Raw genomic sequence first — 42166 nt, forward strand, 5'->3', positions numbered from 1 at the left:
GCTCGGAAGCAAGCTACCTCCTACATTTCGTATCGCATATACAACTGTAGGAGGTAGCTCGCTGCCGATTTCGAATGCTCAAACTTCCTATCAGTCACCGACCCCGCGGAAGAGACCACGGGAAATTACAAGTTAAAGAACGTTTTATGGAAGTTAGCATAGAATATGGTAAGCCCACTAAAAGTGAGGATACAAAAACGCACCCTTGCAGGCTAAAACCGACATGCGCGAGGAGCTGCGTTCCAGCCCGCAACCTGCTTGGTCACGTTGTTATCTACGCTCCCGCGCTAGCTTGCGAACTGCGCCTTCCGCCGTCGCCCAAGGGCGTGACACGTGCTCCTCATCACATTGGTTGATGTCGTTTCACTCGGTACAATTTTTTGAAACGCTTGAGGTAACTATCGAGGAATGAGTTCGTAGTCCTTCCAGTCACTCTGGATGTGGTAATTGATTTTCTTATGCGGAGAGGTTGAGGAGAAAATGATTTTCTCTCTGTCCTGAAATCTGTCGTAGCGCGAAAATGAAGTCTTCAGCACCATACCCGGCGTGAGTGGGCCATGAGTGGTGATGGCTTCGGCATTCACTTTGGCCAGAACGGTCCAACGGTGGTTTTCATGGTCCACGTCAACCCAGCTGGTCAGTAGTGGCTCCTCCACCATATAGTCTACCGCACGTATTCCTTTCGCCCTCAGCTCGCTGATCGCCTGGAAATCAGGCCAGACAATTTGTAAGTGAACATTTCCAGTCGTCACGTGGAATTCGAGGTAACGTTCACTGCCGGGGGTAACGAGGAATATTTCAAACACGTCGCCCATTTCCCAGGTGGGATCATTTAACTTTGTGGCTGTGTTGTAGATGTCTTCGTCCTCCAATTTGGCCAGGATCCAAAGGCCATCAGAATGCCACAGAACCCTGGCTTCGGCCGGGCGGAAATTCGGACTGGGAGCCTCCACCCAGACTTCGGCATAGTTAATTGCTTCTGCCTCGGAAAATACTTTTTCGATCCCTGCCCAATCCCCGATCGGCATGTCTACCTCCAACTCCTGAAAGGTGAGTTTGTTCGCCGAATCACTTGGGTCATCCATTTTGCCGCATGACGCGAAAAGGAGAGTTGTAAGAATCAACCATCCAGATGCGAGATGAGTTGTGCTTTTTATTATACTCGTGGTCATTTTCAATTGCTCATTCCTCAACTTTTTTCAGGCGAAAGGTGAAGGCCCAAGGGTCAAATTCGACTTCGTTGTTGGATTCGATTTGCGGCGTGGCCTTGACGGGCATTCTTTTGGAAAGTGTAGCTTTCAGGTCGGCAAATTGTGGATCCGCAGCAAGGTTGTTCCATTCATTGGGATCGCTTCTGTGATCATATAATTCTTCCCCGCCATCACGGTAGCGAATGTACCTGAAATCTTGGGACCTGACCGAATAGTTCCCGGGGCCATGCGTGGTTAGAGCCGGCCGATCCCATACACGGTTTGGATTTTCCAGCAGAGGCACCAGACTGATTCCATCCAGACCTTCCACAGGATCGAGTCCGCAGAGCTCGTTCAAAGTAGGGAAAATATCGATCAGTCCTACCGGTCGCGAACTTCGCTGGCCTGGTGTGGTCTTTCCGGGAGCGACCACGATAAAAGGAACCCGGGTGCTGCGTTCCCACAAGGTAAATTTGTGCCAGTGTTCCTTTTCACCCAAATGCCATCCATGGTCGGACCAAAGCACTATGATGGTGTTAGTTGCATAAGCGCTGGCATTCAGGGATTTCAACAACTCACCCAGCAGCGCATCTGCCATGGAGATGCTCGCCAAATACGCTTGAACCGCTTCAGGGTACCGGCCTTGCGACTTCAGATAATCAAAATCGGGTTTGCTGCTTTGGGCCATTTGTTTCCCCGATTCCGGCAGGTCATCCAGATCGTCTTCCTTGAGGATTGGCATCACGATTTCGTCGAGCGGATACATATCGAAATAGGGTTCTGGCGCATACCATGGCAGATGCGGTCTGAAAATTCCCACCGCCAGAAAGAAAGGGTCTGTGTGCTCCATATCGAGAAATTGATCGGCCCAGGCAACGGCCCTGCCATCTCCTGTTTCCATCAATCCTTTATCCAGTGGCCCCCAGTCAAATTCACGGGGACCGCCGGGTGGGGATTGAACCGGGTTTCGCACATTCTCCAGACCGTTTAAGGGGAACCCCTCCGGCCACTTCACTACAGGTTTCGGCCAACCACCCAACGACTTCAAACTACCCGCGGGATAGCGATGGTAGGGATCGTCCCAACGCTGCTTGAAAAAATAATGCCACTGATCAGGCGGATTATGGCCCGGCGTGTGATGAAAAACCTTGCCCCCACCCTCCACTCGATAGCCATGTGATTTGAACTGCCTGGGAATGGTCAGGAGACTCGGGTGGTTGTAAGGCCAATAGGAGCTATTCCCATACACACCCGTTGTCGTCGGATCCAGACCGCTCAAGAGAGCCAGACGCGAAGGATTGCAAACCGGAGCCGCGCAATGCGCATTTTCGAAAAGCAAACCCCGCTCCGCCAAGCTATCAATATTCGGCGTCTTGACCTGGGGATGCCCGCCTAGGCAGCCGACCCAATCATTCAAGTCGTCCACACAAATCATCAGCACGTTTGGGCGTTTGGCCGCGGTATCCAATACGGCAAAACTCAAAGTTAAAACGACCAACACTCCGAAGTTAAAAACTCTGAAAAGTGATTTCAAATGTAATTGGGGTTAGAGGTAATTCGACAAACTTGATAGAGAATCAAACTACATTTTCGCAAACAAAAGGAAAGGGGTTTCTCAAAAGAATCTTCGCCTTCCTCTTTTTAATCACTGATGGTTTAAATGAATTTTCGAGGCTGGCCCCCACATTCTATTGAGGTGTATGACGGTGTTGAATCTCCCGTATATCGCGAGCTTGCCAAGTGAAAGTATGAGACAACAATTACAACTATGAAAAAGTCTAAGTTGTTGGTGGCATCACTCCTGTCTTTCTTCTGTACTTTTGCGGTGGCAACAGAAAAGCCCAACGTAATCGTAATCCTGGCGGACGACATCGGCTTCGAATGCTACAGCGGTTATGGGAGCGAGTTTTATTCAACGCCCAACATCGATAAGCTGGGCGATACGGGTGCGCAATTCACACAGGCTTACTCGCAACCTCTTTGCACCCCTTCACGGGTCAAGATTATGACTGGGCGGTACAACTTTCGAAATTACGTTACTTTCGGCCGCCTGGATCTGGCTCAACCAACCTTCGCAAAAATGGTAAAAGACAACGGCTACTCCACCTGCGTGGCTGGTAAATGGCAGCTGAGCGAATTGGACCTGGAAGGGCCCCACGAAGCGGGTTTCGATGAGTATTGCCTCTGGCATTTTACTCCCGAAAAGAAGAGTAAACAACAGCCATCGGAGCTGTTTCGTAATAAAGGTTCACGCTATAAGTCACCGAAGCTTTTCCGCAACGGCCAGCTGGTTCCGGATACCGAAGGGCTGTATGGCCCCGACCTGGTGACTGATTACATCCTCGATTTTATCGAGCGCAAACAGGACGAACCCTTTCTGGTTTATTACCCAATGTTCCTCGTTCACAGTCCCTTCGATCCGACACCGTTGAGTCCGGATTGGGAAGTGACGGACAAGGACCGGGGAGGTCTGGCCCATTTCCGGGAAATGGTCAGTTACATGGACAAGAATGTAGGGCGAATTGTCACCATACTTGATCAGCTCGGTCTGCGGGAAAATACACTTATCCTGGTTACAGGCGACAATGGTACGAATAAAGCGATCACATCGCCCTTTCCCGGTCGCGGTGAAATTCAGGGCGGTAAAGGTTTGCTGACCGATGCCGGTACCCGGGTGGCCTTCGTCGCGAATTGGTTGGGACAAATTGAAGCGGGAACGACGATGGACTCACTGGTCGATTTTGCGGATGTGCTGCCCACGATCGGAGACGTCACAGGATCCACTATTCCAGATGGAAGCGACGGACAGAGTTTTCTTCCCCTGCTGCACGGCGACACCAGCAAAGCCCGACCCTATAATTTCATATCTTATTCGAGCGGGGGTCCGAAGGATGCTCCCTTCCGTTGTTTTGTCCGGGATCAGCGGTGGAAACTCTACGCCGACGGACGACTCTTCGACGTGCCAAATGATTGGCTCGAAGCGTCACCCGCCAATGGTCCCGAGGCAGACAAGGCCCGCAAGCGCTTGCAACCCATTCTCGACCGTATCCTCAAAGATGCTCCGGCAGGATACATTCAATACGATCCCAAGGCGACTCCTCCACCCGACCAGGAATAAAATAAGCATTTTTATGATCTTAAGACCCTCTATAAAAACAAAACGGTCGTTTCGATTAACTGAGAACTCCTTATGACACAAAAGGCAAAGGGAGAATCTTAAGACCGCTGGCTGTTAGTCAGCTTTTCAACCAACACGTTTCCAAATAAAGAGAAGAAAAGAAGCGCCAGAATAAATAGAGTAACAGGCCGTTCTAACAGGTAGCTCCATTGACCACCGCTGATCTGATAAGAGTAAATCAATGATTCTTCAGCCATTCCGCCAAGGAGTATTCCAACGACCGCTGCTGGAACGGAGTAATTGAAGCGTTTGAACAACCAGCCAACTATGGAAAAAATCATAACAGTTATCGGCCCCGACATATCTCCGGTCAATCCGAAGGCTCCAAAAATGGCCAACGCGAGCACGGAAGGCACCAAGTAGCGCATGGGGACTTTTACTACATTTGCCAGTATCGGGATAAAAAGCAGACCAAGCCCCATGAGTAATACCGCCTGTCCGAAATTGGCAAAAATAATAGCGTAGACAATGTCTGTTTCTTCCCGAATAAATTGAGGCCCGCCTGTGATGTTGTGCATCGCGAAAGCAGCCAACATAACCGCAGTTGCTCCGCCACCCGGAATTCCCAAGGCTAGTAAGGTCGCCATGGACCCTGCCTCAGAGGTGCTGTTGGCCGATTCTGAAGCGACTACTCCCGCAGGATTGCCTTGTCCAAACGACTTCGGATTGGCGGCTTGTTTCTTGGTAAGCATGTATGAAACCAAATTGGCAATGGATGAACCCACACCAGGTACCGATCCTATAAATACGCCTACCAAACTACCCTTCAGAATAATCCACGGATAACTAATCGTTTTTTTGAATCCGGAAAATATTTCCCTTATGCTTACAATCCTGGCTTCGCTGTCCTCGACCAGATAGTTCGTCTTGGCAAGTTTGAACAGTTCGGCGGCCGCAAACATTCCAATCATCGCTGGAATAGCCGGAATGCCGTCAAGCAGATAAGGACTTCCCATGGTTCCTCGAGACACTCCTGCTTCACTATAACCAACCGTTCCAATCAATAAGCCAATCATCCCGGAAATGATTCCTTTCAAAAGGCTGCCACCGCTCAAGGTTCCGATTAGGGTTATTCCCCAAAGGATCACGACAGCCATTTCTGCCGGGCCGATTTTTAGGACCAGTTTTGAAATAGGACCAATGAGAATAAACAAGATGCTGTATCCGATTATGACTCCAATACACGAAGCACCTAATGCAATCCCAAGCGCGGTGTTGTGCTGACCCTTTCGCGTCATAGGATATCCATCAAACGACGTTGCAATAGAAGAGGAGGTTCCGGGAATGTTCATCAGAATGGCAGGGATGCTTCCTCCAAATCCTCCACCAGTGAATATGGAGGTCAGGAAAAGCATGGCTTGTATGAAATCCATATACAGAGTCACTGGCAGGAATATTGCCATGGCCATGGAGATTTGTAACCCCGGCACGGCTCCGAATAATAATCCGATAAGAATACCCGGAATAATAATCAACCAGTAGGAAGGATTTGAAAACAATTGCGTCAGTCCATCGAACGCTGCTGAATAATCGATCATGACGGAAAGACTAACATGGGCATGGGATAAGGAAGCATGGCTGCAAAAAACAATGAGACGATGGAAGCGAAGCACACCGCATAACCAATAATCCAGGGCCACCGCCGCTCGCCATTGAACCAAAGGAACACAGCGATAAATATTCCAGTACCTACATCAAATCCAAGCCAGGGCAAAGTAAGTGTATACATCACAAAAATACCTATAACAGGAAGTACACTTGTTACAGGTTCAACTTCCTCTTCTTCAGGTAACCGACGAAATCCCTGACGAACAAACTGAATCAAACACAGAACCAAGATGAGGCCCGTAAGTGGCAGAATAAGTATCAAATTAAGGACATGGGTCGAAGCAGTATGAGCGTCAAAAAAGTACCATACTACCAAACTTGAAAGAACCAACAGCACCACAAGATCCGCAATCTGATTACCACTGAATGATTTTTTGATTTTGTTCACTTTACTCCGACATCTACAACTTCAACAAATAGGAATAGTCTTTAAAAATCGTAAAACTTGTCTCCATAATTTTCTCAGATTCTTCGGGCCCTGTCCATCGACTTCCAATATCTGAACGCTTTAATTGTCGCTGAAGTTCTTCATCCTGCAATGCTCGTTGAAATGCAGAGACAAGAATGTTAAAGCGTTCGGGATGCTGGTGCTTGAATTCGGCGGTAGTCGCGAAACCTCTCGCCGACCCAGGAAGAACAGGCACTGAGACACCCAATGGTTTCAAGGCCTCATTTATGGAAGGTGCATTCCATTCATCATTTGCCTCATGGCTTACAATCGCTAATGGTCGGATATACTCCCGGATGGTTTCGGACCCCGTAGCACTGATAACGATAAAGTCCACCACTCCACCCGCAACAGCGGCACGGGCCTGGCCACCGCTATTGTAAGTAACCAGGTTGAGATTTTCTTGAGGAATCCCACTCACTTCAAGAAGAAGCTTGGCCATTAAATGCCCGGCGGAGCCGCGAACCACTGAGGCCTTGATTGTTTTTGGTTTGTCGCGAATGCCCTGAATGAGTTCAGGTAAATCGCGAAACTTTGACCCTTGGTAAAGCGCAATCAAGTCTTCATCAAACCATTGAAAATTTATGTAGGCAAAATCGCCTACCGTATATTTGGCATTCCCTTCAAGAATCGTATTCAGGAGGTATGGAGAGAAGGTATTCGCAAATACAGTGTATCCATCAGGTGGTTGCCCCAATACATAGTTCGCTCCCAGCAACGTTCCAGCTCCCATTTTATTTATTACCTGGATGGGCTGCCCCAGCTCCTCGGATACGGTAGTCGACATGGCACGAGCCATCCGATCCGCACTGCCTCCGACCCCGAATGCTACCACCATCGTCACAGGTTTATCAGGATAATCCTGAGCGACACTCGTATCGGGAAATACAATCAGGAAGCATGACCCGATTAACAAATAAAGGCAAGACAGGCTCATAAACGTCTCTCCACAAATGGTTGATTGCTTCATCGTGCCGTCCAGCCAAGCGGGATTGAACCCGCTTGGCTAGTCTTTTGAAAGTATAGGCAATGGGTTCCTAGAACCTGAACGAATTAGATAAGTAGATTGTGCGTGGATTCGGAATACGGATAACGGCCACCTGGCCATCCGGATTGGTTACGACCGGTATATCGTCATTGTCACCGAATGCGTTGCGGATGTTGAGACGGATTCTCCAATCGATTTTGTCATCCCAAATTCTCCGGCTGAAGGAGGCCCAAAGATCTCCACTGAATAGACCATCATCCAGAAACGGTCTATTGGTATCAGCAAATGGAATGGGCACTTCAGCGTTCGAATCAAAGGTAGTGACGTATCCGGTTGCAGCTTCATCTTCCCAACGAATAGCTCCCCCGACTTCAAACCCCTTAAGACGTCCCTCCAAGAATTCGTAGTTGGTTACGCCTGTAAACCGCCATTCTCTTTGTTCAGCCGTTTTGGTACCATCTCGGGCGGTCAATGACACCAATGGTATAAACCTATCTCTAAACCAAGTGTCCCCTTGGGTACGGTCGGCAACTTGTCTCTGTTGTATCACCTCATACGTACGGGAAGCTCGGCTATTTGCCAAAGCCTCTTGCCAGACTTTGAGCATGAGCTGTGCGGTGTTGGAATTCACACTTTCCTGTCTGCTTATGTTTGCCAATACTCTCCAGCCAGGGGTCAGACGTGCAACCAGTTCAATTTCCATACCCTCTGCCACTAAATCGCGCGTGGAGCTCAGATTTTGAATACGGTCCCAATCGAAAGTATCCCAAGTTCCATCTCCATCGGAATCTTCCCGGCGAGGATTGATCAGCGTGGCCATTCCTGCAGGAAGATCTTTTTCAGCCAATTGATAATATTGTTCATAGCTTTGAATGGGAAACGCAGCCGGATCTCCATTAACCAGGACAAGATTTTCGGCCCAGAGCTTTCCACCCAGTTCCGCCTGGCGGTAAGAGGTCAACTGTCCAATAATGTCCTGAGCAATATCAGATCCAAAACCTACATCGATTTTCGTTAGACTGGTTTCAAACCAATTTACCTTAACGGAGAATCTGTTCTCTGCGAAAGATGCCGTAAACCCATATTCCTTAGTCGTGCCTGTGGGCTGACTTATGGTTTGACCCAAGGCATTATTCCTTAAGCCAATCGGATTAAAGTTCTCAGACTCGGCATAATGAGCCTGCAGGTCCATTCCTTCGGGCAGGCCTCCCAGGATTTTCTCCGGATACCTCCCTACTACGCTCCAAGTAACCGTGTCCCCCGTTTCGACAAGACCTGCAGTCTTTGACAGTCTGGTGAACGTAGGATCCCAGCGCCCCTCAGAATCAGTATCGTCGAAACCCACTTCAGACTCACTCGCTCTGCCAAAGCTTTTCGTGTCGTCTTCACGATAACCCGCTAGTCCGACAATATGGTTATTCAATAGATAACTCTGCCACGACAGAGCCTTTGATTCAATTTCAGTTCTCCCAATCGATTCTTCCCGCAGGATTTGTTCGAGAACCCAGGTTCCTCGTTCCACTTTCCTAGGCGCAGGATTACTGGAAGAATATTTACCAACATTCAGCATTTCTGCATAGATACCATCAAAAGTGTCTCCATGTTGTGGCCTTTGGATATTGATCTGTTGAAGTCGCACATCATCTATGGATTGAAGGCCCAGCAGCGACTCACTGGTATATACCACAGCGTTAACCACTCTACCCGACTGGTTCAGAAGGCGATTTCTTCCTGCGGAACGACCATCGAAATCAAGACCGTCCAGTGCATCGAGAAGAATGGTTCCATGCGTATCGACCTGATAATCGCTGAAGAGACCGGTGAATCGATGCTTTCCAAAATGTTTCAACCAGCCATCGTTTTCCGTAAGGTCAATCTCACCGAAGGCCGTGATTCTAAATGTCTCACGATCAGTCTCCGAGAATTCGATTTCAGGAAAGACAACCCGTGTATAAGCCCGACCAAAATTGGGATTACGCTGTCCATCGGTCAGGTACTCCGAAATCGAGACGTAAATGTCATAGGGACCGGCCGTGCTTCCTCCGCCACCTCCGGTAAAAAAGAAATCCTGAGTCGATTCATAATGCTGATCATCGTAGGCAATATCGATGCCAAATCTATTGTCTAAAAACGTTTGTTCGAGCGCGAAACTCTTTGCATCAAACTCGCGTTCAACGTGGTCAATCCCACCGGAATAAACCTTGTTATGATAATCAAATACGTTCCTATTCTGCAAACTAGGGACTGTAAAGCCGGCGGCAAATGGCTCCGCATAGGGACTATTCGTGTGGTATTCGGTAACCCGTTTCACCTTGGTGCTTCCGGGAGCATCCGCACCGAACGTAGTAATGGCTGCAGCCGTACCAGCTAAACCCGTGCTGTCGAGCGTATCAGCATTGGTCCACGGGATAGCGCCATAATTGACCTGAAGTCCATCTCCCGTGCCGACATCGGGAATCGCCGAATTCGGATTGGTCCAAGTAATCCCGGGCCCTTGGAATAAGGATGGGTGCACATTGGTGAAAATCTGATTCTCCTTGTTTAAGATAAACGGATTGTAGGTTTCCTGGAATTTCCAGTTACCTCCCTCACTAGGGGATATAACATTGGCTGTAGGCTTCGAACCAGTGAATTGCTCAAGGTTGGCAGGAGTAGGTTCAAACCATCCATGGTAAGCGACTGAGGGCGGGATGATTTCCACGGGCGATCCTTTGGAATTACCGGTTTCATAATTGGTCTTAAACCGCGTTTCACCCAGGAAATTGCTGTTTTCATTTTTAAATAAGACCGCCGTTAAAGTGGCAAATAGACGTTCATCTCGATTCCAGGCTGGTTCCTGTTTAAACTCTGCATCGTCATGCAGGCCGGCTATTCTCAGAGCAACTCGATCATTGGCAAAGCTCCGGTTAATATCGAGCTCCGTCCTCAAGCTACCGTAATTATCAAACCTGATTTTAACTTCTCCAAAGTTTTCGCCCATGAGTGCTTCTTTCAAACTGTTATCAATCACTCCTCCCGCACTTCCGATGCCGAAGAGCAATGAATTGGGCCCCCTGCTGATGGTGACCCGGCTCGTATTGTAACTATCGAATGGAATGTCCGTCAAAAAGAGTCCCCGGGTAAGATCGGCACTTAGGATACCTCGAACCCGTTGATTGCTTTGCGGATTCGTTCGCTGACTTGAAATGTCGACCCGGCTGGGATGGACATCGGCCCCGCCGGCAAAATTGCCATGATTGCCACCGACTTCCGTATTCGCGGTGTAAGATAACAAAGACCCGGCATCCGTAGCACTGAGGTCTTCCATTAGCTCGGAGGTCACCACTGAAATAGCGGCACCCAAATCATTCAGATCCGTTCGAATGCGCGTGCCCGATAAGGTGGATGTTGCGGTGTACCCACTATCCTCTGAGGCATCCACGGTAAATGGGCTGAGTTCAAAGATGTTTTCCGTGTCGTCCTCCTGAGCGTTGAGTGTGCCAGAATTACCAGCAACGCCAAGTGTTAGCACCGTGGCCAGTGTTTTTAAAAAGTTCTTTTTTTTAGGAGTCATTTCAGTTTGAGATTCTTGAGTTGTTTTTAATGTTGGTTGATCGCTTTGGCCAAGGAGTTCATTTTCACCTGGCAGTTCCTGATTGGTAATACCGAATGCTTTACCATCACTAACCGGGACGACCACGAGTTGGGTGCCCTCCAACATCAGTTCCAACGCTTCTCGAACAGGGAATCTCCCTTTTACCGAATGCGTAGTAACTCCTCTTACAATCTCTGCTGCGTAGAGAAGTTGGATTCGACCTTGCTCCGAAGCGGTGACAAGCGTGTCCACCGCCGGACCGGATTCGATGTCGAAACTTTCTTCCCTCTCCTCGGCACCACTCAATAGAGTACAGAACATCAACGTTCCAGCGAGTGCCGGAACTCTGATCACCTTCCAAACAAAGGGTGTCATTTGAGATCTGCAGGTTGAGATAGTTAAAAGTCATCGAAGGCGGGTTTGCTCTTCGAGACACCGAGTCAGCTTAGTATTACTAAGACTATTTTAACTTTTTTCTTAAAGCACCAAAAATAGAAAATTTAAAACTCAACAAGGAAATACACACGGGCTTTCTGAATAAATACGAGACGAACGCAAGATTGCTATAAGGTTATCCGATCTTCAAAGTGCGACGTTGGAATTTCGAGAAATTAACGTTTTTTGCGAAGAACAATAACAGACTCGCCTACCTTCTCGCCCTCAATGCCCTGAGTGACTTCCAAAACCTTAACAAAGGCATCTACATTGTTAGGCACAAATGCTCCCGTCAATTCCAGCCCCCTGATTTCAGGATCTTCGATCGTAATCTGAGTATAGTTTCGGCGATTAAATTCATTAACGATGTCTGAAAGAGGAGCAGCCTGGAAACTAAGGACTTGTTTCAACCAGGAGAGTTGTTGCTCGATTTCCACGGTCGAAACTGTTTGGACCAACGCTTCAGGTTCTGCCGTTTTCAGATCGAACACGGATCGCTGACCAGCAGACAAATGCTGGGTAGGAACACCCAGCAAATCGAGAGGCTGATCGAAGGTCTCAGTATCCCGGTGGTCAACAGCCACACGTCCCTCGGTGACCAACACGCTTACGGAATCCTCTTTGATTTGAACATTGAAGATGGTACCAATGGCTTGAACAGCAACACCACGGGCATTCACAATGAAAGGACGATCCGGGTCTTTAGTTATGGTAAAGTGGGCCTCGCCCGATTCGAGCGTTACCTGCCGCATATTTTTTGAAAATTCAACCAGTGCTTGAGAACCTCGATTTAACTCCACAATGGAGCCATCTTCCAAGCGATGCCGCTCATACCTTAATGCGAAACCTCCTGCTGCAAGTTGTATCGATTTAGAAACCTCCTCTTTACTCACAACATTCCAGGAAACGAATCCAATTACCACGGCAGCGGCTAATCCAGTCACAAAAAGAATTATATTACCAAAGGAATTTGAACGGTCCTTAGAGGAGGAGGCCTGTAACAAATCAGGATTAGGTTTAAGGCTGTGCTCGGGTCGCCACTCCGCCAGTGAATCCAATTCGCTCCAAACCTGGCGACGTCTAGAAAATGCTTCAGCGTGCTCGGGATCTGCAGCAAGCCATTCAAAAAATGCGTCCTGTTCCTCAGCGGTGAACCCTATGCTTTGCTTTATCGCCCACTTAGATGCCTCAATGTCCTTAGGCCGCTCTTCGGGGTTCTGTGATTCCTTACTCATGATAACTGTATCCTGTTGCGACTCTGGATAAATTTCGTGCATTTATCCAGCCCGATATAAAGTTGGTTGTAGACCGTGGTGTCGGAAAGCTCCAGTTCCTTGGCAATCTCTCGTGGCAGCATGCCGTAGACCTTATATAAGGTGAAAATCTGCCTACAACGTTTCGGAAGAGTCTGTATGGCGAGTGTCAGAGTTTCGAGCTCCTGGTTTCGCTCAATAATTTCGTGGATATCCTCTCCGTTATCGAGCATGTCAAAATCATCACCCTTGTAGTGAATGTTTTCGCCACGAACGGCCGCTGCGCGGACTGCGTTGAGTGCAATATTTCGTGCTGTTGCAAATAGAAAAGCCTTCGGTGCCAAAATTGGCTTCTCCTTATAAGCCTTCAATACCCGCAGGTAAGCTTCCTGAACAATATCATCCAGATCCAAATCCCGGGCAAATCGACTCCTTAACCATGCCCGGAGCATAGGTTCATGCGGATGTAAATGATCCGCAAACCATTGATTTTCCTCTGAAAGACAGTCAGTCATTCCCTAATAATTGAACTTCATCGTCCTACCGGACAAGCCAAGTGTTGTGAATTACCAAAAGTTTTTTGGAAAAATGCGAATGTCGCTGGGTGGGATCACAAGGAATTTTACTTTTAATAGAATAGCAAATGGGAAAACCCATCCGTGTCTAGTCTTAGCGAAAGGCAAGAATGTAGCCATGATCTTAAGACCATGGACGGCCACAAGGCAGGCGCATAAATTCATCCAATGGTGTGACTTACATTCCTACATTACTACTTATCGCGCCCGTCCCAGAGAAAAGCCTCCCCAGGATTTTCGCGACCGTCCCAGCCATAGAACAGGAGCATGTTTTTCATGGGCTCTTTCATCGCGTTGGAAATATACTGAATGTTCTGGTAGTGCATCCCGCGAACGGGTGAGAGGTCCTTTTCTTTTTCCCAACTAGCGCCGTCATCCGCGGAGGTCCAATGTTCGATACCCAATCCATAACCGTATTCGTCCATGCCTTCTTCGATGACCTTCTCGCCACTGCCGGTGATCATTGTGGCATGGTACACGCCATCCTCCGCTTGTTCCAGGTAGCTGGAGTTGAAGGGATGAAGTGTTTTGGTGATCTGCACCGTTCTCCACTCATTTTGCTCGTGGGAGACAAAATAGAAATGAGACCGAAGAATATCATCTTCATCGGAAACAGGTAATAGGAAATGCGGTTTGTCATCCTTATCCAATGAAATGGAAGGACCTGCCACAGCGGGACGCTCGTCCGTGTCCCAAACCAGTAGTTTCTCATCGGCGGTTTTTTTCCTTACCGGCAATTCCACTTCCTCGCCCTGGATATTGTAGGCTTTGCCGGAAGGAAGATCGACATAGAGGTAGTAGAGATTGTAGCGCTGGGTATGGTCGTGAAGAATTTCATTGTAACGGGTATTGAACACGGGATCTTCCACTTTCCAGATGAAGGCAATGTGCAGTCGCTTTCCATCGGCACTGACGGCAGTCGTATTGTAGGATCCGGAAAATGAAGCCCACTTACCATCCTGAGGTTCGCCGCTTAAATTGATCGCAGGCTTGGGCAGTTCATCCCAGGTGCGACCTCCGTCTCCGGAAATATGATACCACCAATAGCCCAGGTGTCCGGATAAACGTGAATAAATCAAAATCTGGTCATTGTAGATGCGATGCACCTTGGGGTAAGAAATGGATTCCGATATATCCGGACCACGAACCCAGCGTTCAGCGGAACCGGGTTTCGCAGATATGAGATGCATCCCTTTGGTCCGATGACAACCATGCAAGACATGGAGATAATTATCGGAGTCCGACCAGATAACCGGAGCTAAATGATGATCTCTCTCATAGTGCCGCAAGTCAGCCTCATCTTCATAGCCGACCATTAGATTGAGAGATTTTGAAAATTCTCTCTTCTTGAGGTCATAGCTAATAACAAAAGGATGTCCGTCTGCTCCCCGCCAGACAGCAAACATGGTTTCGTCCACCACCACCGCCTGGGGGTACATGCGATTGTCGTAGAACATTTTCAGTGTCCCGTTGTTGGCGAAGGAAGTGACCTTGGCGTGAGAGACACTTTGGCCAAACAATAGAGCAGCTAACAAAAGTAAAATTTGAATCTTTATTTTTCTCATTGTTCTAATTTCTTTCAACAGAGGCAGGACTATTGCGCGTGCCTTGGCGAAGCTTTAGCGAAGACTGGTCCTCGCAGTGCCGCGGCTAATCCAAGAACGGCATAGCCAGAGGCTATTGCCCTACCCATCCTGCAAGTCTTTTGCGTAATTTAGCGCCTTTCGTAGTTAAACAATTTTTACTGCTGGAGGTAAGCAATAAGATCAACGACCTCCTGTTCCTTCAAGGTCTGCAATAAACCTTCCGGCATGGTGGATTGTTCAAGTTGTTCCTGTTTCATCACCTCCGAAACGGGAATGACCTCTACGCTATCCAAACCTGAGATGGTAATGGTATGCCTGGATTGTGCGGAGATGTTTCCACTCAATATGCGTCCATCTTTCAAGGTCACCACCGTCATGCGATAGTCCTGGGGAAGCACCGCACTGGGATCGATCAGATTCTCCAATACATAATACAAATCATGACGGTTGGTTCCGTCGAGGTGAGGGCCCAGATTACCACCTTCCCCAAAGAGCGAGTGACAGGAACTGCAAGTTTGTTCGAACACACGCTTTCCATTTTGGATACTGGCATTCGAAATCACAGACGATGTGAGCCTGGACTGCCAGGAAGCGATTTGGGTTTGTTTTTCCTTCGGACTCTGTCGCAATTTTCCCCAAATTTGCTCCAACTGCTTGTTCAATTGATCATCGCCCAGATTGAAAATCTGGCGGGCATAAAATGCAGACACCTCAGATGGCTTCACTTGTCCATTCTTCATAGCCTGCACCAGGGTACCGGCGAAGGATCTACGGGAGCTCAGCGTGGAAATGGTTGCCAGGCGATCCTCCGTCAAATGCCGGCTATAGGGCTTGAGTAAAATACCGGCTATCTTCGGGTCATCGAAGGATGCCAATTCGCGGATGGCTTGATTCCGACGAGATTGATTATCCAAAAGATCCAGCCAATCATTGGCAGTCATTGGACTACCCTGATCAAAAACGGGCTGCAAACGTGCGGCTTCTTTTCGAATCAAGGCATTATCGGATCCTGCAACCAGATCCCAATTGGAAGGGGCATCAATCCCTTTCAGCCCATGCAGAGCTTCCTCAATACCTGTCACACCCGCTTTCGCATTGTCTATCATACCGGACCCGGCAGTGGATACTATCGCGGTAACCAAACTCGGCATCAGCTTGGCATTCAAATCAAAGTCCGAGGCGATGCGTCTTACGATATTCTTATAGACCAAAGGATCGAAACAGGTTTTCAAAAGGCCCAGAGCACGGACAGGATCCGCCGACACGAGTGGCCGCAAAGCGAACCAGATCATGTTCGGAAGATTCTGATCTTCCTTGTACCCAAAATCCAACAACAGGTCTTGAGCAACATCCCATTGTTGAGTTTCTGAAAATCTTGGGAAAGTGGATGCGACATACAAACGCACCAACGGGGATTCTCCATTCCGAGCCAGATTCTTGATCTTGTTAAACTGTTCCTCATTCGGTTCACCGCCCTCCCCGATCAAACGAACAGCCCAACTCCTCAAGTGCTCGTTCTTGTGGTCCAACAAATTCGTGAGCCGCTTTTCACCAACTCCACCGATACTGTGTAAAGCCCAGACAAAACGAAGTTGCCGGTCTACAGTTTGGTCAGGCTCCTTGAACAAGCGTAGTAACTCTTTGCGGGCGTCTTGAATATCCTGCCCCGCCACGAAACGTTCCTGAAGAATACGCCGGGCATGCCGCACGTACCAGTCGTTCTTGTGCAACTGATAGGCCACCAATTTCAGGTTGGATTCTGCGGCTAGATTTAAGCGTCCTGGATTATCAACTTCGCCGTATGAAACTTTGTAGATCCGACCACTGGTCCGGTGAACACCATCATTGTCATGGCACTCACCTATGTCTGTCCAATCCGACATAAAGACGCTTCCATCCGGTCCATAGATTTGAGTAACCCCTTTATACCAGGGATGATTGGACTTCATAAAATCTTCGCCGTGCAGCCCAACATAACCTGAGCCTTTGCGCTGAAGAATGTCGTTGTTAATGCGTCGACCGTGCGTGTTGCTCAAGAAGATCGTATTTCGGTATTTATCGGGCCAATTATCACCGAGATAAATCATAGCTCCGCAATGCGAGTGCCCGCCACCAATGATATCGGTGAGCCCTTCTGCGTTGTCCCGAAACTTTTTCCGGTCAGTCCACTCGCCTTCGTGGTGCAGATGATCGGCCATTAGACCAATCCTATCATACACATGGGAAAAAGATCCTTGCCCGTGCATGCGCGGATAAAAGGCTCCCGGGACCACATGCCAGAGGTGACCGTTCACATTGCCGGTCATGAACATTTCGCCCATGTCATTCCAATCGAGTCCCCAGGGATTGGTCGTTCCTCTAACGACGATCTCAAACTCGCGTGTGACCGGATGCATCCGCCATATACCGCAACTCACATCAGTCCGCTCGGAGTTCGATGTTCCTGGAGTACCTACCAGTGAAGACGCAGTGATGCCATGCCTGCCATACATCCAGCCATCCGGACCCCAATCGAGCCCATTGAAAAAGTTGTGGTTCGCATCGGTCGTAAATCCATCAAGCACAACCTCTGGCGGACCATCCGGAATATCGTCTCCATCCCGGTCAGGGATAAACTCAAGGTTGGGAGAATTACAGATCCAGACCCCGCCAAAGCCGACCGCCATGCCCGACAAGTGTGTGGCTTTGTCATAAAATATTTTCCGTGAATCGAAATGGCCGTCGTTGTCGGTGTCCTCGAACACCAGTATCCGATCCTCCCCTTTCATTTCCCACTCTTTATAAGAATAGGATTCGGCAACCCAGATACGCCCCCGATCATCGATCTGCATGGCAATGGGTTGCCGCACATCCGGTTCTCCAGCGAAAAGCGTGACCGAAAATCCCTCGGGCACCGACATGACCGCCGCGGCTTCCTCCGGCGAAAGAGGTTCGCGCCCCGGCTCCTGTGAATTGAAAGGCACGTAGTCGTCGGAAGCGAAGACAGGAACCGAAGTTAACAAAAGAAGTCCGAGGAATTGGGGAAGTCGTTTCATAGGGTATTACCAAAGTGGCTAATTCAAATGTCGCCAGAATAAGCCGCTCGGGTCAAGAAACTGTCTTCTTCAAACGCGAACTTGTTTGCGCAGGCATTTTTCATTTCCAAGTATCCAATCATGATTCAATCACGTTTATCCCACATGAATTCATTCCTCCACCAGAATCTGCTCCTTTCGCTCCTTGTCGCCTCCCTCGCGATCACATCCAGCCTTCTTGCTCAACCCGATCAAATCCTCCCCCTGGATCCTCAGATCACGATAGGAAAACTCGAAAACGGACTGACCTACTACATACGCGAAAACAGCGAACCGGAAAACCGGGCTGCGTTTCGCCTGGTCATAAAAGCTGGATCAATCCTGGAAAAAGACGGCACGGAGGGTCTCGCTCATTTTCTGGAACACATGGCGTTTAACGGCACCAAGAATTTTGAAAAACAGGAGCTGGTCGAGTTCATCGAGGGCATAGGCATGCAATTCGGGGCAGACCTCAATGCCTACACCTCCTTTGATGAAACAGTTTACATGCTGGAGATCCCCATGGATGACGAAGAGATCCTGACCAAGACCTTTCAAATCCTTGAGGATTGGGCGCACAACATTTCTTTCGATCCGGAGGAGATTCAGAAGGAGCGGGGGGTTGTCCTGGAAGAGTGGCGGCTACGATTAGGCGCGGGAGATAGAATACAGGACCTTCAACTTCCTGTTCTCTTCAATGGTTCTCAATACGCGGACCGCCTTCCGATTGGATATCCTGAGATCATTGAGACAGTCGATCGCGATGCCTTTGTCGATTTCTATAACAATTACTACCGCCCGAACTTGATGGCATTGATCGCAGTGGGGGATTTTGAAACGGAAAAAATGGAAAGCCTGATTCGCAGACAGTTTTCCCATTTAAAAAACCCGGAAGATGGGAGGCCTCGAACCGAGTTTGAAATTCCCGGACATACCGAAACGCTTTCATCGATTGCTACCGATCCGGAACTCTCATCCACCAGCGTAAGCATCAACTACAAACGCGCAAAAAAGACAATGAAGACCGAAGGCGATTATCGCCGCGTCATTGCCGAGTCATTGTATAGCACTATGCTAAACGGCCGTTTGAGAGAAAGAGGCGAACAGAAAAACCCACCTTATTTACGAGGGAGTATTCGTAAGTCAGGGTTTATTGGTCCGCTCGATATGGTTTCACAGTCCGCGAGTGTTGAAGAGGGAAAGTTTGCTGAAGGACTCAAGACAGTCCTGCTCGAACATAAGCGAGCAAAGGCGGGAGGATTTACGGAAAGTGAACTTTCCCGGGCCAAATCGAATTTACTGCGCAGCTATCAGCAATCTTTCCGGGAGCGGGACCAACGACGCTCCAGCAGTCACGCCGGCGAGCTCACATCTCATTTCCTGGAAGATGAACCGGTACCGGGAATCGAGTTTGAGCTGAATCTGGTTGAGAGGATCCTCCCCACCCTGTCGCTTGATGTAGTGAATCACATTGCAGATGATTGGATTACAGAAACCAATCGGGTTATCCTTTACTCAGCTCCAGAGAAGAATGGCGTACCGGTTCCGACAGAAGCGGATATTTTGGCCGTTGTGAAAGAAGCTGAAAATACCAGCTTTGAAAGTTACGAAGAAGCAGACCTGTCTTCACCCTTACTGAAAAACGAACCTCGCGCAGGCAAGATTGTTAAAGAGCTCCATCACGAAGAGGTCGATGTGACCGAATGGACGTTATCCAACGGAGTCCGTGTGGTGCTAAAAAAGACGGATTTCAAGAACGACCAGATAATCTTTACCTCCTTCAGCCCAGGAGGACATAGCCTCGTTGACGACGCTGATTTTGTTTCCGCACAAAGCGCAAGCCAGACCATTTCAGGCAGCGGCTTGGGAGATTACGATGCTTTGGATCTCCGCAAAAAACTGGCAGGCAAACGAGCCCAAGTGCGCCCATCCATAGGTGAACTTTACGAAAACCTGGGCGGCTCAGCTTCCCCGGAAGATTTGGAAACGCTGTTCCAGCTCATTTATCTTCGATTCACGGAACCGAGGACCGATGAAGACTCCTTTGGAGCCATGCTGACGCAACTGCGCACTTTTCTGGTCAACCGTCTGAACGACCCTCGACAGGTCTATAGCGACGCAGTCGAAAAAAAGCTCTTTAATGACCACCCACGGCACCAGCCGCTGAACCAGGCCTATATCGATTCACTCGATCTTCAAAAATCTCTGGAAATCTACAAAGACCGCTTTGCCGATGCCAGCGACTTTACTTTTATTTTCGTCGGAGCATTCGACTATGATACAGTCCGTCCACTGACCGAAAAGTATTTGGCCAGCTTGCCGAATCTCGATCGCAAGGAAACCTGGCGCGACATCATGGACACTCCGATACGCGGGCAGAACGAAGTGGTCGTTCATAAAGGGCTGGAACCTAAGAGTTCCGTTCAGTTGCGCTTCTATGGTGACGCCGATTGGTCCTACCAGGAAAATTACGTTTTAAGTAGTATGATTGATGTGATCGAAATTCCACTAAGAGAAGCCTTGAGGGAAGACAAAGGCGGTGTTTACGGAGTCGGTGTTTCAGGTGGATTGTCACGCGACCCAAAAGGCACCTTTTCAAGCAGTATTCGTTTTGGCTGCAATCCAGACAAGGTGGTCGAGCTCATTGAGGCTGCCAGAGAGGTAGTGAGGAAAATGCAAACGGACGGCCCCGACCCGGACGATCTGGCAGCAATCAAAGAGCAGCAAATTCGTGGTCAAGAAAACGACATCAAGGAAAACGGATTCTGGATGAGCGCCCTTAGCACCTACACGCGATACGATATTGATTTTAATGCGATCAATCAACGCATTGCTCGAACCGAAGCCTTAACCGCAAAAATGATCCAGGACGCCGCGATTAAATATTTTGATGACAGTAATTACTTCGTATCAAAGCTGTTGCCGGAGAAGTGATAAGCAACCGTAGGAATTGTCCACGGTGTCACCACCATGGCTACAGTAAGAAGTAGCGATGCTTCTGGTGACAGCATCGACGGTAAACAAACTTCAATTCGCCTTCTGTAGGCGAGCTTGCTCGCGAATTGAACCACCTTCGACATTCGGGTCACGAATAAATTTGCTCCTACAAAAAAGAGCTCACCACTAATCAATCCGCAACTCCGCAATCGCGATTCCTTCTTCCCCTGCCACCGAGTACAGTAAATACAACTGACCGTCTTCTTCAAAGATGCCGGGATCACGCAGTTCCTGAACTTCGATTCCACCACCCTTACCGGAAGGTGCGTTTGGGTAGGCTATACCCTCGTAATCCAGTTCCGGACGAAGCACTTCAATAGGGTCCGTGGCTTTCCAGCTTTTCCAATCAGCCTCGAGCGGAACCTTGGCCATCACAATTCGTTCCGGGGCATCGCTCTTTCGCGTATAGAACAGATAGAGGACATCGTCCCGCACATAGACCGCCGAGTGACGCATGCGAATGTCGTCGCGCTTTCCAAACGCATCTTGTGTCGACACCGGCCCAATCAATTCAGGCTCATGCCTTTCCCATCCATGATCTGGATGGTCGGACCGGTTCAAAAAACCAAGGGCATCAATCGCGTAGTTAGCACCCTTATACTCAAACACCCGAAAGTAGCTGTAGCCGTGAATCGTATCAAACACATCGAAGGTCAGACCATCTTTGGAAACAGCCGACACGGTACGTTGATTTGTGCCTGGATGCGATCCGTGTAGATACATTCGGATGGTTTGGTTTTCATGGTCGATATGCACATCGGGAGAAGCAATATGGTCTTCAAGCGACTTTGCTTCCTCCAAATGGATCGTACCTGGCTCGTAGATACGCCAGGGACCATGCAAATCATCCGCATAGGCAAGCCGGATAAAATTACCTTTGTGGTGCGCAAAGTAGAGATAGTATTTACCAAGAGGATCTTTCACCCACTCAGGAACGCGGATCAAAGAAGGTCCGTTGAGTTTGTTGCCCAAAGTATCGGAAGAACTCCCATCCAGAATCGGATTCTCAGCAAACCGTACCACTTGAATCCGTTCCTCTTTCTCAGCGAAACAGGCAACCACCAACAATGAAATCACCCACAAACAACTCAGAATCCAAAAAATACGTTTCATAGGTTTGGTTCCAATAATGAAGCTGCCCGCTTATAAGATCCAAGATTAAACGACTGCTTGTACCCGGCTTTCCTCAACCGATGAACTGCAATGGCTGAAAGGCCCCCGCTTTCGCAATGACAAAGAATGATTCTAGCCTTGTCACCGGACAACCGCCCAATCGATTTTCCAATCGATAAGGCCGAAACATTCTCAACACCTGCCAAATGTTTCTGAGCATATCGTTTTGGTGGTCTGACATCCACCACTAGAGCACCCGCAGCCAGGTAATCCTTAACCTGCTGATCACTGACTCGCCCTATCAACTTAAACCAAAGCAGCAGGCCTACGGAAAAAACCAGCAAAACAGAAAAGCTGATCAGAATGGGAACGGAATTGAGCAGTGAAAACACGACCTTGAAATTATGGGATAGTCGAACCATTGCTAGAGAATAATTGTAGAGTCGTTTTGCAACGCTTGCTCTTCGGCATTCGACTCCTTTTTATTAAGCCGATGAAATACCCCTGTCTTTCAAAATTTGTTACTGGAATTCTGATTCTGCTCTCCACGAGCACTCTCTTTTCTCAAACAGTTCCCAATCCACCGCCGGGTATTCCAGTCCCTGCGGAAATTCGATCAGCCCTCGAAAAAGAAACATCGGAGCTAAAAGAAGTGATCGTTGAACTCCAAACTATTCATCGGGACGATCCGGACAAACTGGATCTGATCAACGACGTGACTATCTACTACAATGCCGTTCACTACGCGCTGGTACATGATCAGTTTTATTCCGATAAAAAGGATGACGATTTCGCGATAGCCTTTCGACAACTGCAAACGGGGCGTACCCGGGCGGCCGCGCTCAGAAAAGGCAATGCTCCCTGGACTCGGCAAACCGGCCTGATAGTCCGTGGCTACGTTTCAAAAATCGATAGCTCCGTTCAGCCTTACGGATTGATTATCCCCGAGTCGTTCGATTTCGACTCCTCAATGCCAGCGCGGCTCGACATCTGGTATCATGGTCGAGGTAACACCTTGTCCGAACTGAAATTTATTGACCAGCGGGAAACCGATGCAGGGAAACTCATCACAGATCAGGCCATTGTGCTTCATCCCTACGGCCGTTACTGCAACGCCAACAAGTTCGCGGGCGAAGTAGATACCTTCGAAGCAATCGACCACGTAAAGAATCATTACAATATAGATCCAGATAGAATTTCCGTACGCGGATTCTCCATGGGCGGAGCAGCCACCTGGCACATGGCAACGCATCACGCGGGACTTTGGTCCGCAGCAGCTCCCGGAGCGGGTTTCGCGGAAAGTGCGATCTATGCCAAGGTCATGCAAAAAGACCCGAAGCCAACTTGGTACGAACTCAAACTTCACAGCTTTTACGACGCCACCAAATACGCTGCCAACCTTGCTCAATGCCCGACCATCGCCTACAGCGGATCCATCGATCCGCAGAAACAAGCGGCAGATATTATGGCCGAGTACCTGTTGAAAGAAGGTATGGAATTGAAGCATATCATCGGCGAAGGAATGGGACACAAGTTCGACGATGTATCACTCGAAATCATAAACAGCACGGTCGACGAATGGGCAAGTAAGCCTAAAAATAAATACCCCAGTAAGATCGATTTCGTAACCTACACGCTTCGCTATAACAAAATGGATTGGCTTACAGTCGATGCGCTTGAAGAACATTGGACTGAGGCTCGGGTGAGGGCTGAAATCCTTGATTCTAATACTATAAGCATCGGCACTAAGAACCTAACAGCCCTAACATTAGAACTTCCCCTCAAGAATCCAAAATTTAAACCGGGAAATCGAGTCACAATCAAAATCGATAATTCTTCGCTCTCCGTTTCCAGCAAAAGACAACCGATTTCCCTCATCAGGAAAAACAATTCCTGGCAGCTGGCACCTGACACCGCCTCCCCTTCCCTCAATAAACGCCACGACCTCCAAGGTCCGATCGACGACGCCTTCATGGAAAGTTTTATTTTTGTCCTGCCAAGTGGTGACGAATCCAATGCCGCCCTATCCGAATGGGTTGATTCAGAGGCTGCCGATGCTCAACTTCAGTGGTGGCGACAATTCCGCGGCGAGCCGATAGTAAAAAAAGACACAGAGATCACCGAAGCGGACATACAAAACAATCATCTCATTCTCTGGGGTGATCCTTCGAGCAACGCGGTCATTAAGCGTATTCGTCAATCCTTGCCAATAAGCTGGGACGGCGCGCGATTCTCGCTTCACGACAAAGAGTACTCCACAGACCAACACCTCCCGGTTTTAATTTACCCCAACCCGTTAAACCCAAACCGTTATATCGTTCTCAACTCCAGTTTCACGTTCAGCGAATTCTCTGGTGGCACCAACTCTCTCCAAATTCCTAAACTTCCTGATTGGGCGGTAGTCGATTTATCCGTGCCACGTAACATACGACATCCATTGGGTGTAGTTGTCGCAGGATTCTTTGACGAAGGTTGGCAATTCAAGCCGCGCTAAACATGGTTAGCCGCAAGGCTGGCACTTTAGAATTTCAGTCTTTCTTATTGAGGAGAGAAATTTGCTCACTCAGTTGAAGGGGTGTCGGATGGTCAAAAATCAAGGAAAGCGGAAAATTGACCTGGATCAGTTTACTGATCCGGTTCCTGATCTTCGTAGCGAGAAGAGAGTGTCCGCCCAAATCAAAAAAACTATCTGTCTCAGACACAGGACCACAATGAAGGACTTCTTCAAAAATAGTTGCGATGGCTGAAACATCGGATTGCCCGTTCGATGGCCGCACAATTTCAGTTTTCTGAGATAGATTCTGAACCAAAGTTTTTCTATCCAACTTTCCACTTAAAGTGTGTGGAAGATCCTTCATTGGCTCAAATGTACTAGGAATCATTATTGCTGGAAGCTGATTCGAGAGATACGGTTTTAGCTCATTTGCGAGAGCTTCGATAGCTCCAGGCGCTGGAACGTAGTAAGCATGTAATCGGGAATCATTCGGTCCATGCTCTAGTAAAACTACCGCAGCTTCACGAATATCCCGACGGCGATTCAGGAGTGACTCGATTTCGCCAACCTCAATTCGATAGCCACGAAGTTGAATCTGATGATCTATTCTTCCTAAAAATTCAATAGTGCCGTCCGGATGGTATTTCGCCAAGTCTCCAGTCTTGTATAAGCGCTCGCCACGGCCTTCCGGCAATGGATTCGTGATAAAGGTTTCCTCGGTAAGCTCGGGCAGGTTTTGATACCCTTCCGCCAGACAAACACCACTCAGATAAATTTCTCCCACTATTCCGATTCCCACGGGTTCATGATCTTTATCCAATAGATAAACCTTGGTGTTAGATACGGGGTTCCCAATTCGTATGGGCTTCGCACCCGGATAGCTTTTCCAAACGATGGAGTTTACACTGGTTTCAGTTAAGCCGTACCAATTATGGAGCTCAGCGTCCAAAGTGGCGTGAAATTTATCATTAATTTCTTCGGTGAGTGCTTCGCCGCCTGCAAACACAAGTTTAAGGGAGTTGCACTCAGAAATCTGGGGTAGATCGAGTAACGCTCGAAGCATAGACGGAACCGTGGAGTAATGAGTCACATTCTTTTCGAGAATGGTATTTAGAATATACTCAATGTTCCGTTGCCCTCCTCGATGCGCTACGACTATGGTGCCTCCGTTCAACAATGGCCAGAAAACCTCTGCCATGGAATTATCGAAAGAAATGGAAGCGGATTGCATCGACCTGTCTCCTGACACCATTCCATAAGCTTCCTGAATCCAATGCATCAGATTAATAATTCCACGCCTTGGCATTCTAACGCCCTTCGGATTTCCGGTAGAACCCGAAGTGTAAAGGATGTACATCAGGTCGTCCGCCGTTGCAGTAATTGGAAACGCTTTTTGGGTGGCATCGAAATCCATCCAGTTTATTTCATCAACGAAAATTCGCTCAACTGAACAGTCGGTCAAAGCCTGGTTAATCCCAGAATGACTCAACAACAGCTTCGCTCCGGAATCCTCCAACTGAAACTGTAGCCGTGATTCAGGGTTGTCTGGCTCCAAAGGCACAAAAGCGGACCCCACCTTAAGCACAGCAAACACAGAAATCAGGTGCTCAATCGATCGATAAAAACACAGACCTACGACATCACCGGACACCAATCCCGAGGCCTGAAGTCTGAATGCCAAATAATCCGCCCGACGATTTAATTCGCCATAGGTTATGGTTTCGTCACCACAAATCACCGCCACAGCCTTTGGGGTTTTAGAGACTTGGACTTCAAAAAGCTGTTCAATGGTGAGATCCGCAGGATAAGAACGGTCCGTTTTGTTCCATTCCACTAAAATTTTTTGCCTTTCAACAGCATCTAACATCCGGTTCGTTTCCCACAAAAACAACAGATATACAAGTGCTCGTTTTTAATGGTTCGCTCACTTGATCTTCCCGCCTTAATGCAATACTCATGTTAGGAAAATAATCACGGGCATGCCGCAAGACCAATCCAACCAGCAATTAAAAGATAGACATTCTCCTTTGGAAATGTCGGGAGATGAGTTCCGCAAGGCGGGACATCAACTGGTGGACGAAATCGCCAATTTCCTTGAATCACTTCCTACACGAAAAGTTGTAGAGACGAAGTCAGTTTCGGAAGTCCAGGCTTTGGTTGGAAATGAGCCATTGCCTACCAAAGGAGTTGATACTTCACAGCTGCTGAAAGAAACCACCCAGTTGCTCGTTGATCATTCCCTCTTCAACGGACATCCCCGCTTCTGGGGATACGTTACCTCTTCAGCTGCTCCGATTGGCATTCTCGGCGACTTCCTGGCATCAGCCGTAAATCAGAATTTAGGGGCCTGGCAGCTTTCGCCGGTTGCTACCGAAATCGAAGCTCAGACGATTCGCTGGATCGCCGAGCTCATTGGTTACAATACCGATTGTGGTGGCCTGATGGTGAGTGGTGGAAATATGGCAAATTTTGTTGGCTTTCTCGCAGGTCGTAAATCCAGGACTCCCTGGGACATTCGTAAAGAAGGCATCCAGAAAAAGGACAAGGCCCTGCGCGTTTACTGCTCCGATGCGACGCATACCTGGGTCCATAAAGCTGCCGATCTTTTTGGCCTGGGGACAGACGCCATTCGTTGGATTCCCAGTGACCTCGACCAACACATGGACCTGGCCAAATTGGAAGAACAGATCCGGGCCGACATTCGCTTAGGTTTTATTCCATTGTTGGTAGCAGCCTCTGCAGGCACAGTAGCTACCGGGGCTGTTGATCCGATCAACGCGATTGCGGATCTTTGCGAAGAGCACAACTTGTGGTTACACGTCGACGGAGCTTATGGAGCGATGGCGGCGGCATTGCCTGAAGCCAGTGAAGATTTGAAGGCGATTAGCCGGGCTGACTCGGTTGCACTGGACCCACACAAGTGGCTCTACTCTCCTCTGGAAGCTGGCTGCACCCTCGTTAAGAACAGGCAGGATCTGCACGATACTTTTGCGTTCCATCCGGACTATTATAAATTTAATCTGGAAGGCGACCAAGCTCCCACCAACTACTACGAACTGGGGCTGCAAAACTCCCGCGGATTTCGAGCACTCAAGGTATGGTTGGCGTTTAAACACGTAGGTGGACCTGCGTTTGTCGAGACCATCAGACAGGACATCGCGCTGGCACAAGCCATGTTAAAAATTATTTCTGATCATGAAGAACTGGAAACCTTCACCTGTCACTTAAGTATCACCACGTTCCGGTTTGTCCCCAAAGATCTACAGGAGAAAAAAGACGAACAACTCAACTACTTAAACGAGCTCAACGAAAAACTGCTCAACCAACTTCAGGAAGAAGGAGAGGTCTTTGTTTCGAACGCCGTCTTACAGGGCACTTATGCTTTACGGGCCTGTATTGTAAATTTCAGAACAACTCTGAAAGAAATCGAAAAACTTCCCGGGATTGTAACGCGAATTGGTCAGGAGTTGGATGGGAAGATGAGGAGGTAAACGGTGTCAGGTGTCAGGCGTCAGGTGTCAGGTGTCAGGTGTCAGGTGTCAGGTGTCAAAAGACGTTCCGAAGCCATTTGATTGTCAAGGTGTATGAGCAAGCTTGCTCGCGACCTGGAAGTTCTCTGATATACAAATCGCGGACAAGCTTGTTCCTGTAAGAAGGAGAATCGAAAAGACAGAGCCAAGCTGGGGCTTGGCGTTCCCAGGAGGATCGGGGGATTAACCCCCTCCTACAGCGTTTATTCCTTCGCGATCGGCGGACCCCAACGTTGCTTCTGGGTGACATCAATAATCACTTCCGTGTCATTCGCCTGCGCTGGTCCAGGACGGCTTGTTCCGCGGGCAACCAGGGTTCGAATACGTTCGTCCAACTGCTTTAGTTTCTCCGGATGCCTGGTGGCCACGTTCGTCGTTTCGGCAATATCCTCTTCAAGATTGTAGAGCTCAACAATACGCGGTTTTCCCCGGGAAGCATTTAAGTTCTCGGATTCATTCCGGTAGACAATTTTCCAGGGTCCTTCCAATAGGGTGAACTCCCCCGCAGTAGAGTGCGCAATCACATGATCTCTCTCTGGCTCGACCTCACTATCGAAAAGTGAGCTTAAAAAACTAATGCTGTCTTCAGCGGCCTCCTGCGGGAGGACCGTACCTAAAATCTCGGCACAGGTTGCAAAAATATCTACTAAACTCAAAGCCTGACCGCGCTCCGCTCCGGCCTCAATTTTCCCAGGCCAGCGAACCATAAACGGCTCACGGTGTCCGCCTTCCCAGATTTGGCTTTTGTGACCGCGGTAAGGACCACTCGGATAATGTTCCGCCTCCAACAAGGTTTCCCAGCCGGTATAATGCGAGTGCCCGTTGTCGGCGGTAAAAATAACCAGAGTATTATCAGCAATCCCGGCATCCTCGATCGCTTGAATTACCTGACCTGCCGACCAGTCCGTTTCCATTACAAAATCGGCAACAGGCGCAATATCACTTTTCCCTTTAAAATTCGCCGAAGGAACGACGGGCTCGTGAGGAGAGGTTTGGGAGAAGAAAAGAAAAAATGGTTCATCCTGGTCGGCCTTTTCGTGAATGAATTGGACTGCCCGTTTCGTGATCTCTGGCAAGATCTGATCCCACTGCCAGCCGGGAGCGATTGGATTCCCGTCGAATCCTTGGGGCATCACCGTACCTTCATTGGGATCCCACTTGTAGCGGTCGGTGGGTTGAACAACCACCCGGTCATTCTCAATAAAAGTAAAAGGAGGAAAATTGGGCACATGCGTTCCAAAGTAGTAATCGAATCCACGCGCCGTAGGTCCATCGGCGATTGGCTGGGTGTAATCCCATTCTTTTTCCTGCAGAACATTGCGAACCTCTTCGCGTGTGCTCGGCTGGGCTCCAGCCCAATTCCAACCGAGGTGCCATTTTCCGATCAGTCCGGTATCGTAACCTTGCTGCTGCAACAACAATGGCAAGGTAAGTCGGCCCTCCTCAATTAGCGGAGGCTCGTAAGCCGCCTGCACCCATTCCTGTAAACTGGAGCGCCAGGCATAGCGACCGGTCATCAAACCATAGCGCGTAGGAGTGCAACAGGCCGAGCCGCTGTGCGCATTCGTAAAACGCATTGCCTCAGCTGAGAACGCATCGAGGTAAGGCGTAGCAATTTTGTTATCCGGGTAATGTGCCTGGATATCGCCTATTCCAAAATCATCAGCAAGGATGATAACTATATTCGGACGTTGTTGCGTTTTCTTACTTGAGCATCCCTGGAATAAAAATCCGATGGTTAAGCAGCTAAGTAGAAGTCGAATAAACATAAGTATTTAATTGTTGGCCACGAAAGTGCCAGGATCAATCACGGATTTTTATTTCGATTTCATGCTCCTACATTTTAAATCTCATCGCTACTCAATCCTCAATTGGTGGTGCCCAACGCATTTGTTGGGTCACATTGAAAATGACCTCGGTATCGTTCGATTGATCCGGACCCTCCCGGCTGGTTCCTCGGGCGACCACCGCTTTTAATTTATCACTCAGGCCTTTGGCTATCTGCGGTTCCTTTTCGACCAGATTGTTTGCCTCGGCAATGTCGTCCTCAAGATTATAGAGCTCGACGATACGAGGTTTGCCCCGGGACTGATTTAGATTGGCATGCTCATTTTTAAAAACGATTTTCCAAGGTCCTTCCATATAGGCAAATTCTCCATCGACCGAATGGGCCACCACATGATCTCGATGAGGGTTGTTGTTGTTTCCTAATAGCGTAGATAAAAAGCTGAAGCTGTCTTCGGCTGCGTCATCGGGAAGATTTTTTTCCAGAAGTTCCGCACAGGTGGCGAACACATCGTTCAAACTGAGAATATCGCTCGTCGCCTGACCAGCTGCTATACGTTTTGGCCATCTTGCCAAAAAGGGAACACGGTGTCCACCCTCCCAGATGTCTCCCTTGCGGCCACGAAAGGGTCCGCTCGGAGAGTGACCGGCATTGATGAGTTCATTCCATTCCTGAGGAGCGTGCCCGTTGTCGGTAGTAAATATCACAAGGGTATTGTCCGAAACACCTGCGTCCTCCAGCGCCTGAATCAGCTGCCCCGCGGACCAATCCGTTTGCATGACCCAATCAGCGGCGTGCGCAATTCCGCTTTCCCCTTTGAACTGCGCAGTAGGCACAATGGGTGTGTGAGGAGAGGTCATAGGAAAATATAAAAAGAATGGCTCATCTTGCCCTGCCTGGTCATGGATGTATTGCACAGCCCGCTCTGTGATCTTCGGCAAAATTTGATCGAAGCGCCAATCGGGTGCCATGGGATTCCCATCAAATTGAGCCGGCATGAAGGTGCCATCGTCGGCAGAGTATTTAAACCGCGAAGTCGGTTGCTCCACAACCCGGTCGTTTTCAATAAAAGTAAACGGAGGGAAATTGGGCACATGCGTACCGAAGTAATAATCGAATCCACGGGTGGTTGGTCCATTGGAAATCGGCTTGGTGTAATCCCATTCCCTCGTTCGCAAACCGTTTTTTTCTTCCTCCATTGTACTCGGCTGGGGTCCTGCCCAATTCCAACCCAAATGCCATTTTCCGATACACGCGGTAGCATAACCTTGCTGTTGCAAGAACTTGGGAAGCGTGAGCCGATCTTCCGCAATCAACGGCGGCTCGTAACAGGCCAACACCCATTCCTGCAACCGCGTTCGCCAAGCATACCGCCCCGTCAGCAATCCATACCGTGTTGGCGAACAAACCGCCGATCCTGTGTGCGCATTCGTAAACCACATGGATTGTTCTGTGAACCGATCGAGGAAGGGAGTCGGTATTTTGTTATCCGGGAAATGCGCCTGGATATCCCCCACCCCGAAATCATCGGCCAGGATGATTACGATGTTGGGCTTGTCCTGCGTGTCCCGTCGAAGCCCCTGGGCGGAGTCGGAAGCCTGTCGAATGGGACCTAATTGGGTTTCCTTTTCCCCGCAACCGCATAGAAAGAAACCGAGAACGAAAATAATCAAAAGACTGTTTAGCTTCATCGAATAATATTTTGTTTATGAATTCAGTAAATCTGCGGATCCCCATCTCGCACCTGTACAAGCAAACTGTTGTTCGCGACTCATAAAAAAATTGCCACGCTGGGGCTTGGCGTTCCCAGGGATGTCGCGATGAAAATTGCTCCTACATAATTAAAGTGTCCCTAGTTTCTATTCCACGGAAAACTCATCGTTGGCTGACCGACATACCTCTCATTTGAAATAACGAGACGCGTGCCACATCCCGGTTCCAATCGCACAACAAAGGTCGTGCTATCCACTTTCACTGAATCCTTACCGTGTTTGACCTGGGTAATCCTATGTTCACCGTAGGCTCCAGCCTGGACAATCAACTCTCTCGCCTCTGATTGGTTTACATTTACCAGAGTTACCGAAACCTGCTCATCACTCACTTGGTCAATCAGCGCAGCGACGTCCTCCGGAATCCCAGCCCTCCGATTCACCGGATCGAAGTAACGCAAGCGACAATGAAGCGGAGCAGCGCCCCGGCCGGGATCAAGTCCAGCCATCATCAATTTGTTCAAAGTGTCGACGGTTGCCGGGTTAAAAGCCATCGGATCATCAGCCAGGCGGGTGTCGGGCGTGGTCAGGTCGGCACGCATTCCCGCTACACGAGTGCGAATCGTTCCAAAATCCTTCCCCAATTCACGAGCAGGGAAGTCATCATCGTCGCCGTTAAGATATCTCACCCAGGGATCGTTCTTCACACGAGCCTTGTCCTTTTCGTCCATGGTCCAGAACCAGCAATTCAACAATCCCCAGGAAACCGGGTTCGGTTGAAAGTCATACCAGCCATCATCCCCATACATGTTTGGGTAACGCCGGACACCATCGATCATTTTTGAATTGGAATTCACAATATCGATCATACGAGTCCAGGCATCGATATACTTCCGATCTCCCGTGAGCAGATAGGCATTTCCAAATCCATCCACCGCGCGATAGACACGGGTCCGGTGGGCCAGTTCACCGGTTTGAGGAACCTCAACTGAGAACCCCCAACCATAGACGCTACCCCACCATTTGCCATCCGTTTCACCACCAATGGTTCCGTCGAGTCCGACGCTGGAGGGAATGATGCCGTTGTTATCCTTCATACGTTTGAGCCAGGCATCGGCGTAGTCGACCAACCATTTTTTGTACTTTGCTTCACCGGTCAGGATATAGGCGTTCGAAGCCAAGGTCATGGAGGACATGTTCTGCGGATGGTCTCCGAGGATGTCGTTGTAATCTTTAAAATGCGCGACCATCTCAGCATAGTTACGCTCACCATGACCTAAATGAAAGCGGTTTTCCACCTCGATGGGATCACCCGCCCAATCGAGCCCCGTGGTCTTGCGCATCAATGGTCCCCGGCTGCCGTTGAACATGCTCCGGATGATCTGATGCTCGAAGTCGAAATTCTGCGCACCCGGATCTTCGTTCATGTAAAATCCGGCAAAGCGTCGCACCCTGTTTTGGAAATCAAGGCTATCCGGATCGGATAACCCTTGCAGATTAAAGACCCGCAATCCTTCTCCGTTATGCATCCAATCCATCATGACGGGAAACTCTTTATAATACATGCCGTCGCGGGCAAAGGGCACATCTGTCGTCTTCGCTTCCGTGTATTGCCTGAGGTGACCTTCCCAGGCTTTACGATACATCGTGAGAATGGCGTCATCCCCACCCAACGCATGCAGAATCGGCCAGTCTGCCACATTCTCAATCGCATCGTCCGGTCCGTCGTCTCCTCCCCATCGTTCCACACACAAAAGGTAACCGCGTTCATCAAAGTATTTTTCAAAAAACTCCGAGCAGGCGACGGTATGAGCCCTGAGCAACTCGCGTTCAAGCAATGCCCATTCCGGTGGCGCCATTGGGGAACTAACGTCGATAACAACGGAGCGGGCGAATCCATTAATGGAAAGAAGAAAGGAGGAAGAAAAAACTAAATATCTGAGTAAGCGAATATGTTTCATGGGGTGAAGCAGACTAGCTTCATCGCAGTTACAAACTCCAGAAAAATAATCGCCCTTTCTTAAGCTCCTTACAACTTCCTGGTTGTTCAGTTCTTGGGAGAATCAAATCGTTTTCAACAACTCCAGAAACTCACAAAGAGTATTCACATTATTGATGAAAACCCGGCTGCTGATGCGGTCTTTTACTTCCCATTCTCCATTCCACGTTTGGTCCTTAATCTTTTTCTTGAATCGATCATCAATTGTTATCCAACGACCTTTTTTGTCCTGGGCCTCAACGATCGCCTTTACCTTAGGCTCCAGCTCGGTGATCCTCTGCATGGGATCAGCAGGCTCTTCCTTATCAAAATCCCAGCCTTTAAAATTGAGTCTTTCAAAACGAGCACGGGTTTTTGCGATTTTCTCAGTCAGGTCGGTTTCGTAACCATAACCCGTTCGACGCTCCTCACTCAGCTCCTCAGGACTGTCTACACGAATCCGTCCACGGTCATAGTAAAGGGGTTTCCCTGTACCAATCTCAATAAACCGGGGCCACAATCCATTGGGCAACTGACAATCATCCAACCAACGGAGAGAGTCGTGAATCGGCTCCAGATACTCGGATTTCTTGAAAACCACGGCCAAGTCCATCAGCGAGTTCAGATTATTAACCGTTGCCAGCGGACAAAGGGAAGGCGGCTCAAAACTACGCGCCCATGCGGGTTGATTGAATTCATTGTATTGCTGCGCCCAACCTGGTTGAGGGGGAGGAAGTTGCGACATCATTATAAAACGTGCCGCTCTATTTAAACTAATCCCGATCTGATCATTGCTGTAATAGCCGTCCGCTTCAATCATGACGCGAATACAGTCATTCATTCCTTCGTCGTTGAAGGTTGCGTAGTCATGGTAGTTAAACTGACGAGGGAACTTATGTGGCCAACCACCATTACTCAGCTGGGAGGTGGTCATCAAATTCAGAGACTTCTCAATGGCCCCCCAGAATCCCTCTCCACCAAACTTGAAATCTGCTGCCATCAGGAAACTTATCGTCGACTGGGTCTGATCATCATCAAAGCTCACAACCCTCGACGGGGCTTTGCTAAAATTTATGGTGTGATCCCATCCACCTAAACTGTTTTGTCCCCTTATCAACGCATCAGCCGCATCCTTGGTGGCACGCATAGCCGGATTATATTGAGTAACATTATACGCCCTCAAAAACGCCATCCCCACAGCGGGTGTTCCAGGAGCTTGAACCTCGATGGTACTCTCATCAGCAATCCCTTCACCCCATCGCTCGCTCAAATCCGACGTCACGTACCACACGTAACCACCCTCGGTGCTGATCGAATGAAAGAATTTAACCCCGCGCTCCAATGCCTGCTCAGCATCTCGTTTAAGATCAGCCGAAACGGTTACACAAAATGAAAAACTTAAAAGGATGAGTAGCATTTTTTTCATACGGAGAATAATAAATACTCTAACTCAACGTCTTCCAAGCGTTAAGAGATGCTCGATAAAAGTTCCCGGTCTCTGCTTAGAAAACGACGAAAAAGAACCTGGAGCAACAAAGCACCAACCAAAGTTTAACTCAACCACAGATTGCTCAGATGGGCACAGATATTTTAATTATGAAACCACGAATGGACAGGAATCATGAGGTAGGGACTGATCGCCGACTGTGTCGGGTCGAAGCTTTCAGCGTAGCCTGAGCGGTCCGATATCCTGAAGGGTTCAAGGCATCTTTCTAAACGGAAAAAAGATACAAATTTTAACCACTGATAGCACTGATTTTCACCGATAAAAAACGAAAAAATATTCGTGATCCATTCGTGGTTAGTTTATGATTTTTAAAGGAACCAGCCTTCAGTTTTTCGCGTAATTCTGCGCTTTTCGTAGTTAAAACATTTTTCTTCGAACGTATTTTTTTGAACAGAAGCAAACGGAGGAAACGGAGAAAAAAGAATCTTCATACCTTGTTTATTTGGCGGTCTGATTGAAATCTGCCAGTGGCGGATAAAAAATTATTTATTAACTACGAAAGACGCTAAATTTCGCGAAACAGGATGAAGAATAATTTCGCGCCATTTCGCGTATTTCGTAGTTACAATAATAACGGTTTTAAAAGTTTAACTACAGATTGCTCAGATGGGCACAGATATTGTAATTATGAAACCACGGATGGACACCAAGCGACACGAATCATGAGGTAGGGACCGATCGCAGACTGTGTCGGGTCGAAGCTTTCAGCGTAGCCTGAGCGGTCCGATATCATGGAAGGTTGGTTCGTTTATTACCAATCAACTTCAAAGATGCCATGCTGGGGTTTGGCGTTCCCGGGGGGAATGCGGTTTCAGGTTTCGGGTCTGATTCTTGGAATGGTTAAATGATTCTGTCATAAAGAAAGGAGACAAAATCATGGGGAACAGAATAAAGGAGTAGGCTCTGTCCCTAAGGATTGAGAAAGCAGGAAGTACTCGCCGCTCCTTCGGTTGTCTCATGCCGGATGGGCGGGAGTCGATTCGTGTGCGCCTCGTCGTTACCCAACCCACCCTGGATAACCTCTATCAGCACATCGTTGTCCGGTTGATTGAGCATGGTAACCACACGATAAAAGTAGGCGCCCTCAAACCGGTGCTCATCCACATACCTCAAAAAGTTCCCTGCTGTGACTGGCGCATCCTCCTCATACACTGCTATGGTAATTACGCCTAAATAAGTGACCAATTGAACGTGGGTGTTAGACTTAGTGCATCCGACAAAAACGAGAGCGACTAGCAAGGCACTCACGACCGAAAATCGATATAACGGGTATCCCATCGAAGCCGGTGAATTCATAAGTTTCGACAACGGTTAAACTCGTCCCTGGTAACTACTATCGCTCGTGCTAACTTTAATGGAGTCGTCCACTTTGATGAACGCAGGCGTGCGGACTTCCAAGCCGGTTTCGGTAACCACCATTTTTTGTACGTTCCCTGAAGAGTCGCCTTTAATGGCCACTGGCGCCTCCACCACTTTCATTTGAACGCTCAACGGAAGATCGATCATCATCGGTACATCTTCAACCATCATAATATTGTACTCCAATCCTGGCACCATGTATTTCCTGGCGTCACCGATGATCTCCGCACTCAGTTCTATCTGCTCGAACGATTCCAGGTCCATGAACGCAAATAAACCCTGGTTTTCATAGCTAAACTCCATTTTAACGCTCTGGTTATGCATCACGTTGAAGCTGTCGCCGGCGTTGGTCCGCACATGCACCACTTTATTGGTTTTCACATTGCGCAGTTGCATCGTGCAAAAGGAAGTCAGGTTGGGCGGTGTATGAATGGTCCGTTCCAAAACGAAACAAGGTTGCCCTTGATATTCGATTACATTGCCGCGCGATATTTTGTTTACCTGAGTATTAGCCATGATCCTGTGTGTTTTAAAAAGTAGCTGAAGTAAGCAGCGCAAATAACTGGTGTCCAGCCATGAATTATGGCTACTCCGCTCGAATTATCGCTCCGGTGAATATCAGCGCCTTTTGTTTACTCAAATACCTCGCCCAAACAAAGCACTCGGTGAATCAGACGGGCGATCCAATGCCTCACCATAAAAAAAGCTCTAATCATCCAAAGAAGAAAAGGCATCAACGAGTACTTCAAACGGCATGACGACACAGCACGAGATTTAGCCGTTAACCATCCTGAAAATAAGGTTCAGCATAGTGTAGGAAAACTATTTATACAAAACTACCAGGACCGTCCCGTTCGGCTCGTCTTGTTCAAATAGCAACAAAGCGAACTCTGGTTAGGAACCCTGACGCACTTTCTTTGGCAGATAGGTTCCGGCTATATAGATCAATGAACCCACTAAAGCCCCGAGGGACATGATTCGGAACATAAAAACATAGCCGACATTTTCCGCCAGGTAACCACTAAGAGCGGCGCCGAAGAGTTGACCGAGCATGCGAACAGCCAGGTAGTAGGAAAGGACGGTCGCTTTGTGTCCTTTCTTTGCCAAGGAGGATAGGTAAACGATGGCGGCAACTTCGATACCTCCCCAACAGAGACCGTGAAACATGATGGGGATCCAAAGCATTTCTACCTGACCAATAAACGAGGTAACAACTACACGCAGGGGTTGAGCCAGAAATGCAAGGGCAAGAATGTGTACGGGATTAACGTGATCAATCCACTTACCAATCAGAGGCAGCGAAACAAGAGCGACCAATCCCATCAGCCCCGATAACAAACCGAGTGAGCGGGTACTGGCTCCCAACTCGCGCGCATAGGCTGAGAAAAATTGATGAACAGGTGGCTCAGCCAATGCGACAAAGAAGAAGGCGATGAGAAACAGCTTAATCCCGGGATGTAATCCACGAAAACCAAGCGGCGCCACTTTCGGAGGGTTGGTATCCGGTTCAGGGATTTGGAGGACTAGAGGGATGGATAAAAATATAAAGAGTGATCCCACTGCGCTGATAGTGGCGATGTCATTAAACAATAGCGGTAACCCCATAGCACCGACGGTAAAACCAAGGGAACCAAACGCGCGATAAATACCAAAGCTTCTTCCCTGACGAGCTCCACCAAATGCTTCAACCGCCAGCGTAGGCATCATCCCGATAATCATGGGGACCAGAATAGACTTCAATACAGAATAGAGTACAAACTCCCAGACATGCTCGCAGATGGAGAAGTAGAGCATAAGCACGCCGTAGCCAATTGAACCCCAAATAATGAAAGCCTTATGTAGATGATTGCGGTCGGCCAAGCGGCCAAAAAACAAAGAGCTTATGATGAATATCCCACTACTGGCTCCTAAGATAAGGCCAATAGCGGTTTCGCCAATGCCGACGTCTTTCATGCGCACAGCTTCGAACACAAACAAAATCCCAATGCCTGCGATTTGCATCATGCAGGACATGCGAAGAATCCAGTTTAAATTCATGGTTATGTTGGGCTGCAAGCACGGCATAGAAAAGGAATAGCTATCTAAAAAGCGACCACCAAAATGTTATTTATGTGTATTAACCTGGATACCTTCCGGCCTTGAAACGGTCCTTTTTAGATAAGACCTTGCAATCCTATGAGGACAAATAATCTTGTTAGAACTCTGTTCCGCCTTTGGTGGATCAAGGGACCCCAGGGAGCGATGTTTAATATTTAACAACGCTTTGTTTGATAGTGCTACACGCCAACAGGATCCAGCAAAGCTGGAAGAGCCCAACGATCCAACGCCGGGACATCAACCCACTCCGCGGGCCTCGACGGCGGAGTTAAATAGCCACAACATCGCAAGCAAGCGTACCACAAAATTACCATCCTGACAGAATGCAAAATTGTGTTGGCAGAAAAATAAGATGCATGGTCTAACTAACAGGATGAGACTGAAGGATAAGGTGGCATTGATCACAGGCGCCGGGTCAGGTATCGGACGGGCAAGCGTGAAAAAGTTCTTGGAAGAAGGGGCGAAAGTCGTGGCCTCGGATATCAACGAGAATGCCCTTTCGGACCTCAAAACTGAGTTCAGCGCTATTGAAACGGTGACTGGGGATGTAACCATTCCAGCCGATACTGAGCGCATGGTTCAAACGGTGCTCGATGCATTTGGGCAAATCGATATACTGGTTAACTCCGCCGGGATAACTCAAAGAAACGTGAGCGGCGATGCCAGTTTCGAGGAGCGCTGGGATACCGTGATGAAGGTCAATGTGAAGGGAACAATGCTCATGTCTCATGCCGCAGTGGAAGTCATGCGGAAAAGCGGAGGTGGCTCCATCGTCAATCTTGGCTCCATCATGAGCTCCGTGGGTTATCCGACGGTTTTGCCCTTCACGGATGGATTCAATGCATACCCAAGTAGCAAAGGTGCGGTAGTTCAATTAACCAAAGACATGGGGGTTCGGCTCGCCAAGGATGGCATTCGCGTAAATGCCGTTTGCCCCGGTTTCATTTATACCGCCCTGACAGAGAACGTAACCAAGATTGAGGAGATTCATAAAACCATGAGCAAACTTCACCCGTTGGGCCGCATGGGCCAAGCGGAAGAGGTGGCAGGCGTAATCGCGTTTCTTGCCAGTAATGAAGCATCGTTCGTGACTGGTGCAGCGTGGATGGTCGATGGTGGATATACGGCTCAGTAGATATCTCAGAACAAGAAACTTGATCCCAACAACGTAGACTCGAATTTTTAAACAGAAGCAAACGGAGAAAACGGAGTAACGAGCCGCCAGCTGAACAATGGTAGAGCGGTTGTAGTTCGCTTCACTCTCGACTTCGTTTTTGAGTTGGCCCAAAACCGCAGATTGTAAGACGGCTCGCTCGGCGATCAAGCCCTACCCAGATTTCATCATTCCACGCTTTTTGATACTTTTCAAAACCATTGCCGAAGAAAAAATACTTCGCTGAAAACGCCCTTGCTTACCGGGGTGTGAGGTCATATTTTTCGGACACACTATGAAAAAGTTCACAGCGCCCCTACCCTGGATAATATACATAGTACTCATTGGTTTTATTTCGGCCCAATCCAAGTCTGATACTCCCACAACAGTTGGCCCACAAAAAGGTTCGCTTGTAATAGTAGGCGGTGGCCTATTGGACACGTCCATCCTGGAAAGGTTTATCGAATTGGCTGGAGGTAAGGACGCCCCCATCGTGGTGATTCCAACTGCCTCCGGAGAATTTTCGCCAACCAGTCTTGAACAGAAACTGGATATGTTTAGAAACCTAGGTGCAACCCAGGTGACGCCTCTACACACGACCGATCCGACCGAGGCTAATATGGATTCCTTTGTAGAGCCGTTGAAATCAGCCAAAGGCGTGTGGTTTGGCGGAGGTCGGCAATGGCGTCTGGTGGACTCTTACAAGGGGACCAAGGTCGAAGAGCTTCTTTGGGAAGTATTGGACCGTGGCGGCGTCATTGGTGGAAGTTCAGCCGGAGCATCGATTCAAGGATCGTATTTGGCTCGTGGAGACACCAGTGGAAATCAGATCATGACGGGGGATCACGAAGTGGGTTTTGGTTATCTTCGAAACGTAGCGATTGATCAGCATCTCCTGGCGCGCAACAGACAATTTGATATGTTCACCATCTTGAAACAGTATCCACATCTTCTCGGATTTGGCATAGACGAAAATACGGCAATGCTGGTCCAGGGTGATGAATTTGAAGTTATAGGCCAAAGTTATGTCGTCGTTTACGACGGAACATTCTGGTCAAGTGAAGGGTTCAGCCAAAAACAAATTCCAGATAGTTCCTCCTCGTTTTATTTCCTCTCGCCTGGCGATAGGTATAACCTTGCGGAAAGAAAAGTGATTAGTAGAAATCGTTAATTCAAAATAATACTCGTTGATCAGAAAAATACATCTCCTCCTGGCATTATTTCTCACACCTTGGGTTCTCATGTACGCAATGAGTTCAATCGCGATGCAGCACCGGGAATTATTTTATGGCTCGAAGAATCGGGTAGCACCCGACTACAAGATGGTTGAAGAAGTCACCTATCAACAAAACCAGATTGAAGGCTTGGACTCAGAGGCAGCTGGCCTGAAGATTCTCAAAGACCTGGACCTGGAAGGTGCGCACAGAACTCGCGGAACTATCGAGAGTGGGCAAATCGAAATAACCCGTGATCGACCCATCGGTGCCTACCGCATAATTTGGTCCGCTGAAACTGAAAAAGTAACGGTGGAGAAACAAGAATTCGGTATGACTAACTTCTTGGAGATGCTTCATCGACGACGTGGGTTCAATCAACCTTTCTGGGCCAACGATGTTTGGGCCGTGATTGTCGACTTTGTGATCGTAGCCATTCTTGCCTGGGCGTTCACCGGCTTGTGGATGTGGTGGAAAATGAAGCCGACTCACAAGTTGGGTACGCTCAGTATGATTCTGGGATCGATGTTGTTCGCATTTTTTATCTTCACGATTTAGCAGCAGATGAAACCCCATTTCCATCACATCAATCGCCGCCTGCATCTCTACCTGGGGATGTTTTGCCTACCCTGGTTTATTATGTATGGGATCACCTCCATCGCTTTTAACCACAACTCGTGGTTTAACAATGGCAACGGACAAGCTGAAGGTGAATGGAAGGAAACGGCCTCATGGCAGTGCACCGTCGAGATTCCTGCAACGGGAGAAATCCCCAAGGATGTAACCCGTGCATTGTTGGATATCGCGGAAATAGACACCAACGCCTTCGGAGGCTTCAGACAAGCGCCCAACCGAATGATCGTTTATTTGCCGAACTTCACGAAAATGAAACAGCTCATTTACCACATGGATGAACAGAAGCTGGTGATGCAGGAAAGAAAGAAGTTTTCCCAGCAATTCCTAACTGGGATGCATGCACGTGGAGGCTACGGTCATGACAGTTTCCTCAATGACGCCTGGGCATTCGTAGTGGATGTCGTCTGTTCGGCGTTTGTGCTCTGGGTGATCACCGGAATGATCATATGGTGGACCATAGGCAACATGCGGGCATGGGGAGCTGTAGCTCTGATCGGTGGATTTCTGAGCTTTGGATTGTTTATGGTGTGGCTGTAAAAACAGTAGGAGCGATCTACGCCGCGATTGGTTCAGGATCTCCACATCCCAAAGATAAAATAGTGTCTGATAAAGCTAGTGTAGTGCGTCAAGCAGTCTGTAACATATCAAGCTTTGCTCGAGCACGCTTTACTTTTTCCAGAATGTCCTTCGCGCTGGCGGTCCAGA

At 48.6% G+C, this 42166-nt stretch carries 28 protein-coding genes; 8 read left to right on the plus strand and 20 right to left on the minus strand.

Annotated features, from left to right (window positions below; translation table 11 throughout):
• Window positions 1-398: 398 nt before the first annotated feature.
• On the minus strand, window positions 399-1172 hold the full coding sequence (locus O3C43_12540; GenBank protein MDA1067321.1) for a carbohydrate-binding family 9-like protein: 774 nt from the start codon (window positions 1170-1172) through the stop codon (window positions 399-401).
• Window positions 1173-1182: 10 nt separating this feature from the next.
• The gene (locus O3C43_12545) at window positions 1183-2724 is read right to left on the minus strand and encodes a sulfatase (GenBank protein ID MDA1067322.1); all 1542 of its coding nucleotides are present in this window, start codon (window positions 2722-2724) and stop codon (window positions 1183-1185) included.
• Window positions 2725-2958: 234 nt separating this feature from the next.
• On the opposite strand from O3C43_12545, the gene O3C43_12550 reads away from it, so the two are divergent.
• Window positions 2959-4308 carry a sulfatase-like hydrolase/transferase gene (locus O3C43_12550; GenBank protein ID MDA1067323.1) on the plus strand — a complete coding sequence of 450 codons (1350 nt, stop codon included), beginning with the start codon at window positions 2959-2961 and terminating at the stop codon, window positions 4306-4308.
• Between the two features lie 98 nt (window positions 4309-4406).
• On the opposite strand, the gene O3C43_12555 is transcribed toward O3C43_12550, so the two are convergent.
• The 8 genes from O3C43_12555 to O3C43_12590 all read right to left on the minus strand — a co-directional run bounded on the left by O3C43_12555 (window position 4407) and on the right by O3C43_12590 (window position 17870).
• On the minus strand, window positions 4407-5906 hold the full coding sequence (locus O3C43_12555) for a tripartite tricarboxylate transporter permease (protein ID MDA1067324.1): 1500 nt from the start codon (window positions 5904-5906) through the stop codon (window positions 4407-4409).
• The gene (locus O3C43_12560) at window positions 5903-6364 is read right to left on the minus strand and encodes a tripartite tricarboxylate transporter TctB family protein (protein ID MDA1067325.1); all 462 of its coding nucleotides are present in this window, start codon (window positions 6362-6364) and stop codon (window positions 5903-5905) included. The genes O3C43_12555 and O3C43_12560 overlap by 4 nt, the downstream gene beginning before the upstream one ends.
• A gap of 13 nt (window positions 6365-6377) precedes the next feature.
• Window positions 6378-7394 carry a tripartite tricarboxylate transporter substrate binding protein gene (locus O3C43_12565; GenBank protein ID MDA1067326.1) on the minus strand — a complete coding sequence of 339 codons (1017 nt, stop codon included), beginning with the start codon at window positions 7392-7394 and terminating at the stop codon, window positions 6378-6380.
• A gap of 67 nt (window positions 7395-7461) precedes the next feature.
• Window positions 7462-11361, minus strand: a complete 3900-nt coding sequence (locus O3C43_12570) for a hypothetical protein (GenBank protein ID MDA1067327.1) — start codon at window positions 11359-11361, stop codon at window positions 7462-7464.
• A 236-nt stretch (window positions 11362-11597) separates the two neighbouring features.
• On the minus strand, window positions 11598-12656 hold the full coding sequence (locus tag O3C43_12575; GenBank protein ID MDA1067328.1) for a FecR domain-containing protein: 1059 nt from the start codon (window positions 12654-12656) through the stop codon (window positions 11598-11600).
• The gene (locus O3C43_12580) at window positions 12653-13189 is read right to left on the minus strand and encodes a sigma-70 family RNA polymerase sigma factor (protein ID MDA1067329.1); all 537 of its coding nucleotides are present in this window, start codon (window positions 13187-13189) and stop codon (window positions 12653-12655) included. Before O3C43_12580 ends, O3C43_12575 begins: the two co-directional genes overlap by 4 nt.
• Before the next feature lie 254 nt (window positions 13190-13443).
• On the minus strand, window positions 13444-14814 hold the full coding sequence (locus O3C43_12585) for a BNR-4 repeat-containing protein (protein MDA1067330.1): 1371 nt from the start codon (window positions 14812-14814) through the stop codon (window positions 13444-13446).
• Between the two features lie 176 nt (window positions 14815-14990).
• Window positions 14991-17870, minus strand: a complete 2880-nt coding sequence (locus tag O3C43_12590; GenBank protein ID MDA1067331.1) for a c-type cytochrome — start codon at window positions 17868-17870, stop codon at window positions 14991-14993.
• Between the two features lie 144 nt (window positions 17871-18014).
• Here O3C43_12590 and O3C43_12595 point away from each other — a divergent pair, with 144 nt between their 5' ends.
• Window positions 18015-20822 (plus strand): insulinase family protein, encoded by a 2808-nt coding sequence (locus O3C43_12595; protein ID MDA1067332.1) that lies wholly within the window; start codon window positions 18015-18017, stop codon window positions 20820-20822.
• A 189-nt stretch (window positions 20823-21011) separates the two neighbouring features.
• Here the strand turns inward: O3C43_12595 and O3C43_12600 are convergent, their stop codons facing one another.
• Window positions 21012-21998, minus strand: a complete 987-nt coding sequence (locus O3C43_12600) for a hypothetical protein (protein MDA1067333.1) — start codon at window positions 21996-21998, stop codon at window positions 21012-21014.
• Entirely contained in the window at window positions 21995-22420 is a 426-nt protein-coding gene (locus tag O3C43_12605) for a rhodanese-like domain-containing protein (protein MDA1067334.1), read from the minus strand. Before O3C43_12605 ends, O3C43_12600 begins: the two co-directional genes overlap by 4 nt.
• Before the next feature lie 71 nt (window positions 22421-22491).
• On the opposite strand from O3C43_12605, the gene O3C43_12610 reads away from it, so the two are divergent.
• Window positions 22492-24492 (plus strand): prolyl oligopeptidase family serine peptidase, encoded by a 2001-nt coding sequence (locus O3C43_12610; protein MDA1067335.1) that lies wholly within the window; start codon window positions 22492-22494, stop codon window positions 24490-24492.
• Window positions 24493-24526: 34 nt separating this feature from the next.
• On the opposite strand, the gene O3C43_12615 is transcribed toward O3C43_12610, so the two are convergent.
• Entirely contained in the window at window positions 24527-26326 is a 1800-nt protein-coding gene (locus O3C43_12615) for an amino acid adenylation domain-containing protein (protein ID MDA1067336.1), read from the minus strand.
• Window positions 26327-26471: 145 nt separating this feature from the next.
• Here O3C43_12615 and O3C43_12620 point away from each other — a divergent pair, with 145 nt between their 5' ends.
• Window positions 26472-27983, plus strand: coding sequence for an aminotransferase class V-fold PLP-dependent enzyme (locus O3C43_12620; protein MDA1067337.1), 1512 nt, complete (start codon window positions 26472-26474; stop codon window positions 27981-27983).
• Between the two features lie 242 nt (window positions 27984-28225).
• Here O3C43_12620 and O3C43_12625 read toward each other — a convergent pair whose 3' ends face one another.
• The 7 genes from O3C43_12625 to O3C43_12655 form a co-directional block, all read right to left on the minus strand.
• Window positions 28226-29791 (minus strand): arylsulfatase, encoded by a 1566-nt coding sequence (locus O3C43_12625; GenBank protein ID MDA1067338.1) that lies wholly within the window; start codon window positions 29789-29791, stop codon window positions 28226-28228.
• A gap of 91 nt (window positions 29792-29882) precedes the next feature.
• Window positions 29883-31499, minus strand: a complete 1617-nt coding sequence (locus tag O3C43_12630; protein ID MDA1067339.1) for an arylsulfatase — start codon at window positions 31497-31499, stop codon at window positions 29883-29885.
• Window positions 31500-31660: 161 nt separating this feature from the next.
• Window positions 31661-33478 (minus strand): hypothetical protein, encoded by a 1818-nt coding sequence (locus O3C43_12635; protein ID MDA1067340.1) that lies wholly within the window; start codon window positions 33476-33478, stop codon window positions 31661-31663.
• Between the two features lie 102 nt (window positions 33479-33580).
• Complete coding sequence (locus tag O3C43_12640; GenBank protein ID MDA1067341.1) at window positions 33581-34921, minus strand: hypothetical protein; 1341 nt, start codon at window positions 34919-34921, stop codon at window positions 33581-33583.
• 990 nt (window positions 34922-35911) lie between these two features.
• A complete protein-coding gene (locus O3C43_12645; GenBank protein MDA1067342.1) occupies window positions 35912-36298 on the minus strand; it encodes a peptidylprolyl isomerase in 387 nt (128 codons plus the stop codon).
• A 15-nt stretch (window positions 36299-36313) separates the two neighbouring features.
• Window positions 36314-36877, minus strand: a complete 564-nt coding sequence (locus O3C43_12650) for an elongation factor P (GenBank protein ID MDA1067343.1) — start codon at window positions 36875-36877, stop codon at window positions 36314-36316.
• A gap of 378 nt (window positions 36878-37255) precedes the next feature.
• Complete coding sequence (locus tag O3C43_12655) at window positions 37256-38398, minus strand: MFS transporter (protein ID MDA1067344.1); 1143 nt, start codon at window positions 38396-38398, stop codon at window positions 37256-37258.
• Between the two features lie 433 nt (window positions 38399-38831).
• Here O3C43_12655 and O3C43_12660 point away from each other — a divergent pair, with 433 nt between their 5' ends.
• From O3C43_12660 to O3C43_12675, 4 genes are all read left to right on the plus strand, one after another.
• A complete protein-coding gene (locus O3C43_12660) occupies window positions 38832-39593 on the plus strand; it encodes an SDR family oxidoreductase (protein ID MDA1067345.1) in 762 nt (253 codons plus the stop codon).
• 313 nt (window positions 39594-39906) lie between these two features.
• The gene (locus tag O3C43_12665) at window positions 39907-40782 is read left to right on the plus strand and encodes a cyanophycinase (protein MDA1067346.1); all 876 of its coding nucleotides are present in this window, start codon (window positions 39907-39909) and stop codon (window positions 40780-40782) included.
• A 16-nt stretch (window positions 40783-40798) separates the two neighbouring features.
• Window positions 40799-41383: a PepSY-associated TM helix domain-containing protein gene (locus tag O3C43_12670; GenBank protein ID MDA1067347.1), complete on the plus strand. Its 585-nt coding sequence runs from the start codon at window positions 40799-40801 to the stop codon at window positions 41381-41383.
• Between the two features lie 6 nt (window positions 41384-41389).
• Entirely contained in the window at window positions 41390-41998 is a 609-nt protein-coding gene (locus O3C43_12675; protein ID MDA1067348.1) for a PepSY-associated TM helix domain-containing protein, read from the plus strand.
• Window positions 41999-42166 lie beyond the last annotated feature (168 nt).

The organism is Verrucomicrobiota bacterium (assembly GCA_027622555.1).
In the GTDB taxonomy this organism is placed as follows: Bacteria; Verrucomicrobiota; Verrucomicrobiia; order Opitutales; family UBA2995; genus UBA2995.

Coding starts and splice junctions, on each gene's coding strand:
- O3C43_12540 (MDA1067321.1), bottom strand. CDS start 1,172: ATGACCACGAGTATAATAAAAAGCACAACTCATCTCGCATCTGGATGG.
- O3C43_12550 (MDA1067323.1), top strand. CDS start 2,959: ATGAAAAAGTCTAAGTTGTTGGTGGCATCACTCCTGTCTTTCTTCTGT.
- O3C43_12555 (MDA1067324.1), bottom strand. CDS start 5,906: ATGATCGATTATTCAGCAGCGTTCGATGGACTGACGCAATTGTTTTCA.
- O3C43_12565 (MDA1067326.1), bottom strand. CDS start 7,394: ATGAAGCAATCAACCATTTGTGGAGAGACGTTTATGAGCCTGTCTTGC.
- O3C43_12570 (MDA1067327.1), bottom strand. CDS start 11,361: ATGACACCCTTTGTTTGGAAGGTGATCAGAGTTCCGGCACTCGCTGGA.
- O3C43_12575 (MDA1067328.1), bottom strand. CDS start 12,656: ATGAGTAAGGAATCACAGAACCCCGAAGAGCGGCCTAAGGACATTGAG.
- O3C43_12580 (MDA1067329.1), bottom strand. CDS start 13,189: ATGACTGACTGTCTTTCAGAGGAAAATCAATGGTTTGCGGATCATTTA.
- O3C43_12585 (MDA1067330.1), bottom strand. CDS start 14,814: ATGAGAAAAATAAAGATTCAAATTTTACTTTTGTTAGCTGCTCTATTG.
- O3C43_12590 (MDA1067331.1), bottom strand. CDS start 17,870: ATGAAACGACTTCCCCAATTCCTCGGACTTCTTTTGTTAACTTCGGTT.
- O3C43_12595 (MDA1067332.1), top strand. CDS start 18,015: ATGAATTCATTCCTCCACCAGAATCTGCTCCTTTCGCTCCTTGTCGCC.
- O3C43_12600 (MDA1067333.1), bottom strand. CDS start 21,998: ATGAAACGTATTTTTTGGATTCTGAGTTGTTTGTGGGTGATTTCATTG.
- O3C43_12605 (MDA1067334.1), bottom strand. CDS start 22,420: ATGGTTCGACTATCCCATAATTTCAAGGTCGTGTTTTCACTGCTCAAT.
- O3C43_12610 (MDA1067335.1), top strand. CDS start 22,492: ATGAAATACCCCTGTCTTTCAAAATTTGTTACTGGAATTCTGATTCTG.
- O3C43_12620 (MDA1067337.1), top strand. CDS start 26,472: ATGCCGCAAGACCAATCCAACCAGCAATTAAAAGATAGACATTCTCCT.
- O3C43_12625 (MDA1067338.1), bottom strand. CDS start 29,791: ATGTTTATTCGACTTCTACTTAGCTGCTTAACCATCGGATTTTTATTC.
- O3C43_12630 (MDA1067339.1), bottom strand. CDS start 31,499: ATGAAGCTAAACAGTCTTTTGATTATTTTCGTTCTCGGTTTCTTTCTA.
- O3C43_12635 (MDA1067340.1), bottom strand. CDS start 33,478: ATGAAACATATTCGCTTACTCAGATATTTAGTTTTTTCTTCCTCCTTT.
- O3C43_12640 (MDA1067341.1), bottom strand. CDS start 34,921: ATGAAAAAAATGCTACTCATCCTTTTAAGTTTTTCATTTTGTGTAACC.
- O3C43_12645 (MDA1067342.1), bottom strand. CDS start 36,298: ATGAATTCACCGGCTTCGATGGGATACCCGTTATATCGATTTTCGGTC.
- O3C43_12650 (MDA1067343.1), bottom strand. CDS start 36,877: ATGGCTAATACTCAGGTAAACAAAATATCGCGCGGCAATGTAATCGAA.
- O3C43_12655 (MDA1067344.1), bottom strand. CDS start 38,398: ATGAATTTAAACTGGATTCTTCGCATGTCCTGCATGATGCAAATCGCA.
- O3C43_12660 (MDA1067345.1), top strand. CDS start 38,832: ATGAGACTGAAGGATAAGGTGGCATTGATCACAGGCGCCGGGTCAGGT.
- O3C43_12665 (MDA1067346.1), top strand. CDS start 39,907: ATGAAAAAGTTCACAGCGCCCCTACCCTGGATAATATACATAGTACTC.
- O3C43_12675 (MDA1067348.1), top strand. CDS start 41,390: ATGAAACCCCATTTCCATCACATCAATCGCCGCCTGCATCTCTACCTG.